This is a genomic window from Lentzea sp. NPDC036949 (genome assembly GCF_055608075.1).
On the sequence record NZ_JBVJRA010000016.1, the window covers coordinates 1 to 56,292 of the forward strand.

The 56,292-nt window shown below is 71.7% G+C and carries 52 protein-coding genes, 1 rRNA gene and 1 pseudogene; 21 read left to right on the forward strand and 33 right to left on the reverse strand.

Translation table 11 applies throughout. From position 1 onward, the window contains the following. Positions 1–92 (forward strand): 5S ribosomal RNA (gene rrf, locus ACZ7CD_RS33665); the annotation flags it as partial. 77 nt (positions 93–169) lie between these two features. On the opposite strand, the gene ACZ7CD_RS33670 is transcribed toward rrf, so the two are convergent. Beyond that, complete coding sequence (locus tag ACZ7CD_RS33670; RefSeq protein ID WP_470380510.1) at positions 170–1,162, reverse strand: ADP-ribosylglycohydrolase family protein; 993 nt, start codon at positions 1,160–1,162, stop codon at positions 170–172. 173 nt (positions 1,163–1,335) lie between these two features. Here ACZ7CD_RS33670 and ACZ7CD_RS33675 point away from each other — a divergent pair, with 173 nt between their 5' ends. Further along, entirely contained in the window at positions 1,336–2,181 is an 846-nt protein-coding gene (locus ACZ7CD_RS33675; RefSeq protein WP_470380511.1) for a helix-turn-helix domain-containing protein, read from the forward strand. 48 nt (positions 2,182–2,229) lie between these two features. Here ACZ7CD_RS33675 and ACZ7CD_RS33680 read toward each other — a convergent pair whose 3' ends face one another. After that, entirely contained in the window at positions 2,230–2,652 is a 423-nt protein-coding gene (locus tag ACZ7CD_RS33680; RefSeq protein ID WP_470375751.1) for a type II toxin-antitoxin system PemK/MazF family toxin, read from the reverse strand. An 89-nt stretch (positions 2,653–2,741) separates the two neighbouring features. On the opposite strand from ACZ7CD_RS33680, the gene lepA reads away from it, so the two are divergent. From lepA to ACZ7CD_RS33695, 3 genes are all read left to right on the forward strand, one after another. Continuing rightward, positions 2,742–4,577 carry a translation elongation factor 4 gene (gene lepA, locus ACZ7CD_RS33685; RefSeq protein WP_360397117.1) on the forward strand — a complete coding sequence of 612 codons (1,836 nt, stop codon included), beginning with the start codon at positions 2,742–2,744 and terminating at the stop codon, positions 4,575–4,577. Between the two features lie 32 nt (positions 4,578–4,609). Continuing rightward, positions 4,610–5,434: a DUF72 domain-containing protein gene (locus ACZ7CD_RS33690; RefSeq protein ID WP_360397444.1), complete on the forward strand. Its 825-nt coding sequence runs from the start codon at positions 4,610–4,612 to the stop codon at positions 5,432–5,434. A gap of 67 nt (positions 5,435–5,501) precedes the next feature. Then, the gene (locus ACZ7CD_RS33695) at positions 5,502–6,113 is read left to right on the forward strand and encodes a class I SAM-dependent methyltransferase (protein ID WP_360397118.1); all 612 of its coding nucleotides are present in this window, start codon (positions 5,502–5,504) and stop codon (positions 6,111–6,113) included. Between the two features lie 55 nt (positions 6,114–6,168). On the opposite strand, the gene ACZ7CD_RS33700 is transcribed toward ACZ7CD_RS33695, so the two are convergent. Together ACZ7CD_RS33700 and ACZ7CD_RS33705 are read right to left on the reverse strand one after the other, a co-directional pair. Continuing rightward, a complete protein-coding gene (locus tag ACZ7CD_RS33700) occupies positions 6,169–6,393 on the reverse strand; it encodes a hypothetical protein (protein ID WP_360397119.1) in 225 nt (74 codons plus the stop codon). Between the two features lie 74 nt (positions 6,394–6,467). Beyond that, positions 6,468–6,899 (reverse strand): HD domain-containing protein, encoded by a 432-nt coding sequence (locus tag ACZ7CD_RS33705; protein ID WP_470380512.1) that lies wholly within the window; start codon positions 6,897–6,899, stop codon positions 6,468–6,470. Between the two features lie 98 nt (positions 6,900–6,997). On the opposite strand from ACZ7CD_RS33705, the gene ACZ7CD_RS33710 reads away from it, so the two are divergent. Then, a complete protein-coding gene (locus ACZ7CD_RS33710) occupies positions 6,998–8,473 on the forward strand; it encodes a chitinase (RefSeq protein ID WP_470371894.1) in 1,476 nt (491 codons plus the stop codon). A 30-nt stretch (positions 8,474–8,503) separates the two neighbouring features. Here the strand turns inward: ACZ7CD_RS33710 and ACZ7CD_RS33715 are convergent, their stop codons facing one another. Continuing rightward, the gene (locus ACZ7CD_RS33715; protein ID WP_470380513.1) at positions 8,504–9,607 is read right to left on the reverse strand and encodes an alkaline phosphatase family protein; all 1,104 of its coding nucleotides are present in this window, start codon (positions 9,605–9,607) and stop codon (positions 8,504–8,506) included. 113 nt (positions 9,608–9,720) lie between these two features. Between ACZ7CD_RS33715 and ACZ7CD_RS33720 the strand changes: the two genes are divergently transcribed. The 3 genes from ACZ7CD_RS33720 (at position 9,721) to ACZ7CD_RS33730 (ending at position 12,803) form a co-directional block, all read left to right on the forward strand. Further along, entirely contained in the window at positions 9,721–10,767 is a 1,047-nt protein-coding gene (locus ACZ7CD_RS33720) for a nitronate monooxygenase (protein WP_470380514.1), read from the forward strand. A gap of 10 nt (positions 10,768–10,777) precedes the next feature. Beyond that, a complete protein-coding gene (locus tag ACZ7CD_RS33725) occupies positions 10,778–11,149 on the forward strand; it encodes a DUF885 family protein (protein ID WP_470380515.1) in 372 nt (123 codons plus the stop codon). Positions 11,150–11,267: 118 nt separating this feature from the next. Then, positions 11,268–12,803: a DUF885 domain-containing protein gene (locus ACZ7CD_RS33730; protein ID WP_360397124.1), complete on the forward strand. Its 1,536-nt coding sequence runs from the start codon at positions 11,268–11,270 to the stop codon at positions 12,801–12,803. Here the strand turns inward: ACZ7CD_RS33730 and ACZ7CD_RS33735 are convergent. Then, positions 12,778–14,196 (reverse strand): amino acid permease, encoded by a 1,419-nt coding sequence (locus ACZ7CD_RS33735; protein WP_360397125.1) that lies wholly within the window; start codon positions 14,194–14,196, stop codon positions 12,778–12,780. The two genes, ACZ7CD_RS33730 and ACZ7CD_RS33735, sit on opposite strands and share 26 nt — an antisense overlap. Positions 14,197–14,305: 109 nt before the next feature. Beyond that, complete coding sequence (locus ACZ7CD_RS33740; protein WP_360397126.1) at positions 14,306–15,274, reverse strand: zinc-binding dehydrogenase; 969 nt, start codon at positions 15,272–15,274, stop codon at positions 14,306–14,308. A gap of 70 nt (positions 15,275–15,344) precedes the next feature. On the opposite strand from ACZ7CD_RS33740, the gene ACZ7CD_RS33745 reads away from it, so the two are divergent. From ACZ7CD_RS33745 to ACZ7CD_RS33755, 3 genes are read left to right on the forward strand one after another with little or no spacing between them, the layout of a single operon-like run. Then, positions 15,345–15,569 carry a hypothetical protein gene (locus ACZ7CD_RS33745; RefSeq protein WP_360397127.1) on the forward strand — a complete coding sequence of 75 codons (225 nt, stop codon included), beginning with the start codon at positions 15,345–15,347 and terminating at the stop codon, positions 15,567–15,569. Further along, a complete protein-coding gene (locus ACZ7CD_RS33750) occupies positions 15,566–16,027 on the forward strand; it encodes a guanyl-specific ribonuclease (RefSeq protein ID WP_360397128.1) in 462 nt (153 codons plus the stop codon). The genes ACZ7CD_RS33745 and ACZ7CD_RS33750 overlap by 4 nt, the downstream gene beginning before the upstream one ends. Further along, positions 16,024–16,287, forward strand: a complete 264-nt coding sequence (locus ACZ7CD_RS33755) for a barstar family protein (RefSeq protein ID WP_360397129.1) — start codon at positions 16,024–16,026, stop codon at positions 16,285–16,287. The genes ACZ7CD_RS33750 and ACZ7CD_RS33755 overlap by 4 nt, the downstream gene beginning before the upstream one ends. An 80-nt stretch (positions 16,288–16,367) precedes the next feature. On the opposite strand, the gene ACZ7CD_RS33760 is transcribed toward ACZ7CD_RS33755, so the two are convergent. The 11 genes from ACZ7CD_RS33760 to ACZ7CD_RS33810 form a co-directional block, all read right to left on the reverse strand. Continuing rightward, positions 16,368–17,144: an enoyl-CoA hydratase-related protein gene (locus ACZ7CD_RS33760; protein ID WP_360397130.1), complete on the reverse strand. Its 777-nt coding sequence runs from the start codon at positions 17,142–17,144 to the stop codon at positions 16,368–16,370. Between the two features lie 182 nt (positions 17,145–17,326). Then, positions 17,327–17,938 (reverse strand): cyclase, encoded by a 612-nt coding sequence (locus ACZ7CD_RS33765; RefSeq protein WP_360397131.1) that lies wholly within the window; start codon positions 17,936–17,938, stop codon positions 17,327–17,329. 208 nt (positions 17,939–18,146) lie between these two features. Beyond that, complete coding sequence (locus ACZ7CD_RS33770) at positions 18,147–18,851, reverse strand: sirohydrochlorin chelatase (protein ID WP_360397132.1); 705 nt, start codon at positions 18,849–18,851, stop codon at positions 18,147–18,149. Next, on the reverse strand, positions 18,848–19,720 hold the full coding sequence (locus ACZ7CD_RS33775; RefSeq protein ID WP_470380516.1) for an ABC transporter permease: 873 nt from the start codon (positions 19,718–19,720) through the stop codon (positions 18,848–18,850). The genes ACZ7CD_RS33770 and ACZ7CD_RS33775 overlap by 4 nt, the downstream gene beginning before the upstream one ends. Continuing rightward, positions 19,704–20,480, reverse strand: coding sequence for an ABC transporter ATP-binding protein (locus ACZ7CD_RS33780; RefSeq protein ID WP_470380517.1), 777 nt, complete (start codon positions 20,478–20,480; stop codon positions 19,704–19,706). Before ACZ7CD_RS33780 ends, ACZ7CD_RS33775 begins: the two co-directional genes overlap by 17 nt. Positions 20,481–20,510: 30 nt before the next feature. Further along, positions 20,511–21,521 carry an ABC transporter substrate-binding protein gene (locus tag ACZ7CD_RS33785; protein ID WP_360397135.1) on the reverse strand — a complete coding sequence of 337 codons (1,011 nt, stop codon included), beginning with the start codon at positions 21,519–21,521 and terminating at the stop codon, positions 20,511–20,513. 53 nt (positions 21,522–21,574) lie between these two features. Next, entirely contained in the window at positions 21,575–22,918 is a 1,344-nt protein-coding gene (locus tag ACZ7CD_RS33790) for a sulfate adenylyltransferase subunit 1 (RefSeq protein WP_458433887.1), read from the reverse strand. Then, complete coding sequence (cysD, locus tag ACZ7CD_RS33795) at positions 22,919–23,818, reverse strand: sulfate adenylyltransferase subunit CysD (RefSeq protein WP_458433886.1); 900 nt, start codon at positions 23,816–23,818, stop codon at positions 22,919–22,921. Further along, the gene (locus ACZ7CD_RS33800) at positions 23,815–24,510 is read right to left on the reverse strand and encodes a phosphoadenylyl-sulfate reductase (RefSeq protein WP_458433885.1); all 696 of its coding nucleotides are present in this window, start codon (positions 24,508–24,510) and stop codon (positions 23,815–23,817) included. The genes cysD (ACZ7CD_RS33795) and ACZ7CD_RS33800 overlap by 4 nt, the downstream gene beginning before the upstream one ends. Next, the gene (locus ACZ7CD_RS33805) at positions 24,507–24,665 is read right to left on the reverse strand and encodes an Insertion element protein (protein WP_360397139.1); all 159 of its coding nucleotides are present in this window, start codon (positions 24,663–24,665) and stop codon (positions 24,507–24,509) included. Before ACZ7CD_RS33805 ends, ACZ7CD_RS33800 begins: the two co-directional genes overlap by 4 nt. Further along, entirely contained in the window at positions 24,662–26,341 is a 1,680-nt protein-coding gene (locus ACZ7CD_RS33810; RefSeq protein WP_470380518.1) for a nitrite/sulfite reductase, read from the reverse strand. Before ACZ7CD_RS33810 ends, ACZ7CD_RS33805 begins: the two co-directional genes overlap by 4 nt. Positions 26,342–26,710: 369 nt before the next feature. Between ACZ7CD_RS33810 and hemW the strand changes: the two genes are divergently transcribed. Continuing rightward, a complete protein-coding gene (hemW, locus tag ACZ7CD_RS33815) occupies positions 26,711–27,919 on the forward strand; it encodes a radical SAM family heme chaperone HemW (RefSeq protein WP_360397141.1) in 1,209 nt (402 codons plus the stop codon). Positions 27,920–27,941: 22 nt separating this feature from the next. Here hemW and ACZ7CD_RS33820 read toward each other — a convergent pair whose 3' ends face one another. Beyond that, on the reverse strand, positions 27,942–28,682 hold the full coding sequence (locus ACZ7CD_RS33820) for a 3'(2'),5'-bisphosphate nucleotidase CysQ (protein ID WP_360397142.1): 741 nt from the start codon (positions 28,680–28,682) through the stop codon (positions 27,942–27,944). Between the two features lie 16 nt (positions 28,683–28,698). Further along, positions 28,699–29,868 (reverse strand): MFS transporter, encoded by a 1,170-nt coding sequence (locus tag ACZ7CD_RS33825; protein WP_360397143.1) that lies wholly within the window; start codon positions 29,866–29,868, stop codon positions 28,699–28,701. 26 nt (positions 29,869–29,894) lie between these two features. Between ACZ7CD_RS33825 and ACZ7CD_RS33830 the strand changes: the two genes are divergently transcribed. After that, positions 29,895–31,073, forward strand: coding sequence for an ROK family protein (locus ACZ7CD_RS33830; RefSeq protein WP_470380519.1), 1,179 nt, complete (start codon positions 29,895–29,897; stop codon positions 31,071–31,073). On the opposite strand, the gene ACZ7CD_RS33835 is transcribed toward ACZ7CD_RS33830, so the two are convergent. From ACZ7CD_RS33835 to ACZ7CD_RS33845, 3 genes and pseudogenes are all read right to left on the reverse strand, one after another. Further along, on the reverse strand, positions 31,070–32,362 hold the full coding sequence (locus tag ACZ7CD_RS33835; RefSeq protein WP_470380520.1) for an FAD/NAD(P)-binding protein: 1,293 nt from the start codon (positions 32,360–32,362) through the stop codon (positions 31,070–31,072). The two genes, ACZ7CD_RS33830 and ACZ7CD_RS33835, sit on opposite strands and share 4 nt — an antisense overlap. Beyond that, on the reverse strand, positions 32,359–33,396 hold the full coding sequence (locus ACZ7CD_RS33840; protein ID WP_470375811.1) for a helix-turn-helix domain-containing protein: 1,038 nt from the start codon (positions 33,394–33,396) through the stop codon (positions 32,359–32,361). Before ACZ7CD_RS33840 ends, ACZ7CD_RS33835 begins: the two co-directional genes overlap by 4 nt. 45 nt (positions 33,397–33,441) lie before the next feature. Beyond that, positions 33,442–33,630, reverse strand: a pseudogene (locus ACZ7CD_RS33845) (helix-turn-helix transcriptional regulator); the annotation flags it as partial. Between the two features lie 319 nt (positions 33,631–33,949). Here ACZ7CD_RS33845 and ACZ7CD_RS33850 point away from each other — a divergent pair. Further along, positions 33,950–36,727, forward strand: a complete 2,778-nt coding sequence (locus ACZ7CD_RS33850; protein WP_470371886.1) for an AfsR/SARP family transcriptional regulator — start codon at positions 33,950–33,952, stop codon at positions 36,725–36,727. A 16-nt stretch (positions 36,728–36,743) separates the two neighbouring features. Here the strand turns inward: ACZ7CD_RS33850 and ACZ7CD_RS33855 are convergent, their stop codons facing one another. Genes ACZ7CD_RS33855 through ACZ7CD_RS33900 form a run of 10 tightly spaced genes read right to left on the reverse strand, consistent with a single transcriptional unit; the run spans position 36,744 to position 50,921 of the window. Beyond that, positions 36,744–37,973, reverse strand: coding sequence for a sulfate adenylyltransferase subunit 1 (locus ACZ7CD_RS33855; RefSeq protein ID WP_470371885.1), 1,230 nt, complete (start codon positions 37,971–37,973; stop codon positions 36,744–36,746). Beyond that, complete coding sequence (gene cysD, locus ACZ7CD_RS33860; protein ID WP_360397149.1) at positions 37,973–38,899, reverse strand: sulfate adenylyltransferase subunit CysD; 927 nt, start codon at positions 38,897–38,899, stop codon at positions 37,973–37,975. Before cysD (ACZ7CD_RS33860) ends, ACZ7CD_RS33855 begins: the two co-directional genes overlap by 1 nt. Then, a complete protein-coding gene (gene cysC / locus ACZ7CD_RS33865) occupies positions 38,896–39,465 on the reverse strand; it encodes an adenylyl-sulfate kinase (RefSeq protein WP_360397150.1) in 570 nt (189 codons plus the stop codon). Before cysC ends, cysD (ACZ7CD_RS33860) begins: the two co-directional genes overlap by 4 nt. Continuing rightward, entirely contained in the window at positions 39,462–40,715 is a 1,254-nt protein-coding gene (locus ACZ7CD_RS33870; RefSeq protein ID WP_360397151.1) for an FAD-binding protein, read from the reverse strand. Before ACZ7CD_RS33870 ends, cysC begins: the two co-directional genes overlap by 4 nt. Beyond that, positions 40,712–42,280 (reverse strand): alpha-amylase family glycosyl hydrolase, encoded by a 1,569-nt coding sequence (locus tag ACZ7CD_RS33875; protein WP_470380521.1) that lies wholly within the window; start codon positions 42,278–42,280, stop codon positions 40,712–40,714. The genes ACZ7CD_RS33870 and ACZ7CD_RS33875 overlap by 4 nt, the downstream gene beginning before the upstream one ends. Next, positions 42,277–43,251, reverse strand: coding sequence for an aldo/keto reductase (locus ACZ7CD_RS33880; RefSeq protein ID WP_470380522.1), 975 nt, complete (start codon positions 43,249–43,251; stop codon positions 42,277–42,279). Before ACZ7CD_RS33880 ends, ACZ7CD_RS33875 begins: the two co-directional genes overlap by 4 nt. Then, positions 43,251–44,660, reverse strand: coding sequence for a glycosyltransferase (locus ACZ7CD_RS33885; RefSeq protein WP_360397154.1), 1,410 nt, complete (start codon positions 44,658–44,660; stop codon positions 43,251–43,253). Before ACZ7CD_RS33885 ends, ACZ7CD_RS33880 begins: the two co-directional genes overlap by 1 nt. Continuing rightward, positions 44,653–48,078 carry a DUF4915 domain-containing protein gene (locus ACZ7CD_RS33890; RefSeq protein ID WP_470380523.1) on the reverse strand — a complete coding sequence of 1,142 codons (3,426 nt, stop codon included), beginning with the start codon at positions 48,076–48,078 and terminating at the stop codon, positions 44,653–44,655. The genes ACZ7CD_RS33885 and ACZ7CD_RS33890 overlap by 8 nt, the downstream gene beginning before the upstream one ends. Next, positions 48,078–50,288: an HAD-IA family hydrolase gene (locus ACZ7CD_RS33895; RefSeq protein ID WP_470380524.1), complete on the reverse strand. Its 2,211-nt coding sequence runs from the start codon at positions 50,286–50,288 to the stop codon at positions 48,078–48,080. Before ACZ7CD_RS33895 ends, ACZ7CD_RS33890 begins: the two co-directional genes overlap by 1 nt. Positions 50,289–50,291: 3 nt before the next feature. Continuing rightward, positions 50,292–50,921, reverse strand: coding sequence for a transaldolase family protein (locus ACZ7CD_RS33900; RefSeq protein ID WP_458433873.1), 630 nt, complete (start codon positions 50,919–50,921; stop codon positions 50,292–50,294). Positions 50,922–51,188: 267 nt separating this feature from the next. Here ACZ7CD_RS33900 and hrcA point away from each other — a divergent pair, with 267 nt between their 5' ends. From hrcA to ACZ7CD_RS33930, 6 genes are all read left to right on the forward strand, one after another. Further along, positions 51,189–52,211 (forward strand): heat-inducible transcriptional repressor HrcA, encoded by a 1,023-nt coding sequence (hrcA, locus tag ACZ7CD_RS33905; protein ID WP_360397158.1) that lies wholly within the window; start codon positions 51,189–51,191, stop codon positions 52,209–52,211. A 41-nt stretch (positions 52,212–52,252) separates the two neighbouring features. Then, positions 52,253–53,404 carry a molecular chaperone DnaJ gene (dnaJ, locus tag ACZ7CD_RS33910; RefSeq protein ID WP_360397446.1) on the forward strand — a complete coding sequence of 384 codons (1,152 nt, stop codon included), beginning with the start codon at positions 52,253–52,255 and terminating at the stop codon, positions 53,402–53,404. Beyond that, entirely contained in the window at positions 53,401–54,135 is a 735-nt protein-coding gene (locus ACZ7CD_RS33915) for a 16S rRNA (uracil(1498)-N(3))-methyltransferase (RefSeq protein WP_470375764.1), read from the forward strand. The genes dnaJ and ACZ7CD_RS33915 overlap by 4 nt, the downstream gene beginning before the upstream one ends. A gap of 509 nt (positions 54,136–54,644) precedes the next feature. Continuing rightward, the gene (locus ACZ7CD_RS33920) at positions 54,645–55,301 is read left to right on the forward strand and encodes an alpha/beta hydrolase family protein (RefSeq protein ID WP_470380525.1); all 657 of its coding nucleotides are present in this window, start codon (positions 54,645–54,647) and stop codon (positions 55,299–55,301) included. 9 nt (positions 55,302–55,310) lie between these two features. Beyond that, a complete protein-coding gene (locus ACZ7CD_RS33925) occupies positions 55,311–55,901 on the forward strand; it encodes a TetR/AcrR family transcriptional regulator (protein ID WP_360397161.1) in 591 nt (196 codons plus the stop codon). Between the two features lie 21 nt (positions 55,902–55,922). After that, positions 55,923–56,240 (forward strand): HIT domain-containing protein, encoded by a 318-nt coding sequence (locus ACZ7CD_RS33930; RefSeq protein ID WP_458433869.1) that lies wholly within the window; start codon positions 55,923–55,925, stop codon positions 56,238–56,240. The last annotated feature ends 52 nt before the right edge of the window (positions 56,241–56,292 follow it).

Below are 56,292 nucleotides of genomic sequence, written 5' to 3' on the forward strand. Positions count from 1 at the left end.
CACCCGGTCCCATTCCGAACCCGGTAGTTAAGCCCTTCTGCGCCGATGGTACTGCACTGGTTACGGTGTGGGAGAGTAGGTCGCCGCCGAACTTAATTTGCCCTGCGGGTTGAGCGCCACAAGCGCTCCCCGCAGGGCTTTTTTTCGTGTTCCACGACCATCGAGCGAGTCATCCGGCAGTGCCGGAGCTGAGCGCTGCCAACTGATCCGCGTACTCGATGCGCTCGACCCACTCCTGCGGCCACGCGGCGAGTCCGTGCGCGGCGCCGGCGAACGCCCCGGCCAACGCCGCGATCGAGTCCGAGTCACCACTGGTCCTCGCGCCCCGCACCAGGCACCGCACCGGGTCGTCGGCGTGCCGGATCGCGCAGTACAGTCCGGTCGCCAGCGCCTCCTCCGCGATCCAGCCCTCGCCGGTGGCCAGGCTCGCGTCCTGCCCGTCATCGGGTTCGGCGAGGGCGGCCACCAGCCGTTCGAGCACCTCGGCGCACTCGTCCCAGCCGCGCGCGATGAAGTCGGCCGGCGTCGTCGCACCCGGCGTCCGCCACAGGGGACCCAGCCACTGCCCCAGGTAGACCGAGCGCCGTTCGCGGCATCGGTCCAGCAACGCGGCGGGCACCTCGGCCAGGTCGCGTCCGTCGACCAGCAGCCGGGTCGCGTACGCGGTGAGCTCGGACGCGGCGAGCGCCGTGGGATGACCGTGCGTCATGGCGGCCTGCAGCTGCGACACCCCGGCGAGCACGTCGAGGTCGAGGTCGGGCACCAGTCCCACCGGCGTGACCCGCATGTTCGCACCGCAGCCCTTGGACCCCGCGATGGTCGCCTCCACCCACGGCAGGCCCTCCGCCAGGCCGCCGCACGCGCGCAGACACGTCATCCCGGGTGCGCGGTTGTTCTCCGGGCTGTGCGCCCAGGACACGAACCGCTCGCGCAGCCGCGGTTCGAGCACGTCGGCGGTGTACCGGTCGACGCCGTGCAGCGCCCACGCGACGGCGAGTGCCATCTGCGTGTCGTCGGTGACCAGGGCGGGGTCGCCAACCAGGTCGTCCGGTCCGTGAGGACCGAACCGCCGGTCGATCTCCGCAACGGACAGGAACTCCGTCGGCTCGCCGAGCGCGTCCCCGAAAGCCAACCCGTACAACGATCCCGCGACTCGGTCCACGGTCCGACCCTACTTGCGCGAATGGTTCAACGGTGTGGAACGCTTGAAGTGCGTTTGTTCCGGTGGCGCGATAACGGCGATGGACTCCGGCGGCATCATCGGAGTCGTCCAGGCGCTCTTTTCACCCGAAAGGGCCCGTACCATGGAATAAATACAAGCCATAGCGTTTTGGCGTGACTGTATTCACATCTACCGCGTACAGCAGGGATCTGGGCGACGAGCTGCGCCGCGTCCGAGAGGCCGGCACCGGCATGAGCGGGGCGGCGCTGGCCGTGCGACTGGGGTGGGACCCGAGCAAGGTGTCCAACCTGGAGCACGGCAAGGTGCGGGCCACCGACATCGACCTCGTGCAGCTGTTCACCATGTGCGGCAAGGACATCCAGTACATCGACGACTTCCGGCGCCGGTACCGGTACGCCTTCGACGAGTATGTCGTGCACGCGCCGGAGGACGTGCGCACGGCGAGGATCGGGGAGTCCGCGGCGACGTCGATCACGAGCTATTCGGTGACCAAGCTGCCCAGTCTGGTGCAGATCCACGAATACGCCGACGCGCTGCACCGGCTCGGTGGTTTCACGACCGGCGACCGAATTGCGGCGGCCGTGCAGCACCGCATGGACCGGCAAATAGTCCTGCGCCGGAACAACCCGCCGAAATGCTTGTTCTACATCCACGAGTTCGCGTTGCAGCAACGGGTCGGCGGCCGGCGGGTGATGGAGGACCAGTGCGCGCGGCTGCTGTCCGAGGAGCACAGCGTCCGGGTCGTGCCGATGCGGGCCGTGGTGCCGTCCAGCGGCTGCGTGCTCTGGGAGTACGAGAAGGCGATGCCGGTCGTGTTCAGCGAGACCGAGCTCGCGCAGGTGTTCGTGCAGGACCCCGGTGCTATCGCGCGGATCAGGCTGGTGTTCGACCGGCTGGCCGAGGTCGCGCTGGACGAGGAGCAGTCGCTGGGCAAGCTCGGGGAGTACGCGGGGCGCCGGCGGGCCGCGCGCGACGACCAGGGGCCGCACGCGGCGTGACGGGCGGGTGCGGGGGCGCGTGGTCAGGCGCCCCCGCACCCGCAGGGGTCAGCGCCAGCCGTGGCGTGCGCGCAGGGTGTCCACGACCTGGCCGAAGGCGACCGGGCCGAGCACGGCGCCCTCGCGGCGGATGTCGTCGTCGGAGTCGAGGGCGAACACCCGGTCCAGTCGCAGGTAGGACGGGCGGCCGTCGCGGTCCCAGGCACCGGAGCCCAGCTCCAGGTAGTCGTCGCGCGGCTCCTTCGAGGAGAGCATCAACGCGATCAGCTCGCCCTTCGCGCGGCCCACGACCAGCAGCGGGCGGTCCTTGCCGCGGTTCGCGTCCTCCTCGTAGGGCACCCACGCCCAGACGACCTCGCCGGGGTCCGCGTCACCGTCCACCGAGGGCTCGTACTCGAGCTTGGCGGCCTCCGCCGCGTCGAAGATCTCGCGGACCGCGCCCTTGGCCGGGCGGGGGTCTTCACCGTTCATCAGCACGAACGCACCCTAGTGGTGCAGAGCACGTGGGCCTCTATGGGACCATAAGGGGACACCCGTCCGATTTCCTGCTGAGGACCGCCTTGACCACGTTCGCCGACACGACGTTCACGCCGCCGGAACTCATCCGGAACTTCTGCATCATCGCGCACATCGACCACGGCAAGTCCACGCTGGCCGACCGCATGCTGCAGCTCACCGGCGTGGTCGAAGCGCGGGCGATGCGCGCTCAGTACCTCGACCGCATGGACATCGAGCGGGAGCGCGGCATCACCATCAAGGCGCAGAACGTGCGCCTGCCCTGGCAGGTCAACGGGCAGGACCACGTCCTGCACATGATCGACACGCCGGGCCACGTCGACTTCACCTACGAGGTCTCCCGTGCGCTGGAGGCCTGCGAGGGCGCGATCCTGCTGGTCGACGCCGCGCAGGGCATCGAGGCGCAGACGCTCGCGAACCTGTACCTGGCGATGGAGAAGGACCTCACCATCATCCCGGTGCTCAACAAGATCGACCTGCCCGCCGCGGACCCGGACAAGTACGCGAAGGAGATCGCGCACATCGTCGGCTGCGAGCCCGACGAGGTGCTGCGGGTCTCCGCGAAGACCGGTCTCGGCGTCGAGGCGCTGCTCGACGAGGTCGTGAAGCTGGTCCCACCGCCCGTGGGCGAGGCGGACGCACCGGCCCGCGCGATGATCTTCGACTCGGTCTACGACACCTACCGCGGCGTCGTCACCTACATCCGCGTCGTCGACGGCAAGATCACGCCGCGCGAGCGCATCAAGATGATGTCGACCGGTGCCACCCACGAGATCCTCGAGGTCGGCATCGTCTCGCCGGAGCCGAAGCCGTCCCGCGGCCTGGGCGTCGGCGAGGTCGGCTACCTGATCACCGGCGTGAAGGACGTGCGCCAGTCGAAGGTCGGCGACACCGTCACCTCCGAGCGCAAGGGCGCCACCGAGCCGCTGGCCGGCTACCGCGAGCCTCGCCCGATGGTCTACTCGGGCCTGTACCCGGTCGACGGTTCCGACTACCCGGAGCTGCGCGAGGCGCTGGAGAAGCTCCAGCTCAACGACGCCGCGCTGACGTTCGAACCGGAGACCTCCGCGGCACTGGGCTTCGGCTTCCGCTGCGGCTTCCTCGGCCTGCTGCACCTGGAGATCACCCGCGACCGCCTCGAACGCGAGTACGGCCTCGACCTGATCTCCACGGCACCGAACGTCGTCTACCGCGTGATCATGGAAGACGGCGCCGAGCACGTCGTGACGAACCCGTCCGACTGGCCGGAGGGCAAGCGCGCCGAGGTGTACGAGCCCGTCACCAAGTGCACGATCATCGCCCCGTCGGACTACATCGGCGCGATCATGGAGCTGTGCCAGGCCAAGCGCGGCCAGCTCGGCGGCATGGACTACCTGTCGGAGGACCGCGTCGAGCTGCGCTACACCATGCCGCTCGGCGAGATCATCTTCGACTTCTTCGACTCGCTGAAGTCCCGCACCCGCGGCTACGCCTCGCTGGACTACGAGGAGTCGGGCGAGGCCGAGTCGGAGCTGGTCAAGGTCGACATCCTGCTGCAGGGCGAGGCCGTCGACGCGTTCTCCGCGATCGTGCACAAGGACCACGCCTACGGCTACGGCACGCGCATGGCCACGAAGCTGCGCGAGCTCATCCCGCGGCAGCAGTTCGAGGTGCCGATCCAGGCGGCCATCGGGTCCCGTGTGATCGCCCGCGAGACGATCCGCGCGATCCGCAAGGACGTCCTGGCCAAGTGCTACGGCGGTGACATCACCCGCAAGCGCAAGCTGCTGGAGAAGCAGAAGGAAGGCAAGAAGCGCATGAAGATGGTGGGGCGCGTGGAAGTGCCGCAGGAGGCCTTCGTCGCCGCGCTGTCGACCGAGGAGCCGAAGGGCAAGAAGTAGGAGCCGTGGCACGCCTTCACGTCGGCTGCGCCATGTGGAACCACAAGGCGTGGCCAGGGCGGTTCCTGCCGCAGTCGCTTCCCGCGGGGGAGCGGCTGCGGGCCTACGCCGGTTGGTGCAACGCCGTCGAGGGCAACACCACGTTCTACGCGACACCCGCCCGCAAGACCGTCGAGACCTGGGCGCGGCAGACGGACCCGGACTTCCGGTTCGTGGTCAAGCTGCCCAAGGTCGTCACGCACGAGCGCCGGCTCGCCGGTGTCGAGGTGCCGATGCGGGCGTTCCTCGACGCCATCGAGCCCCTGGGCGAGCGCGCGGTCCTGTGGACCCAGCTGCCCGGCTCGTTCGGCCCGGCGGACGTCGAGGCACTGAGCCGCTTCCTGCGCAGGCTGCCCGTCGGCCTGCGGCGTGCCGTGGAGGTGCGCCACCCCGTGTTCTTCACCGACGCCGGTGCGACGTCGCTGCTGGAGGGGGCCCTCGACGACGTGGACGCCGAGTGGGTGCCGTTCGACACCGAGGTCTTCTTCCAGAGCCCGCCGACCAGCGACGCCGAGCGCGAGGCCTGGGACCGCAAACCGCGGTTGCCCCGGCGGACGCGGGCGCTGACCGACCAGCCGATCGTCCGCTACCTGGGCCGCGACTCGGTCGAGGAGACGGTCGAGGGGTGGCGGCCGTGGGCCGAGGTGGTCGCCGGCTGGCTGCGGGAGGGCCGGTCGCCGACGGTGTTCCTGCACACCCCCGACAACGACGACGCGCCCGCGCTCGCCCGCCGGTTCCACGACGACGTCCGCACGCTCGTGCCCGAGCTCGACGCGCTGCCCGAACCCGAACCGGTCGAGCCCGCCACGCTGTTCTGACCGCACTTGTTGCCGGATCGGCAACGGAGTTTGCCGCTCCGGCACAACGGTGGGCATCGTGGACGGCATGACGACTGCGCAGGAGTTCTGGGAAGCCTTCTACTCGGAGCGGGACCAGGTGTGGTCCGGCAACCCGAACCCGTTGCTGGTGCGCGAGACCGCGGACCTCACGCCGGGCAGTGCGCTCGACCTCGGCTGCGCTGAGGGCGGTGACGCCGTCTGGCTCGCGCAACGGGGGTGGCGGGTGCTCGGGGTCGACGTGTCGCAGGTGGCGCTGGACCGGGCGCTCCGGCACGCGCAGGACGCCGGCGTCGAGATCTCCGTGGAGCGGCACGACCTCAAGGAGACGTTCCCCGAGGGCCGGTACGACCTGGTCAGCGCCCAGTTCCTGCACTCGCCGGTCGAGGAGGACGGGGAGCGCAACAGCATCCTCAAGCGGGCCGCGGAGGCGGTCGCGCCCGGTGGGCGGCTGGTCGTCGGCGGGCACGCCGGGGCGCCGTCGTGGTCCGAGCACCGCGACTACTACTTCCCGACGACCAAGGACGTGCTCGACCACCTCCGGCTCGGCGACAACTGGATCATCATCACCGACGACGTGGTCGAACGGCCGCTCGTCGGGCCGGATGGTCAGCAGGAGTCGCGCAAGGACAACGTGCTGACGGTGAAGCGCCTGTACTGAAAACGCAAAGGCCACCCGCGGCGGCGTTGCCGGGGGTGGCCCACACAGGTACCGGTCAGGCGCGGATCAAGCGGTCCATCGCCTGGCGGTTGATGATCGAACGGAGCTCGCCCGTCTCCTCGGCGCTGTGGCGGGAGAGGATGGCGTCCAGTTCGAGGCGGTCGCTCTCGGTGGTGTAGCTGGCCAACTGCCGCTCCAGGCTCCGGCGCTTCAGCCGGGCGTCACGGCGGACGGCCAGGTTCGAGCGCAGGGACTTCACGGACAGGTCGTGGCGGGTCATCGTGTCCTTCCAATCTTGGTTACGATTCGATAATACACCCAGTTCACGACACCTGTACCGATGAAGAAGGTCGGCTAGCTCACGTACTCGTCGAGCAACCCCAGGGCGCGCGCGTACTTGGCCTTCAACCGCTCCTGCGTGGCCGCGTCGAGGCGGGCGACGCGGGCCGGCGAGAGGTTGTCGCCGATGTCCGCGCGCTTCACCGTGACGGCCAGCGGGTTGGCGGCGACGCGGCGCAGGTAGTCCTCCTGCGGCTCGTCCGGCAGGTGCGACAGCGCCACGACCGCGTCGACCACCTCGTGCGGGCAGCCGCGGGCGAGCAGGTCGGCCGCGGTCACCGGGGTGTCCTCGACGACGTCGTGCAGCACGGCGGCCATCTGCTCGTGCTCGCCGCTCACGGCGGCCATGACCCGCAACGGGTGCCCGATGTAGGGCAGGCCCGACTTGTCGACCTGGCCCTCGTGGGCCTCGGTGGCGATCGTGATCGCGTTTTCGAGGGTGAACACGCCCTCAAGCTAAACCAGGGCTTGACCAACCGCAGTGGTCTAGTCCATTTTTAGTCCACTCACAACATGGTCGCCGCATGAGTGTGTGGAGGTGGACCATGTCCAAAACCAGACGAGCGGCGATCGCGCTGCTGTCGGCGTTCATCGCATGTGCCGGTCTGGTGTTGGTGATCAACGGCAACGCCGCCGCCGCCAACCTCGCGGCCAACAACGGGTTCGAGGCGGGCAACCTGAGCGGCTGGACCTGCACCGAGGGCACCAGCGCCACGTCCGGCACCAAGCGCACCGGCCAGTACGCGTTGCAGGGCACACCCGTCGGCCAGAGCACCGCGCGGTGCCAGCAGACCGTTTCGGTGCAACCGAACACGGCCTACAAGCTGTCGGCCTGGGTGCAGGGCAGCTACGTCTACCTCGGCGTCACCGGCGGCGTGGAGAAGAGCACCTGGACGCCCGGTTCCAGCGGCTTCTCCCAGCTGACCCTCGACTTCACGTCCGGCAGCGCCACCAGCGTGACGATCTACCTGCACGGCTGGTACGGCCAGCCCGCCTACTACGCCGACGACGTCAACCTCGACGGCCCCGGCACTCCGCCGACGTCCACGAGCACGACGACGTCGACCACCACCACTACTACGACGACCACGACGACCACCACGACGACGACGAGCAACCCGCCGATCACCGGTCTGCCCAAGCACGTGCTGACGGGCTACTGGCAGAACTTCTACAACGGTGCGCGCGCTCTGCGGCTGTCCGACGTCCCCACCACCTACGACATCATCGCGGTCTCGTTCGCCGATGCCACGGCGGTGCAGGGGCAGGTCGCGTTCAACCTCGACCCCGGTCTGAGCAGCCAGCTCGGCGGCTACACCGACGCGCAGTTCCGCGCCGACGTGAAGACCGTGCAGGCCCGCGGCCAGAAGGTGATCATCTCCGTCGGTGGTGAGAAGGGCACGATCAGCGTCGCCAACTCCACCGCCGCGACCAACTTCGCCAACAGCGTCAAGGGCCTGATCTCCACCTACGGCTTCGACGGCGTCGACATCGACCTGGAGAACGGCGTCAACGCCCAGTACATGGGCCAGGCGCTGCGCAGCATCCACGCCGGTGGCGGCAAGGTCATCACCATGGCGCCGCAGACGATCGACATGCAGAACGTCAACGCCGAGTACTTCAAGCTGGCGCTGGCCACGAAGGACATCCTGACCATCGTCAACATGCAGTACTACAACTCCGGTTCGATGCTCGGCTGCGACCAGCAGGTCCACAGCCAGGGCACGGTCAACTTCCTGACCGCGCTCGCGTGCATCCAGCTGCAGAGCGGCCTGCGCGCCGACCAGGTGGGCCTCGGCCTGCCCGCGTCGCCGTCGGGTGCCGGTGGCGGGTACCAGTCGCCCGCCAACGTCAACAACGCCCTCAGCTGCCTCGCGCGTGGCACGAACTGCGGGACGTTCAAGCCGAGCACGACCTGGCCGTCGATCCGCGGCGCCATGACGTGGTCGATCAACTGGGACGCCTCGAACAACTGGCAGTTCGCCAACACGGTCGCCCCTCATCTGGACTCCCTGCCCTAGATGATGGCGCGGTCCGGCTGACGGACTGCCTCAGATGACGGACTGACCGTCACCCCCGCCCGACGGTTCGGGGAGGCCGAACAGCCTCCCCACCGTCGGTGCGACATCCACAGTGGACGCGGCTGTCATCGAGACCCCGCGCCCCACCACGGGATCGCCACCCGCGACGAGCAGCGGTACCGGCTCCGCCGCGGCACGTCCCCGGTGCACCACCAGGTCGCCGGCCTCCGGTCCGAGGCGCAGCTCGGCCGGGCGGTGCGCCGACTGCACACCGGGCACCCGCGAGACCACCGACTCCAGGTGCCGCACGGCCAGGGCGCGGTCCGAGGCGGGACCGGTCCAGTACAGCAGGTCGGCGCCGTCGTTCTGCACGACCACAACCCTGTTGCGCAGCAACGGATCTGTCTGGATGTGCTCCTCCGGCGACACCGGGGACCGGTCCGCTGCGGGAGTCGCGGTGACGAGGAGGACGGACCGCTCCCACCGCCCGGTCGCCCTGAGGTGCCGCACCAGCTTGCCGAGCTGCTCGTCCGCCGTGCGCGCGGTCAGCGACCGCCCCGCGGCAGCGGCCGGGGCTCCGGTGCCGAACTGCACGACCACCAGGTCCGGGTCTGCCTCGTCGACCACGGCGTGCAGGGCGTGCGAGGTGAACGCGTCCGGCGCGGTCCCCGTGACCGGCGGCCGGGGTTCCCACCCGTACGTCGCCCGCGTGCCGACCACTCGGCGCAGGTCCTCCTCCGGCAGCACCGCGCCCGTGCGGAAACCCAGCTCCGGCAAGCGTTCCAGCACCGTCGGGAACCTCGGCTCGCTCAGCCGCCGCACACCGCGCGCCCGGTCGAACACGACGTCGGCGGGCACACCGCTGCGGTCGGGCCGCACCCCGGTCAGCATCATGACGAGGTGCGCGGTGCTCCCGGCGGCCGGCAGCGAACGAGCCCGCGGGAAGTACGTGCCGTCCGCCCGCAGCGCGACGAGGTTCGGCGTCAGCGCGGTCCCCACCTCGTCCGCCCGCAGACCGGCGAGCACGACCACGTACACCCGCCTGCCCCGGCCGGTCGCGCCGAACGCGGCACCGGGCGCGGCGGAGAGGACGACCGAGCCTGCGGCGGCCCTGAGCAGGGTGCGGCGTTTCACGGACCGAGTCTCACCCACCGGCATGACCGGGAGGTGAACGGCGTTTCCTTGCGCCACCGTGAACACAGCCACTTCGCCGGGCGTTCACGGGCCCGCCCAACTAGGTTGGGCTCATGTTCCAGACGCTGGCCGTGCCCGTGATCGCCGCACCCATGGCGGGCGGCGCCTCCACACCCGAGCTGGTCGCCGCGGTGAACGACGCGGGCGGGCTCGGGTTCCTGGCGGCCGGGTACGTCTCCGTCGAGCAGCTCGCCGAGAAGGTCACGCGCACCCGGGAGCTGACCGGGGCGCCGTTCGGGGTCAACCTGTTCGTGCCGGGCACCCGGCCGACCGCCGACATCTCGTCCTACGTGGACCGGGTGACCGCGTTCGCGGGGAAGCTCGGCGCGGTGCCGGGCGAGCCGCGCTGGGACGACGACAACTACGCGGCGAAGCTCGAACTGGTGCTGGCGCTGCGGGTGCCGGTGGTGTCGTTCACGTTCGGGCTGCCCGACGTCGACGACGTGCAGCGGCTGAAGGCGGCGGGGGCGACCGTCGTGGTCACGGTGACCACCCCTGCCGAGGCGCGGCAGGCCCGGCAGATCGGCGCGGACGTGCTGTGCGTGCAGGGATCGGACGCGGGCGGGCACCGCGGCACGTTCACCGACGACGGCGTCTCGCCCGGAGGTGGCGAGCTGTACGGGACGCTCGCCGCGCTCCGGCTGGTCAGGGGCACCGTCGACCTGCCGGTGATCGCGACCGGCGGGCTGGTGCACGGCGCCGACGTCGCGGCGGTGCTCGCGGCCGGTGCGGTCGCGGCCCAGCTGGGCACCGCGTTCCTCAGCTGCCCGGAGGCGGGAACCGCCGCACCGCAACGGGAGGCGTTGCGCGCGGGTGGCCGCAGGACGGCGCTGACCCGTGCGTTCAGCGGACGGCCGGCGCGCGGGCTGGTCAACCGGTTCCTGGTCGAGAACACCCCGCACGCGCCCGCCGCGTACCCGAACGTGCACCACCTCACGAAACCGGTGCGCGCCACCGGTGAGCTGGAGGCCATGTCGCTGTGGGCGGGCACCACCTACCCGCTCGCGCCGGCCGCACCGGCCGCCGAGGTCGTGCGCAGGCTCGACGCGGAGCTGCGGGAAGCGGTCGACTCGCTGGCGCAGAGGTTCGCGCGCGGCTAGGAACGGTCCGGTGACCTCACTCGCGGATGAGATGTTCCAGGCCTTCTGCGACCGGGACCCGGTGTTCACCTCGGTGCTCGGGGGTGCCCGGCTGCCCCGCGTCGGCTGCGAGATGGGCCTGTTCTCGTCGGACGAGCAACGCCTCGGGATGCCGTCCGCGGACGCGATGCGCGCGGCCAGGCTCGTGGTCGACACCGGCCTGCACGCGTTCGGGTGGTCGCGGCAGCGGGCGGTCGGCTACCTGCGCGAGAACACCGCGATGCCGGAGCCGGAGATCCAGTCCGAGGTCGACCGCTACATCGAGGTACCCGGCCAGGCGCTCGCTTACATGATCGGGCGGATCGAGATCCAGCGGCTGCGGGTGGAGGCGGGGCGGCACTGAGCGAGCGGTTCGACGTGCGGGCGTTCCACGACCTCGTGGTGGGTGCCGGACCGGTTCCGCTGCCGACGCTCGGCGAGCTCGTCGGTCAATTCGTTGGCGAAGCGGGGTGAGCGCGGCTATGAAGGACGGTGTGACCTCGCTCTCCGATGAGACGTTCCAGGCGATGATGGACTGGACGCCCGCGTTCGCGACCATGGTCGGCCTGCCCGGCTGGGACGACCGGCTCGACGACCTCAGCGTCGAGGGCCACCAGGCCCTGCGCGCCCGCCTCGCGGACATCGTGAGCCGCGTCGACACCAGCGACGAGGACCCGGTCACCAGGTCCGTGATCAGGCACCAGGCCGAGTCGATCATCACGAAGATCGACGCCCGGCTGGTCGAGCACACCGTGGCCGCGGGACTGAGCGCACCGGTCGGCGGCCTGCTCGGGCTGGCCTCCCAGGTCGACTTCTCGAAGCGGCTGGACCAGATCCCGCGGTTCCTCGACCAGGCGGCCACCCGGCTGCTCGACACCGACCGCAGGCCGTTGCGGCGGCACGTCGTGAACGGCGCGGCGCACCTGGAGCGGTTCCTCGCCTCGCCGCGGCAGCCGTGGGAGGGGGACGCGGACCTGCGGCCGGCGTTCGCCCGGTTCCGCGAGGTGCTGCTGTCGCTCGACGGCCGCGAGGACGCGCAGGCCGGCCTGTGCTGGCTGCCGGAGGGCGAGCAGAACTACGCCCGGCTGGTCCGCGACTACACGACCACGGCCTACACGCCGGCCGAGCTGCACCGGCTCGGGCTCGACCTGATCGCCCGGCTGCGCGAGGAGTACGCGGAGGTCGGCGCACGGGTGTGGGGCACCTCGGACGTCACCGAGATCTTCACGCGGCTGCGCACGGAGCTGCTGTGGGACAACGAGGGCGACATGGTCACCAGCGCGGTCGAGGCCGTCGCGCGGGCCGAGGCCGTCGCGCCGCGGTGGTTCGGCCGGCTGCCCAAGGCGCCCTGCGAGGTGCGGCTCGTCCCCGAGGTGGACCGCGAGGTCGCGCCGCTCGCGTACTACATGGACGCCGCGCTGGACGGCTCCCGTCCCGGCGTCTACTTCCTGAACCCGTTGGGCGCCACCGAACGCAGCCGCACGCTCTCGGAGGTGACGGCGTTCCACGAGGCCATCCCCGGCCACCACTTCCAGATCACGATCGCCGCCGAGACCGACCTGCACAACGTGCGCAAGTTCGCGTTCATCGACGCCTACCTCGAAGGCTGGGGCCTTTACACCGAGCGCCTGGCCGAGGAGATGGGGCTGTACTCGTCCGACGAGCAGCGGCTGGGCATGCTGTCGCTCGACGCGATGCGCGCGGGGCGGCTCGTCGTCGACACCGGCCTGCACGCCCTCGGGTGGTCGCGCCGGCAGGCCGTGGACTACCTGCGCGAGAACACCGTGATGACCGCGCCGGAGATCGAGTCCGAGGTCGACCGGTACATCGAGACGCCGGGGCAGGCGCTCGCGTACATGGTGGGGCGGCTGGAGATCCTCCGGTTGCGCGAGGAAGCGGCCACCCGGCTGGGCGACCGCTTCGACGTGCGCGCGTTCCACGACCTCGTGCTGGCGAACGGCCCGGTGCCGCTCGCCACGCTCGACTCCCTGGTTACCGCTTGGACTCCTTCTCCATGACGGAGTTGCGCTTCGAGTAGGTGAAGTAGACGACCAGGCCGATCACGAACCAGACCGCGAACCGCAGCCAGGTCTCCGGCGTGAGGAACGTGATCAGCCAGATCGAGAAGACGACACCGATGATCGGCACGACCGGCATGCCCGGCGTCTTGAACGTGCGCGGCAGGTCGGGCTGCTTGTAGCGCAGCACGACCACGGCGACGCAGACGACGACGAACGCCAGCAGGATGCCGATGTTGGTGAGCTCGGCGGCCTCCGCGATCGGCAGGAAGCCCGCGATGACCGCGGAGGCGATGCCCAGCACCCAGGTGATGCGCGTCGGCACGTGCTTCACCGGGTGCGTCTTCGCGAACCACTGCGGCAGCAGGCCGTCGCGGCTCATCGAGTAGCCGACGCGGGCGGCGCCCAGCAGGAACGTGAAGAGCACCGTCGTGATGCCCAGGATCGCGCCGACGGAGATGATGATGCCCAGGGCGGGCAGGCCGATGTCGGCGAAGGCCGTGGCGAACGCGGACTCCGCGTCGACGTCCTTGTAGTTGACCATGCCGGTGAGCACGAGGCAGGCCAGCACGTACAGCACCATCGACACGGCGAGCGAGTAGATGATCGCCTTCGGCATGTGCTTCTGGGAGTCCTTCGACTCCTCGGCGGCCGTGGACATCGCGTCGTAGCCGAACACCGCGAAGAACACCGTCGCCGCACCCGTGAGCGCACCCGAGATGCCGAACGGGAAGAACGGGTTGTAGTTGTCGGTGTTGATGTGGAACGCGCCGACGACGACGACCAGCGCCACCACGGCGATCTTGAGGTACACCAGCGTGGTCTCGAAGCGCGCGGCGTTCTTCATGCCCTGGTTCAGCACGAACGCGATCAGCAGGCACAGCAGCACGGCGAACAGGTTCACCTTGTACGTGCCCGCGGCGACGCCGTCGGCCTCGGTGCCCGGTGCGCCCAGCATCCACTGCGGCAGGTGGACGTTCAGCAGCGACAGCAGCTCGGTGAAGTAGCCGGAGATGCCGATCGCGACCACCGCCACGATCGCGGTGTACTCCAGCAGCAGGTCCCAGCCGATGAACCAGCCGACGATCTCGCCGAGCACCGCGTAGCCGTAGGTGTAGGCGCTGCCGGCCTTGGGGATCAGGCCCGCGAACTCCGCGTACGAGAACGCCGCCGCCGCGCTCGCGATACCGGCGATCAGGAACGACACCAGCACCGCGGGACCGGCTGTCTTGTTCGCGACGGCACCGGCGAGCGAGAAGATGCCCGCGCCGATGATGCCGCCGATGCCGATCGCGGTGAGCTGCCACAGGCCCAGCGTTCTGGTGAGCCCGTCGCCCCTGTCCTCGGCGATCCGGTCGATGGGCTTGCGCCGGAAGACGCCCTGTGTGGTCATTGCCTAGCTCCCTTGAAGAGTGGGTCCGGGCGAACCTATTCGGGACCACTGTCACGCGGTTTGTCCGAACCCACCAATCAGGGAACCGATTTTTGGCTTCCGGTGCTGTTTACGGCCTGCTGAACACGATCTTTCCGGCGGTCTCGCCGTCCAGCATCGCCCTGAGGCCCTGCTCGGCGTCCTCGAACCGCAGCTCGGCGCCGATCTGCGGCCTGAGGTCGTTGAGCGCGCAGAACCGGATCAGGTCGCCCAGCTCCTCGCGGGTGCCCATGGTCGAGCCGACCACGCGCAGCTGCAGGAAGAACAGCCGCTGCAGCTCGGCCGCCGACGCGTCACCGGACGTCGCGCCGGAGATGACGACGATGCCGCCGGGCTTGAGCGCCTTCATCGAGTGCGACCAGGTGGCCTTGCCGACGGTCTCGAACACCGCGTCGACCCGTTCCGGCAGGCGGGCACCGGACTCGAAGGTGTCATGGGCGCCGAGGGTCTGCGCCAGAGCGCGCTTCTCCTCGGTGCGGCCGGTGACCCAGACGCGGAACCCGGCCGCGCGGCCGAGCTGGATGAGCGCGGTCGAGACACCGCCGGACGCGCCCTGCACGAGCATCGTCTGACCGGGGCGCAGGCCCGACTTCACGAACAGCATCCGGTACGCGGTCAGCCACGCCGTGCCCATGCACGCGGCCTCGGCGAACGTGAGGTCCGCCGGCTTGGGCAGTGCGTTGCGGGCGGGGACCACGACGTAGTCGGCGAACGTGCCCTGGTGCTTCTCGGTGAGCAGCGTGCGCTTCGGGTCGAGGGTCTCGTCGCCGTCCCAGCCGGGGTCGCCGATGACGGAGTGCAGCACCACCTCGGTGCCGTCGTCGAGGACGCCCGCGCCGTCGCAGCCCAGGACCATCGGGAACTGCTCGGGCTTGATGCCGACCCCGCGCAGCGTCCACAGGTCGTGCATGTTGAGGCTGGCCGCCTTGACCGCGACCCGCACCCACCCGGCGGGCACCTCGGGGTCGGGGCGCTCGCCGACGCGGAGCGAGGCCAGCGGGTTCTCGGGACTGGGTTCTGCTGCGTAAACGGCGAACATGGTTCGCAACATACCCAGCGGCGTCCCCGCCGACCGCCGTGACCCGGCTCACCAGGCTAGGCTCGTGCGGGTGGACGGGCTTTGGCAGTGGTGGGACGGGGTCGAGCTGTGGCTCGTGCAACTGCCCGTCGCCGTGCAGTTCCCCCTCGTGATGGTCGTGGTGCTGCCGCTGTGCCTGGGCGTGGCGCGGCTCGTCGACCGGGTGGCCGACTGGGGTGCCAAGAACCCGGCCTCCCTCGCACCCGAGCCGGAGGACGGGGCCTCCGATCCCGAGTCCGAAAAGGTCGCCGTATGAGTCCCGGTCGTCGCCTCACCGTCGCACTCGTCGGCCTGGTCCTGCTGGTCCTGGTCGGCTGGTTCGTGCGCGACGGCGCCTCCGAGCCCGAACCCCGGTCGAGCGCGCCCACCAGCAGCGCGAGCAGTGCGCCCGGCACGGCACCCGCGGTGCCCGGCGCGCAGGAGTCCGGCCTTGAGGTGAAGCCGCTGTCGTCGCTGCCGCCCGAGGCCGCGAAGACGTACAAGCTGATCGGGGGCGAGAGCCCCATGCCGTACCCGAAGAACGACGGCGTGACGTTCGAGAACCGCGAGAAGCGGCTGCCGCAGCACAAGTCCGGGTACTACAAGGAGTACACGGTGCCGACGCCGGGCAGTCCCGACCGCGGCGCGCGCCGGCTCGTGACCGGGGACAAGCGCGAGGTCTACTACACCGGCGACCACTACGCGTCGTTCGTCGTCGTGGACGTGAAGAAGTGAAGCGGCACATCCTCGTTTCGGAGAAGAAGGCCGCCATCGGCGCCATCGCCGAGGCGTTGTCGTTCCCCTCCTGGTTCGGCCAGAACCTCGACGCGTTGTACGACAGCCTGACCGACCTGTCGTGGCTGCCCGCGGGGGAGTACGTGCTGGTCGTGCCCGCCGACCTGGACGCGTCCGTGTCCGAGGTGCTGCGCGACGCGGCGAGGCAGACCGCCGGATCAGGCGACCGGACGCTGCGGGTGGTTCGCACGGAACGGTGACCCGGCCTGCGCGAAAGCCGCCGGTACCGCTTTCGCGCAGGGCGTCATCGAGGCGCCGCCTGGTTCTGATGTCCGACGTGTCAGTCCTCGGCGGGCACCCAGGACGGCTTGCGCTTCTCGCGGAACGCCGTGATGCCCTCCTGGCCCTCGGGGCCGCCGAAGTGCTGCGCCGACAGCGCGAGCATGTCCGCGAACACCTCGCCGAGGTTCGTGGACCGTTCCTGCTGGAGCATCCGCTTGGTCGCGGCGAGCGCGTTCGGTGCGCCCAGCGCGAGCATGTCGGTGTAGCGGCGGACCTCGGCGTCGACGCCGTCGAGCGGCACCGCGGAGTTGAGCAGGCCGATCTCGACCGCGCGGGCGGCGCCGAAGGTCTCGCCGGTGAGGAACAGCTCGTGCGCGGCGCGGGGGAGCAGGCGCGGCAGCACCGTCACCGAGATGACCGCCGGCACCACGCCGATGCGGACCTCGCTGAACGCGAACGTCGCCTCGCGCGCCGCGACCGCGATGTCGCAGGCAGCGACGATGCCGACACCACCCGCGCGAGCAGGGCCGTTCAGCGCGGCGACGACCGGCTTGGGGCTGGTCCAGAGCTGGTCGAGGATCGCGGGGAACTCGTTGACGCCCTGGTCGCCGGCACTCGCACCGGCGGCCTCCTTGAGGTCCATGCCCGAGCAGAACACCGGGCCCGTGTGGGTCAGCACGACCACGCGCACCCCGTCGTCGGCGGCGGTCGCGGTCAGGTGCTCGCGGAGCTCCCGGCGCAGCTGCGCGGACAGGGCGTTGCGGTTGTGGGGGGAGTCCAGCGTGATCGTCGCGATGCCACGCCGCACCTCGTAGTGGACCAGCTCGTCTGCCATGGCGCTGACCTTAGCTGCCGAGTTTCGCCGCGGTGGAACGGCTGCGCGCGGCCCAGTACGAGTGGGCGAACCGCGTCAGTGCGCAGGTCTCCGTGGAGGACCTGCGCACTGACGCTCGACACGATGACCGAGCTGTCGCTGCTACGTCCCGATGCCCGGCAGGGGGTGGGGCACCGGGGCGGTCAGCCGATCGTCGTGGTCGTCAGGACGGGGCTGGGATCCGGGTAGCCCTTCGCGGCGGCGTTGACCGGGAACCCGAGCACCGACACGACGGCGGTGAAGGTGAGGCCGGGGGCGTCGTAGCTGCTGCCACCGAGCTTCGTGGTGATCGTGCCGGAGGCGTCGGCCTGCAGGGTGATCGTGACCACCGGCAGCTCGAACGCGGCACCGCCCTTGAGCGGACCGGGCACGGAGAGCACGACGTCGTTGCCGGACAGGGCGATCGCCGGCGTGCCGCCCAGCCCGGACCCGCCGGACAGCGACGCGGACCGGAACTTCGAGCCGGCCGGCACCGGCAGCCGCAGCGCGAGCCCCTTGATCTCCCGCACCTGCCGCCCGGCCGCCTCGGACGGCACCTGGTTGGGCGCCGGGTCGACGGTGACCTTGACGACCCCGTTCGGTGCGACGGTGGCCGGTGCGGACGCGCTCACGCCCTGGTCGAGCGTGAAGTCCGACGTCTGCCCGACGGCGGTCGCCCTGAGCTTGAAGGTGATGGTCTGCGGAGCTGCTGACGCGTTCGCGGTGAACACCAGCATCGGTACCAGTAGCAGTGAAGCGACTCCGGCCAGCCTCATGGTCTCTCCCCGTTGAGTGGACGAGGGGCACTCCCAGCACGCGACGTGGTTCTCTGCCTACTCATGAGTAAGTTTCACGTCAACACCTCGCGCCGCACATCGCCCGAACGGCGCTGCGGACCCGATCTCGCGGCGGCGTCCAGAAGTGTCACCCGGAACGGCGAAGGGCGGTCTGCCGCAGCAGACCGCCCTTCGGTTCGTCTTCGCCCTAAGCGGAGCGGGCCACCGGCTGACGGGCCAGGGCCTCGTCGTACCGGTCCAGCACCAGCTGCGCCACCTCGACGTCGTCCCCCAACGGCCGCGCCACCAGCACGTCGGGTCCGGCCAGCGCCGCCACCTTGTCCGGCAGCAGGCCCGGTGCCAGGAACCACGACGCGACGGCGATGCGGCGGGCGCCGCGGGCCTTCAGCCGTTCCACGGCCTCGGGCACGGTCGGCGTGGCGATCGACGCGAACGCCGCCTCCACGCCGGCCCAGCCCGACTCCCGCGCCCACCGCCGGGCGACCCGTGCCACGGCCTCGTTGGCCGGTGCGTGCGAGGAGCCGGCGCCGGCCACGACCACGCCCAGGGACCGGTCGCCGAACGACACGCCGGCCTCCGACAACCGCCGCAGTGCCGCCGACTCCAGCCGCGGGTCCGGTCCGAGCACGTCCGCCACCTCGGCGGGCACGCGCGACTCGGCCACCGCGGCCGGCACGTCCACCCGTGCGTGGAACGCCTTGCCCAGCAACAGGGGGACGACGACGGAGGGCTCGCGCAGCACGTCGTGCAGCCGTGGTGCGCACAGGTCCAGGAACGCCCCGCGCACGTCGAGCTCCGGGCGCAGCGAGCGCACCACGTCCAGCAGCGCGTGGATCGACGCTGCCGAACGCGGGTCGCGGCTGCCGTGCGCCACGGCGATCAGCGGGGTCACAGCGCCCCCGTCAGGCCGCGGGCGCGCAGCACCGCGCGTTCCATCGGGCGGAACAGCAGCAGCTCGATGCCGATGCCCACCAGCAGGATCAGGAAGATCGCCGCGATCACCATGTTGATGTCGTTCAGCGACGACCCGTTGTGCAGGTACTGGCCGAGACCGGTGCCCAGCTGCGGTGACGTGGCGATGATCTCCGCGGCCATCAGTGAGCGCCACGAGAACGCCCAGCCCTGCTTCAGGCCCGCCAGGTAACCGGGCAGAGCCGCGGGCAGCAGGATGTGCCGGGCCGAGGCCAGCCTGCCCGCTCCCAGCGCGCGGCCGACCCGCGGCAGCAGCGGCGGGATCTGGTCGATGCCCGCCACCAGGCCGTTCGCGATCGACGGCACCGAACCCATCAGCACGACGAAGTAGATCGTCGACGGCGTCACGCCGAACCACAGGATCGCGGCCGGCACCCAGGCCACCGACGGCAGCGACTGCAGGCCGGTCAGCAACGACCCGATCGCCGCGCGCACCACCTTGACCTTGGCCACCAGCAGACCCAGCGGGGTCGCGATCAGCACCGCCGCGATGAACCCGAACACCGCGCGGTGCAACGAGGTCCACAGGATGCCGAAGGCCTCGCCGGAGCTGATCGAGCGCACCAGCTCGTTCCACACGTTGACCGGGGCTGGCAGCTGGAACTCCGGCAGGACCGCCGACGCCCACAGCGCCTGCCACACGCCGATGAGCAGGGCGAACGCGATGATCGGCGGCACGCCGGTCTTCAGGAAGCGGCGCCACACCGGCGGTTTCTGCGTCTCGACGGGGACGTCGAGCGCGTCGAGGCCGGCGCCGACCTTGTCGAGCGTGTCAGGAGGCGTGGCCACTGATGACCTCTCGCAGGTGGGTGTTGATCTCGTCGAGCAGCTCGTCGCGCGAGTCCGCCACGTCCCACTCGCGCACCACGCGACCGGGGCGGGAGGACAGCAGCACGACTCGCTGGCCCAGCCGGACCGCCTCGCGCACGTCGTGCGTGACGAAGATGATCGCGGTGTTCGTGGTCTCCCACACCCGGATCAGCTCGGCCTGCAGCACGTCGCGGGTGATCGCGTCGAGCGCGGCGAACGGCTCGTCCATCAGCAGCAGGGCCGGGGAACCGTCTGCGGCCACGGTGGTGGACGCCAGCGCGCGGGCCAGCGCCACGCGCTGCCGCATGCCGCCGGACAGCTCGTGCGGGCGCTTGTCCGCGACGTCGCCCAGCCGCACCAGCTCCAGCAGCTCCAGCGCCCGCCGCTTGCGCGCCAGGCGGCCGACACCGGCGAACCGCAACGCCAGCTCGACGTTGCGGGCGGCGGTGAGCCACGGCATGAGCGCGGGCTCCTGGAACATGACGGCCGGGCGCGACGTGTTGAGCCGCAGCTCCCCCGCCGTCGCGCCGTCGAGGCCGGCCACCATGTTCAGCAGCGTGCTCTTGCCGCAGCCCGACGCGCCGAGGAGGCACACGAACTCACCGGGCTTGACCTTGAGGTCCACCCCGTCGAGCGCTACCACGGCCGAGCTGCCGTGGCCGAAAACCTTGCGGACCCCGGCCAGTTCGACGGCGGTGTCCACGGTGGACTGGAAAGTGGTCTCGAGCGTGGCGGTCATGTTCGGGTGCCTTCCCCTCGGCTTCGAAGACTACTTCTGGTCCAGTCCGGCTGCTTGCACCTGCGGCTTGCCCTGCGCCTGGAGCACCTTGTTCAGCAGCGTGAAGTCGGCGTACCCGGCGACGTTCGCGGCCTCCTTGGCCACGCCCGCGGTCACGGCGTCCTTCGCGAGCTGCGGGAAGTGTTTGGCCTGCGCGTCGGTGGTGAGCTCGATGTTGTCCCACGCGGCGTCGAGGATCTTGTCGCCGAGCTTCTTGGACGTGAGCTTCTCCAGGGCCGCGTTGGCGGTCTTCTTGGCCTCGTCCCTGTTCGCCTTCGCCCAGTCGATCGCGGCGACGTGGCCCTTCAGCACGGCCTCGACCGTCTCCGGGTGCTCCTGCAGGAACTTCGTCCGCACGATGACCACGGTGGTCGGGAACGCCCCGCCCTCCCACAGGGTCTTCTCGTCCAGCAGCACCTTGCCGCCGCCCTCGGCGACGATGCGCGCCGACCACGGCTGCGGCGCCCACGCGGCCTGGATGTCGCCCTTCTTGAACAGGTCGAGCGAGGCCGCGTTCTCCACGTTCTGCACGGTGACCTGGCCGGTGAGGTTCTTCTCCGCCAGGTACTTCTTCAGCGACACGTCCTGGGTGTTCGCGAGCTGCGGCGTGGCGACGACCTTGCCCTTGAGGTCCTCGATCGAGTTGACCTCGGGCTTCACGACGAGCTGCGCGCCACCGGACGTCGCGCCGGCGATCAGGCGAACGGCCTCGCCCTTCGACTTCGAGTAGGCGTTGATCGCCGGACCGGAGCCGATGTAGGCGATGTCGAGCGACTCGCCGAGCAGGGCGTTGACCTCGTCGGGGCCCGCGTTGAACGTCTGCGTCGTCAGCTTCGTGCCGCCCAGCTCCTTGGCGTACAGGCCCTTTTCGACGCCGATCAGCGCGGCGGCGTGGGTGATGTTCGGGAAGTACCCGAGGCGGACCTCGGCGGCGGCGCCCTTGGACTCGGCGGCGGGGGTGTCACTCGTCCCGGCGCGGCTGCACCCGGAGATGGCGGTCAAGGAGATCAGAGCGACGGCAAGGGCGGACTTGAGGTTCACGGCGGTGTGGCCTTTCAGGGACCGGGGGAGACGAGGGCGTGGTTGTCGGGGGTAGCGGTGCTACCCCCGGTACAGCTCTCCACGCCGTTCTCGAGCAGCGGCAGCGGAGCCCCGACCAGTCCGGCGGCGAGAGTGGAACCGTCACTCGCGTCGATCACCAGGAAGGACCCGGTGCGCCGGCTGAAGCTGTAGTCGTCCAGTGGAACGGGCTCTGCCAGGCGCAGAGCCACTCGGCCGATCTCGTTGAGCTCCAACGCGGCAGGGCGGTCCACACTGGACAGCGTCTGCTCGTCGAAGCGGTCGCGCAGGTCGGTGACCATCGCCTGCACGGTGCGCGTTCCGTGCTTGACGAGGACTCGGGCGCCGGGTCGCAGGGGCTTCTCCGCGAGCCAGCAGAGGGTGGCGTCCAGCTCGTCGGTGACCGTGGGCTCGTTGCCCGCCACCGAGATCAGGTCGCCGCGGGAGATGTCGATGTCGTCGGCCAGCAGCAGCGTGACGGACTGGCCGGCCGCCGCTTCGGCCAGTTCGCCATCTGCCGTGTCGATCTTCGTGACGGTCGAGCGCCTGCCGGAGGGCAGCACGACGACCTCGTCGCCCGGCGTGACCGTGCCCGCCGCGACCAGGCCCGCGTACCCGCGGTAGTCGAGGTGCTCGGCCGTGCGCGGGCGGATCACGTACTGCACCGGGAACCGGAACGGGGCGTCGTGCGGGTCGGGCTCGACCGGAACGGTCTCCAGGTGCTCCAGCAGGGTCGGGCCGGAGTACCAGGGCGTGTTCGCGGACTTCTCCACGACGTTGTCCCCGGCCAGCGCCGACACCGGGATCTCGACGACCGAGTCCTCGGTGTAGCCCAGGGCCGTGGCGTGCGCGGTGAACTCCTTGGCGATGCGCGCGAACGTCACCTCGTCGTAGCCCACGAGGTCGATCTTGTTGACCGCCAGCACGAGCCGCGGCACGCCCAGCAGCGCGAGAACCGCCGCGTGGCGCCGGGTCTGCTCGATGACGCCCTTGCGCGCGTCGACCAGCAGCACCGCGAGCTGTGCGGTGGACGCGCCGGTGACGGTGTTGCGGGTGTACTGCACGTGACCGGGGGTGTCCGCGAGGACGAACGACCGCTTCGGCGTCGCGAAGTACCGGTACGCCACGTCGATCGTGATGCCCTGCTCGCGCTCCGACCGCAGGCCGTCGACCAGCAACGACAGGTCCGGCGTCGCGAGACCGCGGTCGGCGCTCGCGCGGTGCACGGCGTCGAGCGTGTCCGCGAGCACGGACTTGGTGTCGTAGAGCAGCCTGCCCACGAGCGTGGACTTGCCGTCGTCCACGCTGCCCGCGGTGGCCAGCCTCAACAGGTCGCTCATCTAGAAGTACCCCTCCCGCTTGCGGTCTTCCATGGCGGCCTCGGACAGCCGGTCGTCGGCACGGGTCGCGCCGCGCTCGGTCAGCCGGGACGCGGCGACCTCGGCGATCACCGCGTGGATGTCGGCGGCGTCGGACTCGACGGCACCGGTGCAGGAGCCGTCGCCGACCGTGCGGTAGCGGACCACCTTGCGCTGCAACGTCTCACCCTCGCGCGCGGTGCCCCACGGGCCCTCGGCGAGCCACATGCCGTCGCGCAGGAACACCTCGCGTTCGTGCGAGTAGTAGATGTCCGGCAGCTCGATGCCCTCGCGCTCGATGTAGTTCCACACGTCGAGCTCGGTCCAGTTGGACAGCGGGAACACGCGGACGTGCTCACCGGCGCGGTGCCGGCCGTTGTAGAGGTTCCACAGCTCGGGGCGCTGGCGCTTCGGGTCCCACTGGCCGAACGCCGTGCGCAGGCTGAAGATCCGCTCCTTGGCGCGGGCGCGTTCCTCGTCCCGGCGGCCGCCGCCGAAGACCGCGTCGAACCTGTGCTGCGTGATGGAGTCCAGCAGCGGCACGGTCTGCAACGGGTTGCGCGTGCCGTCCGGGCGCTCCTCCAGGCGGCCGTCGTCGATCCAGTCCTGGACCTTCGCGACCTCCAGGCGCAGCCCGTGCCGTGCGACGACGCGGTCGCGGAACTCGATGACCTCGTCGAAGTTGTGCCCGGTGTCGACGTGCAGCAGCGGGAACGGCACCGGTGCCGGGTAGAACGCCTTGATCGCGAGGTGCAGCAGCAGTGTCGAGTCCTTGCCGCCGGAGAAGAGGATCACCGGCCGGTCGAACTCGCCTGCGACCTCGCGGAAGATGTGGATCGCCTCGGACTCGAGGCGTCCCAACGTGTCCAGAGCCAGTGTCATCCGTGCAACCCGCATTCCGTCTTCGACTGACCGGCCCACCGGCCGCTGCGGGCGTCCTGGCCCGGCAGCGGCTTCGACGTGCACGGCAGGCACCCGATGGAGGGGTACCCCTCCTGCACCAACAGGTTCTCCAGAACACCCTTCTCGTGGAGGTAGGCGTTGAACTCGTCGTCCGACCACGGCGCGATCGGGTTGACCTTGACCAGGCCGTTGCGCTCGTCCCACTGCACGATCGGCGTGCCGGCCCGCGTCGGTGCGTCCACCCGGCGCACCCCGGTCACCCAGGCGTCGTACTTCGCGAGCTCCCGCCGCAGCGGCACGACCTTGCGCAGGTGGCAGCACCGGGCCGGGTCGGTCTGGTGCAGCAGGCCGAACTCGCGTTCCTGGTCCTCCACCGACTGCTCGGCGGCGGCGTTCACGATCCGCACCTCCGGGTAGACGACACCGACGGCGTCGCGCACGCCGATCGTCTCCGGGAAGTGGTAGCCGGTCTCCAGGAACAGCACGTCGAAGTTCGGCTTCACCTGCGCGGCGAGGTCGATCAGCACGGCGTCCTGCATGTTGGAGGCGACGACGTAGCTGTCGCCGAACGTCCGCGCGGTCCACTCCAGCGCCTCGATCGCGCTGGCGTTGGCCAGCTCCTCCTGCGCGGCCTCGGCGACGATCTTGAGGTCTTCCTTCAGATCGCTCACTTCTTCACCTCCTGCGGCAGGTTGAGCCCGACGAAACTGACCTTGAAGACACGGCGGCACCCGGTGCACAGCCAGGCGTAGGCGGGTTCCTCCTGCGGGCGGAGGTCCTCATCGCCGCAGTAGGGGCAGTAGAACGGCGTCGCGCGCTCGCTCATCGCAGCGACCCCTCCTCGGCGCGGGCGACCCACTGGGCGAACCGCTCGTCGGTCTCCCGCTGCGCCACGAAGTTCCGCACCACGCGCTCGACGTACTCGGGCAGCTCGGCCGCGGTGACCTTGTGGCCGCGCAGCTTGCGGCCGAACCCTGCGTCGAGGCCGAGGCCGCCGCCCAGGTGCACCTGGAAGCCCTCGACCTGGTTGCCCTCGTCGTCGGTGACGATCTGGCCCTTGAGCCCGATGTCCGCGGTCTGGATGCGGGCGCACGAGTTGGGGCAGCCGTTGATGTGCACGGTGATCGGCGCGGTGACGCCGTCGACGATGTCCTTGAGGTTCGCTTCGAGCTGCGTGACGAGGTCGAGCGCACGGGCCTTGGTCTCGACGATCGCGAGCTTGCAGAACTCGATGCCGGTGCAGGCCATGATCCCCCGCCGCCACGGCGACGGGTCGACCTGCAGGCCGAGCTTCGCGAGGTCGCTCTTGAGCGCCGGCACCGCGGTCTCGGCGACGTCCAGCACGATGATCTTCTGCTGCGGCGTGAACCGGACGCGGCCGGAGCCCGCCCGTTCCGCGATCTTCGCGACCTCGACCAGGACCGAGCCGGAGACGCGGCCCGCGACCGGTGCGGCGCCGACGAAGAACAGGCCGTCCTTCTGCCTGTGCACGCCGATGTGGTCGAGCTGCTGGTCGAGGACCTCCGGCGCGGGGCCGTCGATCATCTTGCGCTTGAGGTACTCGTCCTCCACGACCTGGCGGAACTTCTCCGGACCCCAGTCGGCGACGAGGAACTTGATCCGCGCGCGGTGCCGCAGGCGGCGGTAGCCGTAGTCGCGGAAGACGGAGATGACCGCCTCCCAGACGTCCGGGACCTCGTCGAGCGGCACCCAGGCGCCGAGCCGCTTGCCCAGCATGGGGTTCGTGGACAGGCCGCCGCCGACCCAGAGGTCGAAGCCGGGCCCGTGCTCGGGGTGGTGCACGCCGACGAACGCGACGTCGTGGATCTCGTGCGCGACGTCCTGCAGCCCGGAGATGGCGGTCTTGAACTTGCGCGGCAGGTTCGAGAAGCGCGGGTCGCCGATGTAGCGCTCGAGGATCGTGTCGATCGCCGGCTGGCCGTTGACCACCTCGTCCTGCGAGATGCCCGCGACCGGCGACCCGAGGATGACGCGCGGGCTGTCGCCGCACGCCTCCATCGTGGTGAGGCCGACGGCTTCGAGCTGCTGCCAGATCGTGGGGACGTCCTCGATCCGGATCCAGTGGTACTGGATGTTCTGCCGGTCGGTGATGTCCGCGGTGTCACGGGCGTAGGTCTGCGAGATCTCACCCAGCACCCTGAGCTGCTGCGTGGTGAGCGCGCCACCGTCGCTGCGCACGCGCATCATGAAGAACTCGTCGTCCAGCTCCTCCGGTTCGAGGGTGGCCGTGCGGCCGCCGTCGATGCCGGGCTTGCGCTGGGTGTAGAGGCCGTACCAGCGGAACCGGCCACGCAGGTCGGCCGGGTCGATCGAGTCGAAACCGCCGTGGGCGTAGATGTTCTCGATGCGGGCGCGGACGTTGAGCGGGTTGTCGTCCTTCTTGCTCCGCTCGTTGGGGTTCAGCGGCTCTCGGTAGCCGAGTGCCCACTGCCCCTCGCCGCGACGCTGCTTGGCGCGCGGTGACGTCTGCGGCGAGACCATCGCCATCCTCCGGGGTTTCGAGGCGCTCGGTGCGCGTGCGAGCCCGGAGGTGCTTGTGGTGGGGGCGTCGTCAGCGCGCCGGGCGCCGACGGGAACAAATCAGCGCGCGGTCAGGCCGAACGACGGCACATCGCGCTGGAGACACGACGGAAGTCGACGTGGCGGCGGGCCACGAGGCGGACTCCAGTCGAATGCATGACCTCAGTGTGCATGCCGCCCAGAGCGTGGTCCACCGCCAACCGGATGCTGGGATTGACGAGCGGAGGTTGACATCCTAGGCTGGTTTCACTCCGTAATACTTCTGTCACCGACAGATACTTCCCCTGGTCGAACACCGCCATTCGGGCCGCGTAGGGGACACTGGGGGTCATGCCCTCCGCTTTGCCCGAAGGCGAGCCCGTGCCCGCCGACGGTTCGCTCCCGCCCTCCGCCCTCGCCGGTGTCGGCTCCCGCCCGTTCGGGATCTACGTGCACGTGCCGTTCTGCGCGACCCGCTGCGGCTACTGCGACTTCAACACCTACACCCCCGGCGAGCTCGGCACGTCCGCCTCGCCCCAGTCGTGGCTGGAGGGCCTGCGCCGCGAGCTCGACCTGGCGGCCTCCGTGCTGGGGACGCCAGTGCCCGCCGAGACCGTGTTCGTCGGCGGTGGCACGCCGTCGTTGCTCGGCGCCTCCGGCCTGGCCGACGTGCTGGACGCGGTGCGCCGGTCGTTCGGCCTGGCTCCCGGTGCCGAGGTCACGACCGAGTCGAACCCGGAGTCGACGTCGCCGTCGTTCTTCGAGGGCATCCGCGCCGCCGGCTACACGCGGGTGTCGCTGGGCATGCAGTCCGCCGCCCGCCACGTGCTGCGGGTGCTCGACCGCAAGCACACCCCCGGCCGTCCGGTCGACGCCGCACGGGAAGCGCGCGCCGCGGGCTTCGACCACGTCAACCTCGACCTGATCTACGGCACACCGGGTGAGCAGCCGGCGGACCTGGCGGCGTCGCTGGACGCCGTGCTCGACGCGGGCGTCGACCACGTCTCCGCCTACGCGCTGATCGTCGAGGACGGCACCGGCCTCGCGCGCCGCATCCGCCGCGGCGACCTGCCGATGCCGGACGACGACGTGCTCGCCTCGTCCTACGAGCTGGTCGACGCGAAGCTGAGCGGCGCCGGGTTCTCCTGGTACGAGGTGTCGAACTGGGCCACCTCGGTGGAGGCGCGGTGCCGGCACAACGTCCTGTACTGGAAGGGCGCCGACTGGTGGGGCTTCGGGCCCGGCGCGCACAGCCACGTCGGCGGCGTCCGCTTCTGGAACGTGAAGCACCCGGCGCGGTACTCGTCGTTGCTGGCCGAGGGGAAGTCCCCGGCGGCGGGCCGGGAGCTGCTCACCGCCGAGGACCGCCGCGTCGAACGCGTGCTGCTGGAGCTGCGGCTCGCCGAGGGCCTGCCGGTCGACGTGCTGGACGCGGCCGGTCGCGAGGAGGCGGAGCAGGCGGTCGCCGACGGCTTGCTGGAGCCGTTCGACGACCGCTGCGTGCTCACCGACCGCGGGCGGCTGCTCGCCGACGCCGTCGTCCGCAGGCTGCTCCCGTAGCTCGCGGGCCACTGGCGGGGGATCAGCCGCCGATCGCCGCCTGTACCGCTGACAGGACGGCAGAGGCGTGCCGGGGTGTGCAGATGAGCAGGTCCGGCAGGTAGGGCTTGGGCCGGTTGTACTCCAGCGGTGAGCCGTCGATGCGGGAGGCGTGCAGGCCAGCCGCGAGCGCGACGCCGACGGGTGCGGCGGAGTCCCACTCCCACTGACCACCGGCGTGCAGGTAGACGTCGGCCTCGCCGCGGACCACCGCCATCGCCTTCGCGCCCGCCGACCCCATCGGCACGAGCTCGGCGCCGAGGGTGTCGGCGACGGGGGCCGCGAACTCGGGGGGTCTGCTGGCGCTCACCACGATCCGCAGCGGGCCGCTGGTCTGGGCGGCCGTGGTGCCGCCGGTCGTGTAGACGGCGTCCAGCGCGGGTTGGGCGACGGCGGCGTCGGTGATGCCGCGGCCGCGCTGCCACAGCGCCACGTGCACGGCCCAGTCGGCGTGGTCGGCCTGCCCGTACTCGCGGGTGCCGTCGAGCGGGTCGACGATCCACACGCGGTCGGCGGACAGGCGGGCGGTGTCGTCGTCTCCCTCCTCGGAGAGCACGGCGTCGGCCGGACGGGCCTCGGCGAGGGCCTTGACGAGCAGCTCGTGCGACTGCTCGTCACCGGCCTTGCCGAGCTCCTTGCCGCGCAACGGTCCCCGGCGCAGCTCCTGCAGCAGTTGCCCGGATCTCTCGGCCAGCTCGGCGGCGAGCTCGACGTCCGAAGTCATGGCACCTCCTCCTCGGTCAGCGGTTGCGCACGACGAACCCGATCGTCGCCGCGGCCGCCACCATGAACGCGATCAGGCTCAGCGCGATCGGCAGGCCGACCTCGCCGGCCAGGAACCCGATCGTGGGCGGCGCGAGCAGGATGCCCCCGTAGCCGAGCGTCGAAGCGACAGCCACCCCGTTCGGCCCACCGAGCTGACCGGCGCGGGCCATCGCCACCGGGAAGATGTTCGCGAGACCGAGGCCGGTCGCGGCCAGGCCGGCGAACGCCAGCGGCAGGCCGGGGGACAGCGCGGCGACCAGTGTCCCGGCGCACGCGAGCGCACCGCCGATGACGACGACCCTGGTCTGCCCCAGGCGTTCCAGCAGGCGGACACCGGACAGGCGGCCGACGGTCATGGTGCCCTGGACGACGGCGTAGCCCGCGGCGGCCAGGCCCTGGCTCGCGCCGAGGTCGTCGCTCAGGTGCAGCGGGACCCAGCTGTCGAGCGCACCCTGGCTGTAGGCCGCGCACAGGCCGATGAGGCCGAACAGCAGCACACCGGAGGTGAACTTCGGCAGCCGCAGGCCGGTGGCGCCGTCGTCGGCGTGCGAGCTGGGCAGCGGGTGCGCCAGCAGGACCCGGCCGAACCACGCCGTGATCAGCAGGCCGACTGGGGCGAGGAGCAGCATGTGTGCGGTGGGTGTCAGGTGCGAGGCCAGCAGGCCGCCGAGTCCCGCGCCGGCGAGGCTGCCGAGGCTGTTCGCCGCGTGCAGGCTGGGCATGACCGGGCGCTGCACCGCCTCGACGAGGTCGATGGCGACGCTGTTGACCGCCACGTCGATGCCGCCGTACGCGACGCCGAACAGCAGCAGCGACAGGCCGAGCGTCAGCGCCGAGTGCGTGAACGTCGGCAGCACGACGCTGACCGACAGCAGCGCGGCCGTGGCGATGGTGACCTGCCTGCTGCCGAAGCGCTGGCAGAGGCTGCCCGCCACGCTCATGGTGGCGACCGCCGAGCCGGTCATCGCGAAGAGCGCGAGGCCGAGGGCACCGGGTGTGGCCGCTGTCTGGTCCTTGATAGCGGGGATGCGCACCGCCCAGCCGGCGAAGAGGAAGCCGCCGAGCGCGAAGAACATGGTCACCGCGATGCGCAGCTGCACGAGTGCAGCCGGTGCCGGGTTCGTGGTCGTGGATAATTTGTTCATCGGTGGCACAAAATGAGTGTAGGGGCATGACGGAGACGAGGCCAAGGCTGAAGCGGGGGCACGCCGTCCTGGGGCGGGTGCTCTCGCTGGTGCACCTCGGGCAGGTCGCGACACGCGCTGACCTGACCGCTGAGCTGGGCGTTTCCCGCGCGACGACGGGTGCGGTGACCGCCGAGCTGGAGGCGCTGGGACTGATCCACAACGACACCCGTCCGGGGGCACCCGCTACGTCGCGTGGCCGGCCGTCGCACCGGATCGTGCTCGACCCGGACGGCCCGGTCGTGCTGGCGGCGCAGGTGCACGTGGACGGGTTCCGGGTGGCCGTCGTGGGCCTCGGCGGGGTGGTCGTGGCGACCGCGGCCGAGCGCTCGCCGGTCGGCGCCGATCCCGCGGACGTGCTGTCCGCCGTGGTGGGCGCGGGTGCCGAGCTGGTCGGGGAGACCGGCCGGCGGTGCGTGGGCGCCGGTCTGGCCGTGCCGTCCGCGGTGAGCCGCCCCGGCGGGACGGCGTTGAACCCGCTGCACCTGGCGTGGCCGGTCGGCGCGCCGGTGCTGGCCGTCTTCACCGAGCAGGTGCGACGGGCCGGGCTCGCGGTGCCGGCGTTCGTCGCGAACGACGTCAACCTCGCCGCGCTGGCCGAGCACCGGCACGGCGCCGGCCGGGGTGCCACGCACCTGCTGATGACCGCCACCGGGCACCGCGGTGTCGGTGGCGCGTTCGTGGTCGGCGGACAGCTCTACACGGGCAGTTCCGGGCTGTCGATGGAGGTCGGTCATGTCACGGTCAACCCCTCTGGTCGGTGGTGCCACTGCGGCAACCGGGGCTGTCTCGACGTGGAGACCGACCCGATCGGGCTGCTGGAGGCGGCCGGGCGCGAGGTGCGACCGGACGTCGCGCCCCTCGTCCAGGCCGAGGAACTGGTGCGGGACGGGCATCCCGCGGTGCGGGGCGTGGTCGAACGGCTCGCGGTCGGCCTCGCCGGGCTGGTGAACGTGCTGAACCCGGACCGGATCGTGCTCGGCGGGCTGCACGCGGCCCTGCTCGAACGCGAGCCGGAGCGGCTGGCCGCGCTGGTCGCCGGCCGTGGTCTGTGGGAGCGCAGCGTGCCGCTCGTGCCGGCGGAGCTGGCGCACAACAGCCTGGTCGGGGCCGCGGAGCTGGCGTGGCAGCCGGTGCTCGACGACCCACTGGGGGTCCTGGGTTAGCACGGCACCCCCAGCGCGCTCGTCACGGACCGGGCCACCGCCGCGGCCTGCGCGCGGATCTCCGGGAACGCCGTCGTCTCCCAGAGGTTCCCGCGCCGCAGCGCACCGAGCGTCCACAGTGGAGCGCCACCGCGCACCCGGCCGTCCGGCAGCGTGTCGAAGCCGAGCCCGAGCGGTCCGGGGGTCGCGTGGCCGTCCGCGAGCAGGCCGACGACGAGCGGGTCGGGGCAGCGCCGCACGTCGTGGCGCACGCCGGTGCAGTTGACGACGGTGCCCGCAGCGAGCTCGGTCCCGTCGCCCAGCCGCAGGACCACCCCGCCGGGGACCATCCGCACACCGGTGACCCCGGTGCGGTGGGTGCGCAGCTCTCCCGCGCGGCGCAGGCGGACCAGCGTCCGCGCGGTCGTGCCGGGCATGCGGTGCCGGTGGACCTCCCACGACCGCAGGTCCTCCGCGAGGAACCGGGAGCGGTCCGGCAACGGCAGCAGGTCCCACAGCCGCGCGGTGACCGGGCGGAGGCTGTCCAGCGCGGGCCGCCAGTCGCCGTGGCGCCGCAACGACTCCCGCACGTGCGCCGACACCACCCGGCGGACGTCGTCGAGACCGGTGCAGCCGGCGAGCTCCGGTGGCCGCATCGGGTGTGCCGGGCGGTGGCGGCGCGGCAGCAGACCGGTGCGCGACACGGCGTGCACCACGCGACCGGGCCGGCCGAGCGTCATCGCGAGGTCGACGGCGGTCAGGCCGGTGCCGACCAGCACGACGTCGCGGTCGTCGCGGATGCGGTCCAGCGCGCCGTGGGCCCAGGGGTCCGGCACGAACGCGGCCGAGTCCGGGGTGCCGGTGGGCACCCAGTCGTCGCGGGTGCCCACCGCGCCCAGCGCGAGAACAGCGGCGTCGGCGGTGCGGAAGTCGCCCGCTGCCAACGAGATCCGCACAGCACCGGCGTGGTGGCCGATCCTCGTCGCGCGGTCGCGCACCACCCGCAGCCGGCCGGGGTGGCGGGCCGACACGCCGTCCAGGTGAGCGGCGAGGTAGGCACCGAACACCCGGCGCGGCACGAAGTCCGCCGCCGCCACCCCGGCCCACCGCGCGAAGTCACCGGGGTCGTCCTCCCGCGCGCTCATCTTCCCCGCGGGGACGTTGAGCAGGTGCCGGGGGTCGTCGGTGCGGTAGGCGACCCCGCGCCCGCGTTCCTCGGCCGGGTCGACCAGGCACACGGCGGCACCGCGCTCCAGCAGCCGGGCCGCTGTCGTCACCCCGGCCGCGCCCGCCCCGATCACCGCGATCACGCCGCGCCCACCCCGGCGGGCTGGGCGCACGACAGCGAGCGCACCAGGCTGAGCACCCCGAACCGGGAGCGCCCCTGCGCGGAGGCGGGCCGCACCACGCCGCTGACGAGCAGGCCGCGCACGAGCCGCGCGCAGGTGCTCGGCGGCAGGCCGGTGGCGGTCACGGCGTCGGTGACCGACCAGGCGCTGTCGAGCAGCGACAGGCGTTCGAGCAGCACGCGTTCGGCGCCGTCCAGCGCGTCCAGGCGTGCCGTGATGCGGTCGCGCAGGCCGTCGAAGAAGCCGAACGGGTCGTCGTTCACCTGGTCGCACAGGGCGTCCGGCTCGTAGACCGCGAGCCACTGCGCGACCGAGGCCAGCACCGCGGGGATGCCGTCGGTGCCGCGGGCGAGCCCGGCCACCGCGTGCAGGTTGGCGTCGGTGAGCCGGAAACCGGGACGGGACTGGCGCGCGTACCGGATGAGCAGCTCGACCGACGGCACCCGCGCGACCTCGGCCGGGCCGGTGTGGCGGTGCGGGACCGCCAGCGGACCCAGCGGGACCACGCGTTCGCCGGGCAGGCGCAGCGGGTCCGCCGCGGTGATCAGGACGCGCACCCGCGGGCAGTCCTGCAGCAGCGCCAGCGCCAGCTCCGGCCGGTGCGCGGTCCAGGAGTCCAGCACGACCAGCGCCGGTTGGTCGGCGATGATCTCGGCCAGCTCACCGGCACCGTGCCCGCGCAGGGCGTCGAGACCGGACCGCAGCACCGCGCCGAGCTGCGCGGGGGCGCGCACCGACGTCGGGTGCAGCGGGTCGGGCGAGGACCACAGCACCGCCAGTCCGTCCATGTCGTGCAGCGCCACCGCCACCTCCAGCGCGAGGCGGGTCTTGCCCACGCCGCCGAGGCCGGTGATCGTGACGAGCCGGTCGCCGCCCGAGCGCAGCGAACCGGCCAGCGCGGCCAGTTCCGCGCGCCGTCCGACGAGCGCGTCGATGGGCGAGGGAGGGGGCATCTCGCTCGTCGCGAACACGAAGCGCAGGTCCTCCGTGGTCACGCGCCGACCCGAGGCCTCCTCGATTTCCGTGTGTTCCCGACTGGTCAGTCCCAGCGCATTGGCCATGAGCCGCACGGTCTCCCTGCGGGGTTGCTGGGAGCTGCCGAGCTCGATGTCCCTAATCGTGCGCACGCTGACGCCCGACAGTTTCGCCAATTGGCGTTGCGTGAGGCGCCTATCTGTTCGGTATTTCCGGAACAGCAAGCCGAGTTGCCGTTGCGTTAAGGAATCCATGCAGACCAGACCCCCGAGTCGTCGGTTGTCGACAGAATGCCGGTCCGGTGTACCGCATCGATTCCGTTTTGGCTCCCCTCACGCTGTGCAACTCGTGGCTGGTATGTACGGGTGAATATTCCACTTCCGTGTTTAAAAGGAACTAATGAAGCTGAATCCAGCACAGGCGGTGCGCTGGGTCGGCATTCTGGGTGAAGTGGAATGATCACCGCTGACATGGGGGGCGGGTGTGGAATTTCGTGTGCTCGGCGCGTTCGAGGCGTGGTCGGGCGGGTCGAGGATCCCGTTGGGCGGTGCACGTGCCGAATGCGTTCTCGCGGTGTTGCTGCTGGAGCGCAACCGTGCGGTCATGGTCGAGCGGCTCGTCGAGGCCGCCTGGGGTGACCAGCCGCCGATGACCGCGGCGACCCAGGTCCGCAAGATCGTCGCGGACCTGCGCAGGCGGCTGCCGGGCGGTGCGGGGCTGATCGTCACCGACGGCGCCGGCTACCGGGCGGTGGTGCAGGACACCCAGACCGATCTCGGGCTGTTCGACCTGCGGGTGCGGCAGGCCCGCGAGGCAGAGGACGCCGCCGGGGTGATCGAGCACCTGACCGCCGCGCTGTCGCTGTGGCGCGGTCCTGCGCTCGCGGGCATCGACAGCCCGGTCGTCCGCGCGGCCGTGGCGGTGCTCGACGAACGCCGGATCGCCGCCGCCGACCAGCTGATGGAGACCAGGCTGGAGCTGGGCGCGGCACGGGAGCTCGTCGCCGACCTGCGCGCGCTGCTGGACGAGCACCCGCTGCGCGAGACCACCCGCGGCCAGCTGATGCTCGCGCTGTACCGGTCGGGCCGGCAGGCGGACGCCCTGCGGGTCTACGAGGAGGGGCGCCGGCTGCTCGCGGACGAGCTGGGCATCGACCCCGGTCCGGAGCTGATGCAGCTGCACGAACGCATCCTGCGCAACGAGCCGGAGCTCGACACCGCCGTGCACGCGCCGCAGGAGACGGCGGTGCCGCAGGCGTTGCCGTACGACATGACCGACTTCGTGGGCCGGGTGGACGAACAGCGGCGGATCAGCGAGTTCGTCGGCGGCAGGGCCGGCCGGGGGCTGATGATCGTCGCGGTCGACGGGATGGCCGGTGTCGGCAAGACCTCGCTGCTCGTGCACATGGCGCACCGGCTCGCGGACGGCTTCCCGGACGGGCAGTTCTACGTCGACCTGCTCGGGTACGCCGTCGACCGCAAGCCCATGGACCCGGTCGAGGCGCTCGGGACGGTGCTGCGGCAGGCCGGTGTGCCGCGCGACCAGCTGCCCGACGACCTGTCCGCGCGAGCCGTGCTGTGGCGGATGCGCACGGCGGGCCGGCGGATCATGGTGCTGCTGGACAACGTCGTGGACAGCGCGCAGGTCAGGGCGTTGCTGCCGGGGTCGTCCGACGGTCTCGTGATGATCACCAGCCGGTCCCGGCTCACCGGTCTCGACGGCACGCTGTCGTTGTCGCTCGCACCGCCACCCGAGGAGGAGGGGCTGGAGCTGGTCCTCGGCATCCTCGGCGACGACCGGGTCGCCCGCGAACCCGAGGCGGCCCGCGACCTCGTCACCGCCTGCGACCGGCTGCCGCTCGCGATCCGGATCGCCTGCACCCGGCTGCACAACCGGGAGCGCTGGACGATCCGCTACCTCGTCGACCGGCTGCGGGACGAGGAGCGCAAGATGAGCGAGCTCGCGGTCGGCGACCGCAGCGTCGCGGCCGCGATCGGCCTGTCCTACGACGCGCTCGAACCCGGCCACCAGCGGGTGTTCCGGCTGCTCGGCCTGGTGCCCGCGACCGAGGTCGACGTCCACGCTGTCGCGGCGCTCGCCGACATGGCGCTGGGCAGGGCCGAGAGCGTCCTGGAGGACCTGCTGGACGTGCGGCTGGTCGTGCAGCTCGCGCAGGGCCGGTACGGCCTGCACGACCTGGTGCACAGCCTGGCCCGCTCGCTGGTGGGCCGGGTGGAACCGCCGGGGCTGCGCACGATGGCGGTGCACCGGCTGCTCGACTACCAGCTCTGCGCCGCCGGCGCCGCGGCCGACCTGCTGGTGCACCGCCGGGCCCGCCCCCGGCCGCGCTACCTGTACCCGCCCGCGCAGCTGCCCCGGTTGCGCACCAGGAACGACGCGGTGACGTGGTTCGACGCCGAGTGCGGCGGGCTGCTGGCCGCCGTGCGCGGTGCCGCGGCCGACGAGCTGCACGAGCACGTGTGCCACCTTTCCGAGGCGTTGCACCCGTACCTGCGGCTGCGCGGGCGCATGACGGACATGCTGTGGGTGCACGAACAGGCGCTGGAGTCCGCCCGCGCCACCGGTGACCGGACGCTGGAGGGACGGGTCCTGCACCGGCTCGCCACCCCGCACTGGCACTTCGGCCGGCTCGGTCAGGCCCACGAGTGCGCGGACCAGGCGCTCGCCATCGCCGTGGAGGACGGTGACGTGGTGCTGCGCCGGGCAGCCGAGGCCGCGATCGGCAAGCTGCTCAACGAGTTCGGCCGCTTCACCGAGGCGTTGCCCTACCACCGGGCCGCCGCGGAGGACGGGCACCGGCTCGACGTGTCCTGCGAGGTGGCCGTGCTGGTGGACTACGCCTCCGCGCAGGCCGCCGTGCACGACTTCACCGCCGCCCGGCTCACCCTGGACTCCGCGCTGCGCCTGGCGAAGGACAGCGCCTCGCCCGGCGACGAGGGCATCGTGCTCGCCCGCTACGCCGACGTGTGCCGGCGCGAGGGCAGCCTCGACGAGGCGGGGGAGCTCGGGTCGTACGCCTCGGCGTTGTTGCGGTCCCAGGGGAACCAGGCCCAGGCGGCGTGGGCGGCGAACCTGCTCGGGCGCGTGCACTACGACCGCGGCGAGCTGGACGTGGCGCTGGAACGGCACGACCGGGCCCGCAGGCTCGCCGAGGACACCGGGTTCCGGGTGGAGATCGCCCGTGCCCTCGACGGTGCCGCGCGGGTGCTGGCCGACCGGTCCGACACCGGTGGTGCGGCGGAGCGCTGGCGGATCGCGTTGCGGCACTTCGAGGAGATGGGGGTGCCGGAGGCGGCGGTGGTGCGGCAGGGGCTGGCCGCCGTCAGCTGACCGGCCCCGCCGCGGGTCACACCGCCTCGATCAGCCCGACCGCCGCCGTGCCGCCGCTGCCCTCCTCGACCAGCACGAACCCGCCGGTGGCACGGCTGTCGCGGTACCGGTCCGCCACCAGCGGGTCGGCGAACCGCAGCCGGATCGTGCCGATGTCGTTGAGCCCCAGCGACTCCGCGGGCTCGGAGCCGAACGTGCTCACGTTCAGCCGGCTCTCCACCGCCTCGACGACGGCCCGCGACTCGCTGGTGGTGTGCCGCACGACGTACCGCGCGCCCGGTTCCAGCGGGGTGCCGGTCATCCAGCACACGGTCGCCGCCACCGCGGAGGTGACGGTGCCGGGCGTACCGGTGCTGATCATCGCGCCGCGGCCGGCGTCGAGGTCGTCGGCGATGCTGACCACGACGGACTGGCCGGTCGTGGCGCAGGACAGCGGCCCGTCGTAGGTGTCGATCGCGGTGATCGTGGTCTGCCAGCCGCCGGGCTGCACCACCACCGGGTCGCCGACGTGCAGCGTGCCGGAGGCGACCCGCCCGCCGTAGCCGCGGAAGTCGCGGTGCTCCGGCGTGCGCGGCCGGATCACCAGCTGCACCGCGAACCGGCCACCGGGTGAGGGTGCCGGCGGCAGCACCAGGTCCTCCAGGTGCGCGAGCAGCGGAACGCCGCCGTACCAGGGGGTCTCGTCCGACGGGGTCACCACGTTGTCGCCGCGCAGCGCCGAGATCGGGATCGCGGTCCACGAGCTGTCGCAGACCCGCGCGAACTCGGCGACCACCTCGTCGAACACGTCCTCGCGGTAGCCGGCCAGGTCCATCTTGTTCACCGCCAGCACCACGTGCCGGATGCCGAGCAGGCCCGCGATGGCGGTGTGCCGCCGGGACTGCTCGGTCAGGCCGGTCCGCGCGTCCACCAGCACGACGGCGACGTCGGCGGTCGACGCCCCGGTCACCATGTTGCGGGTGTACTGGACGTGCCCCGGTGTGTCGGCGAGGACGAACGACCGCTTCGGCGTCGCGAAGTACCGGTACGCCACGTCGATCGTGATGCCCTGTTCCCGTTCCGCGCGCAGGCCGTCCACCAGCAGCGCGAGGTCGGTCTCCGCGTACCCGCGGCGCCGGCTCGCCGACGTCACGGCCTGGAGCTGGTCGGCGAGCACGGCCTTGGAGTCGTGCAGCAGCCGGCCGATCAGCGTGCTCTTGCCGTCGTCGACGCTGCCCGCCGTCGCTACCCGCAGCAGTCCCGGCATCAGAAGTACCCCTCCCGTTTGCGGTCTTCCATGGCGGCCTCGGAGGCGCGGTCGTCCGCGCGGGTGGCGCCGCGTTCGGTCAGCGTGCTCGCCGCGACCTCGTCGACCACCTCGTCCACAGTGGACGCGTCGGAGCGCACGGCGCCGGTGCACGTGGTGTCGCCGACGGTCCGGTAGCGCACGGTCTCGACGCACACCTCCTCGTTCTCGAATGGAGGTGTGAACGGGGTGACGGCGATGAGCATGCCGTCGCGCCGCACGACCTCCCGCCGGTGCGCGTAGTAGATGGACGGCACCTCGATGCCCTCGCGGCGGATGTAGCCCCACACGTCGAGCTCGGTCCAGTTCGACAGCGGGAACACCCGGACGTGCTCACCGGCGCGGTGCCGGCCGTTGTAGAGGTCCCACAGCTCGGGCCGCTGGTTGCGCGGGTCCCACCGGCCGAACTCGTCGCGCACCGAGAACACCCGTTCCTTCGCGCGGGCCTTCTCCTCGTCGCGCCGCGCCCCGCCGAGCACCGCGGTGAACCGGTGCCCGGCGATGGCGTCGAGCAGCGTGACGGTCTGCAGCGGGTTGCGCAGCTGGCCGGGCTGCTCGGTGACCCGGCCGCGGTCGATCGAGTCCTGCACGGAGGCCACGACCAGCTCGACGCCGAGCTCGGCCACCCTGCGGTCGCGGAACTCGACCACCTCGGGGAAGTTGTGGCCGGTGTCGACGTGCATGACGGGGAACGGGATCTTCCCCGGCCAGCAGGCCTTCTCGGCCAGCCGGAGCATGACGATGGAGTCCTTGCCGCCGCTGAACAGCAGCACCGGCCGGTCGAACGTCGCCACCACCTCCCGCAGGATGTGGATCGACTCGTCCTCTAGGTCGGCGAGCGCGGCCTCCCGGTCGCCCAGCCGGTGGTCCACCGCGGTCAGCGTCATCGCAGCATTCCCTTCTCGCACAGCAGGGCCACCACCGCGTCGGCGCTGTCGTCCACGGTGTTGCCGCGGGTGTCCAGCCGCAGCTCCGGTGCGGGCGGTGGCTCGTAGACGTCGTCGACCCCGGTCAGGCCGCGGATCGCGCCGGCGCGCTGCTGGGCGTACAGGCCCTTCACGTCCCGTTCGGAGCACTCCTCCACGGGCGTCGCGACGTGCACCTCGACGAACGGCGTGCCGCTCGCCTGATGGCGCCTGCGGACCTGGTCGCGGGCCGCGCGGAACGGGGAGATCACCGCGGCGAACACGAGCACGCCGTTGCGCGCCAGCAGGTCCGCGACGAACCCGATGCGGTCGATGTTGGCCTCGCGGTCGGCGCGGGAGAAGCCGAGGCCCGCGGACAGCGTCTGCCGCACCTCGTCCCCGTCGAGCAGCTCGACCCGGCCGGTCGGCAACCGGTCGGCCACCGCCCTGCTGAGCGTGCTCTTGCCCGCGCTGGGCAGGCCGGTGAACCAGACGGTGCCGCCGCCGTTGACGGCGAGCGGCGACGTGTAGCCGGCAACGTGCGTCACCTGTTCCTCCCGGAGGTGTCGGGACCGGTGAAGTGGCGGTCCGTGAAGGCGTTGGTGAACTTCCCGGCCGGGTCGTAGCGGTGCAGCAAGGCCCGGAAGTCCGGCATGCGCTCGTACTCGGCGGTCGCCACGGACGTCTTCGCCCAGTGCGGCCGTGGCGAGAACGGCGCGAGCTGCCGTTCCACGAGCTCCACGACCGGCAGCACGACCGACATGTCGGAGGTCCACGTGAAGTGGATGCTCACCGTCTCGCGGCCGTAGCAGGTGCTCAGCCAGAAGTCGTCGCGCGCCGCCGTGCGGACCTCGCAGATCTGCAGCGCCGGCCGGATCCGCTCGCGCACCTCGCCGAGCGCGCGCAGGGCGGCGACGGCGTCGGTCGCCGGGATCATGTACTCGGACTGCAGCTCGTCACCGGAGCTGCTCGGCGGCTGGTCGGAGCGGAAGTGCGGCAGCCGTTCGAACCACGGCCCCGGCACGCCGCCCTGGGTGGTGCAGCTGACCGGGTCCACGCCGTCGACCGGGTGCCGCGGCCCGTCGGCGGGCACGGCGGTGAACCACGACGGCAGCGTCGCCGGCTCGTCCACGCGTTCCTGCACCCACACCTGCGTGAGCACCGGTTCTCGCCAGTCGGTGAACAGGCACACGCTGTACGCGCACGACATGAGCTCGGCGAAGTGGTCGTCGAGCACCTCCAGCGGCAGGCCCTCGTACACGCGTTGCCGCACCTGGTAGGTCGGCACGAGGTCCAGCGTCAGGTGCGTGACCACGCCCAGCGACCCCAGCCCGACGACGACGCCGGCGAAGTCGGGGTCGTCGCGGCCGATGCCGACGACGTCGCCGTCGGCGGTCACCAGCTCGAGCTCGCGGACCGCCGCGGACAGCACCTGGTTGCGCACGCCCGAGCCGTGCGTGGCCGTCGCGACCGCCCCGCCGACGCTGATGTGCGGCAACGACGCCATCGCCGGCAACGCGAAGCCCGCCGCGTCCAGCCGGGGTGCCAGCTCGGCGTAGCTCAGCCCGGCCGCCACCCGCGCCGTGGCACGGGTGGCGTCGACGTCGACGACGGGCGGCAGGTCGGCCACCGACACCAGCACACCGGGGCAGTCGGCCAGGTCGTTGAACGAGTGGCGGGTGCCCAGCGCCCGCACGTGCCCGGCGTGCGCGACGGTCTTGCGCACCTGCTCGACGGTGGCCGGCCGCACGAACTCGGTCGCGGTGTAGTGGACATTACCGGCCCAGTTGCTGGTCACGGCCCCGCCTCCGCGTCTGCCGGGTCGCCCGCGGTGAGCTTCAGCACGACGCCCTCGTGGTCGCTCAGCTCCAGCGGTCGCAGCGTGACGACGCCCTCGCGGTCGGTCCGGGTGGACAGCTCGACCCGCCCGGCGGCGGCACCGGGCACGTCGAACGCCACCGGGTGGCCGGCGAAGTTCAACGCCACCAGCAGGTCGCCCCGCCGGTAGGCGAACACGTCCGCCGGGCTGTCCAGCGACACGTAGCCGCCGCGCAGCAGGTCCTCGCTGCCGCGCCGGTAGGCGATCAGCCGCCGGTACAGGTTGAGCAGCGACCCGGGGTCGTCCTCCTGTGCCTCGACGTTGACCATGTGCTGGTCGGCGGCCAGCGGCAGCCACGGCGTACCGGTGGTGAACCCGCCGGTGGCGTCCCACTGCATCGGCGTGCGCTGCCCGTCGCGCCCGTCCACGTCCTGCTCCAGGGCGGGCGGGGCGTCGGCCATGCCGATCTCCTCGCCGTAGTAGACGCAGGCGACACCGCGCAGGGTCAGCATCATCATCGCGGCGACCGGGGCGTGCTCGGCCCCGTACCGGCTCACGGTCCGCGAGATGTCGTGGGTGGACAACGCGTAGGTGGGCACCGCGTCGGTCCGGGTGTGGGCGATCAGCCCGTCGACGCACGCGCGGAACGCCCTGGCGTCCCACGGCTGCTCCCAGAACGCGATGTGGAACGCCGTCTGCATCCCGTCGCCGCCGAAGTAGGTGGCGAGCCGGGCGTCGTCGCTGATCGGCACCTCGCCCAGCGCGAACCGGTCGCCGTACCCGTCGAGCACGACCCGCATGTCGCGCAGCACGTCGTGCACCTCGGGCAGGTCCAGGTTGCGCTGCCGCACCGAGGGGTGCGTGAAGTGCCGGCGCGCGTGGGCGACCTCCGGCGGGTTGTCGCGCAGTTGCGGGTCCTTCATCAGCCGGTGCGCGACGTCGATGCGGAACCCGTCCACCCCGCGGTCGAGCCAGAACTGCCACACCTTGCGGATCGCCGCGTGCACGTCCGGGTTGCGCCAGTTCAGGTCGGGCTGGCCGGGCGTGAAGCTGTGCAGGTAGTACTGCCCGGTCGGCTCGTCGAGCCGCCACGCCGTGCCGCAGCGCTCGAACGCGCTGAGCCAGTTGTTCGGCGGGCCGCCGTCCGGTGCGGGGTCGGCCCAGATGTACCAGTCCCGCCGGGGGTTCGTGCGGTCCGACCGCGACTCCAGGAACCACGGGTGCCGGTCGGACGTGTGGTTCATGACGATGTCGACGACGACCCGGATGCCGCGCTCGTGCGCCGCCGCCACCATCGCGTCGAAGTCGTCCAGCGTCCCGTGGACGGGGTCGACCGACTCGTAGTCGCTGATGTCGTAGCCGAAGTCGGCCTGCGGTGACGGGTAGAACGGCGAGAGCCAGATCGCGTCGGCACCGAGCCGCGCCACGTGGTCCAGCCGGGCGGTGATGCCGGGCAGGTCGCCGATGCCGTCACCGTTCGAGTCGGCGAAGCTGCGCGGGTAGATCTGGTAGAGGACGGCGTCGCGCCACCACGGGCCGCTCATAGGTCCACCTTCGTCATTCCTGCCGCGAAGTACCGGTCACCCCGCACGGCACCGGGTGGTGCGACCTCGTCGAGCAGGGCCAGCTCGTCCGCCGACAGCTCCACGTCGAGCGCGCCGGTGTTCTCCTTGAGCCGCACGGAGTTCTTCGTGCCGGGGATGGGGACGACGCCCTGGCGCAGCACCCACGCGATCGCGAGCTGCGCGACGGAGACGCCCTTGGCCCAGGCCAGCTCGGCGACCCGCGCGACGACCTCGTTGTTGTGCGCCAGGTTCTCCGGCTGGAACCGGGGGAGCTGCCGGCGGAAGTCGTCCGGCCGCAGGTCCTCGAACCGGCTGAACCGGCCGGTGAGCATGCCCCGTCCCAGCGGCGAGTAGGCGACGAACCCGATGCCCAGCTCCCGCAGCACGCCGAACAGCTCGGCCTCGGGGTCGCGGCTCACGAGCGAGTACTCGGTCTGCACCGCGGTCACCGGGTGCACGGCGTGCACCCGCCGGACCGTCGCCGGCGCTGCCTCGCAGATGCCCAGGTGCCGGACCTTGCCCTCCCGCACCAGCTCCGCCATGGCACCCCAGGTGTCCTCCAGCGGGACGCCCTTGTCGATGCGGTGCTGGTAGTAGAGGTCGATGTGGTCGACCCCGAGGCGCCGCAACGACCCCTCGCAGGAGGTGCGCACGTACTCCGGGTGGCCGTTCACGCCGACGTTGTCGCCCGCGCCGTTCTTGAGGTTGCCGAACTTGGTCGCGATGACGACGTCGTCGCGGCGGCCGCGCACCGCCCGGCCGACCAGCTCCTCGTTGGTGTACGGGCCGTACATGTCCGCGGTGTCCAGGAACGTGACGCCGAGGTCGAGCGCCTCCAGCAACGTGCGCAGCGACTCGGTGTCGTCCCAGGTGTCGTAGAACTGCGACATGCCCATGCAGCCGAGGCCGAGGTCGGACACGACCGGCCCGTTCGCTCCGAGCGCGCGCATCACACCACCTCCACGGTCACGGCGGACCTGATGAGCCCGGCCCAGTCGGTCAGGTGCCGGTCGGGCAGGTAGCACTCGCTCACCCGCCGCCGGGCGCCCTCACCGAGCCGGCGCGCCAGCACCGGGTCGGTGAGCAGCCGCCGGATCAGCGCCGCCGTCGTGGCCAGGTCGTGCGGGTCGTCGACGAGCAGGCCGGACTCGCCGTGCACGATCTGCTCGCGCAGCCCGCCGACCGCGCTCGCGACCAGCGGCTTGCCCTTCCACATCGCCTCGGTCGCGGTGAGGCCGAAGCCCTCGGCGATGCTCTTCTGCACCACCGCGGTCGCGTGCCGCTGCAACGCGTTGACCACCAGCGCGTTCTCCCGCAGGTCGGTCATCGGCAGGCAGAGCAGCTGGACGCGCCGGCGGTGCTCGACCGGCAGGGCCTTCCACTGCTCCACGCACTCGTCCCAGAACCGGTGGGCGTCCGGGTCGTCGGCGACACCGACGACGTCCGCGCCCGCCAGCGTGAGGCAGGAGTTCTCGACATCGGCGTCGAGGAACGCCCGCAGCACCCCGGCCATGTCCTTCAGCTCGTCCCACCGCGACACCTGCACCACCATCGGCACGTCGGCCGTTGGCGCGACCTCGCGGACGATGGTCGCCTTGTGCCGCACGGTGACCTGCTCGCCCACGGGCGGACGGATGGTCACCGGGTCCGCGGTGCCCGCGACGATCTCGGTGCGCCGCAGGATCGCAAGCGTTTGCTCGTCCGTGAGCTCCAGGTTCTTGGGGGCGCACGGGTCGATCGACGGCGGGATGATGTGCGGCCGCGGCGCCCAGTCCGGGCAGGCGTTCCGGGTGAGGAACACCGTGGCGTCGGCGTTCTCCACGAACCTGCGCAGGAACGCCCAGCCCTCCTCGGTGTGCTCGTTCGGTTCGTCCGTGCCGATGTGCCTGCGCCACACCGCCGTCGCACCGAGCCTGCGGGCGACGTCGACCAGACCGGCCGGCTGCGCCTCGTGCACGACCACCAGGTCGCCGGGCCGGATCCGGGCCGCGAGCGCGCCGCCTTCCCGCTCGGTCGTCGCGCGGTAGTGCTGCAGCTGCTCCGGTCCCAGCGGCTCGGAGTCGCCGGGCGCGCCGTACAGCCTGGTGCACAACCGCTTCGCGATGGCGAAGAACTCGGCGTCACCGTCGATGACCAGCCAGCGCGTGTCGATCCCGAGTGCGCGGGCCAGCGGCATCAGCGCGTGCAGCAGCTCGGCCACGCCGCCGCCCGCGGCCGTCGAGTTGACGTTCCACACGGTCCGGCCGTGCAGCGCCCTCGACGCCTCCTCCGCGGTGTCCCGCAGCGCTTCCATCCGTTCGTCGCCGAACACCTCCCGGTACGGGGTCAGCGGTGCGGCTCCTATCGCGACCTCATGCACGGGCCACCTCCTCGGGTGCGGCCTTCTTCTGCTGCTCGAAGCCCTCGGTGATCCACACGCCGGACCAGAACTCCGGGTCGGAGGGCAGGACCAGCTCGATCAGCGTCGGCCCTGTCTCCTCGGCGGCCACCTGCAACGCCTGCGCGAACGTCTCCAGCCGGGTGGCGCTGCGGTCGCGGTCGAGCCACTCGCCCAGGTCCACCCGCCAGCTGCGCACGCCCCACGCCTCGGCGATGTCGACGTACCGCATGCCCGCGGCGTTGTCGAGGTACTGGCCGTGGCCCGCGTCGAGCCAGCCCGACGGCCGCGACTGCTTGCGCAACGACACCGCGCCACCGTTGTTGCACACGATGAACGTGACCGGCGCGGACTCCTGCACGGCGGCCGCGAGGCCCTGCACCGAGTTCGTGAAGCCCTGGTCGCCCAGGGTGCAGAACACCTTCGCCGCCGGCTCGCCCAGCGCGAGGCCGGTCGCGATCGTGATGCCGCAGCCGACGAACCCGCCGTGCCCGCCGAACACCCGCAGCCCGTGCGGGAACTGGTCGTAGTCCTCGGCGAGCATGCCGCCGAACATCTGGCTGTCGTCGACCAGCACGGCCCGGCGCCGCGACCGCGCAGCGGCAGCGCCGATCGCCCGTGCCACCCCGGTGCGGATCACGGCGGCCTCCGCCGGCGGCGTCTCCCCCGCGGGAGCGGGCTCGTCGGAGAGCCCGGTGTACCAGCTGCCGTCGAGGTCGGGTGCCTCGTCGGTCAGCTCGCGCAGCGCGGCCACGACGTCACCGGCCACCAGCACGTCACCGGCTTCGAGGTAGCCGTTCTTCTCCACGGCCGCGGGCTTCGTGTTCACCGCGATCTTCGGGCAGTCCGGCAGCGGGCCGACCACCCGCGGGTACATGTTGCGGTCCTCCAGCGTGATCAGCAGGTCGGTCGTGTCGAGCACCGCGCGGTGCATCGGCGACTTCGGGTCGTACCAGCCGATGAACTCCGGCACGTCCGCGGTGTGCAGCCGTTCGAACAGCATCGGGCCGCGGCGGTACTTCACCTGCAGCACCGGTGCTCCGGTGCGGGCGCAGAACGCGGCCAGCGCGGCCTGCACGCCCCGGTGGGTCAGCGCGTAGTCGTCGATCAGCACCGCGGGCCTGCGGGCGACCGCGAGCAGCTCGGCCGCCCGGTTCAGCGCGCCCTCGTCGAACGCGGGCTGCTCGGCGACCGGGATGAGCGGCAGCGCCGTCAGCGGCAGCCACTCCGCCTCGGCCACGTCCTGCGGCAGCGCGAACAGCACCGGCCCGTGCGGGGCCTGGCGGACGTCGTCGATGGCCTGCAACAGCTTCGTGCCGAACTCCTCGACGTAGCCGCGCGGGTCGTCCTTCGGCACGGCACCGAGCTCGAACCACGACTTGGCGAAGTCGCCGGAGGCCGCGATCAGGTCCGGTTCGCCGTGCGGCGGCAGGAACGGCTGCGACCCGGTCGACGGCATGCCGACCACGGCCAGCGTGCCCATCTCGTTGCGGCGCAGGTCCGCCAGCGCACCCAGCGCGTTGGTGAGGCCACGCGCGCCGTGCAGGACCGCCGCACCGGTGCCCGCCTGCAGTCGGCTCGCGCCACCGGCCTGGAACAGCGACTCGCGGTCGCCGCGGCCGTTGACGAGCAGCCCGACCCGCGCCAGCGCGTCGCACAGCGCCAGCTCGGACGTGCCGGCGTAGGCGAACGCGACCCTGGTGCCGCAGCGGTGCAACGCGAGCGCGACGGCCTCGGCGCCGGTGAGCTTGACGTCGTCGTAGTCCGGGATCGCCGCCAGCACCATGTGCTCGATGGCGGACGCGGACCCGCGCAGCACGGCGGCGACGGCCTCGACGAACGCGTCGGTGCCGTGCTCCTGCACCAGGCCGAGGGTGAGGCCGTTGTACGTGCCGGTCGGGCGGCTCAGCAGCGTCCGCACGACGTCGGACACCGTGCCGCCGGAGTTGCAGGCGGTGCGGACCTCGTTGGGGTACAGGCCGAACCCGCTCAGCGCCTCGTAGTCGGGGTGACCGGAGACGACGCTGACGTCGAGCACCAGCGCGCTGTCCTGGTCGAGCTGGTCGAACGGGACGCCGTTGTCCTGGGCGAGCGTGACGTGCAGTTTGTAGAGCCCCGGCAGGTCCGGCACGCGGGTGCGGACGGGCACGCGGGTGACGGCCTCCGGCGGCAGCGACTGGGGGAGCGCCGACCGGATCGGCTGGGTGGGCACCTCGCTGCCGTCGGCGGCGGTCCAGCGGTGCACCACGCGCACCGGGAACGGCGGTGCCGGCGTCAGCACGCCCGCACCGGTGTTGCGCACCAGGCAGTCCAGCGTCAGCAGGCCACCCGCCTCCGCGTCGTCGACGACCGGGCCGTCCAGCGTGATCGAGGCGTGGCACTCGTCCTCGGCCAGCGGGTCGCCGACCGCCCACAGCCGCCGCGGCCGCACGCCGAGCCGGTCGAACATCTGCCACTGGCCCTGCTCGTGCACGCGGGTCTGGTTGGCGCCGAAGCCCTGCCGCGCGCCCTCGACGAGCGCGGCCGGTGCGAGCGCCAGCGCGTAGACCTCGCGGGCGGGCAGGTTTACCACGCCGAGGACCGACCAGCTCGCCCGGTCGACCACCGCGACCGCCGCCGTCTCGACCGAGGTCGCGGCGTGCCGGTGCGGGCTCAGGCCGACGAACAGGTGGTTGCCCGCGGCGACCAGGCCGCGCGGCCAGCCGGGCAGGGCGAGCCTGCGCTGCTGGGTGCGGTCGGTGTCGTCGATCTCGACCAGGTCACCGGTCGCGGAGTCGCAGACCAGCCACGTGCCGTCGGCGTAGTACGGGTTGTGCGGTGCCTTCAGCCCCTCCAGGACCGGTTCGCCGGTCTCCAGGTCGACCACGCGGCCGCTCGCGGGCTTGCCGTTCTCGTCCCAGCCGCGGCGGCGCAGGAACTCGCCGAACCCGCACACGACGGTGCGGTCGCCGTAGCGGGCGAGGCTGTTGAGGTGCCAGCTGTCCGCCTCGCCGGGGGCCTGCCAGCGCCACGCCACCTCACCGTCGGGGCCGACGCACTGCACCTCGTTCTGCATGGTCGCGGCGACCAGCACGTTGCCGTCGACGACGAGGATGTCGTGCGGCGTGGAGACGTTGTCGAGCCGGTGGTAGCGGCGCACCCCCGTCTCGTCGTAGACCACGAGCTCGGCGGGGCTCCCGTCGGCGCTCCACAGGCAGCGGTACAGCAGGCCCTCGCCGGCGCACAGACCCGAGCTGGAGATCCGGTCGATCTCCTCCACGGCCTCGCCGATCGCGAACAGGCCACCGCCGATCGTGTGGTGCGCGTCGAAGCAGGACGCCAGCAGCCGGTGCCCGTCGGGCAACAGCCCGTCGAGCCCGATCAGCTCCGCGGTGCTCTTCCTGTCGGTCGTGAGACTCATCAGGACTCCTGCCTGTCTCGCGTGGTGGAAAGAACGGTGTCGGCGATCGCCTCCGGGTCGTCCCCGGTGTCGACGACGACGTCGAAGCCGCCGTAGGCCAGCACTGCCTCGCGCTCGGGGTCGGTGCCCGGCAGCGCGACCGCGCGGCGTTCGCCCTGGTGCTTCTGGATCTCCTCGACGGCCGCGGCGATGCGGTCGTGGTCGCGGCCCGCGACCGCCACGTGCGCGGCGGAGGCGGTGAGCCGTTCCGCGACGCCGATCGCGACGTCGTCCGGCAGACCCGTGACGAGCACGACCTGACCGGCCAGCCGCCCGTCGCGGGGGACCAGCTGCGGTTTCATCCGGATCAGCGGCCAGTACTCGTCGGCGGTGCTCTGCTCCTCGGTGAGCGTGACGTAGCCACCGGCCGCGTCGGCGGCGCGGATGACGGTCATCGTCTGTCCGAAGTGGTCGGCGCACAGCCGTGCCTTCGCCGCGTCCGGGCCGGAGCAGACGACACCGATGCCGGGCAGCACGACGACGTGCGGTGCGTCGGTGCGTTTGGTGGTGGGGAAGGAGATGTACCGCTCGAAGACCGCGTTGTACCACTCCTGGTGGCGTTTGATGCCGTCCTCGATGGACTCGCCGGGTGCCGGCACGAGCGGCCGGTGGCCGGCGGTGACCACGTGGTCGGGGCAGCCGGGACCCACCTGGCTCAGCTCGGGCCCGCGGGCCGACGAGGCGAACGCGACCGCCTGCTCGCTGCGGTCCACGTGCAGGATCTCGCCGCCCAACGCCTTGCGCAGCACGGGAAGCACCTCGACGAGCACGTCCTCGGGGTGCTCGTGGCGCGGCACGACCTGGCCGCCGAGGTCGGCCGGCCGGCTGATCGCGCGGCGCAGCGCGGTGGTGGACCGGGCGACGGCCTCCAGCGAGTTGCGGTAGCACTGCTCGCTCGTGCCGGCCCAGGTGAAGATGCCGTGGTTGGCGAGCAGGACGAACCGTGCCCGCGGGCTCGACCGGATCTTGCGGCCCAGCTCGCGGGCCACGTCCACGTCGAACTGCCGGTAGTCGAACCAGATGGCCTCCTCGCCGAACTCCTCCTCGGCGTACTTGCGGCCGTCCGGGAACGACGTGAGCGCGATGACCGCGTCCGGGTGGCAGTGGTCGACGTGCTCGGCCGGGATGAACGCGTGCGTGAGCGTCTCGATGCCGGGCCGCTTCTGGCCGGGCCGCAGCCCGCTCGCGACCAGGTGGTCGACCATCTCGCGCTCGTCCATCGGGCCGCCGTCGAGCACCGGCAGCAGGTCGTCCAGCCGCAGCACCGGGAAGTCCTCGTGCGTGGTCACCGCGCCGTCGCAGCCCCACGAGCTCATCCACAGCACCGCGGTGGGCTCGCCGAACTGGTCGGGCGTGACGCCCTTGACCGAGAAGTTGCCGCCGCCCTCCCTGGTGAGCGCCGGGTCGGCGCCGACCAGGTGCGAGCGGTAGACCACCTCGTCCGGCCCGACGAGCGCGTCCGCGACGGCGGCGTCCCAGCGGTCCCGCGGCTCCGTGAACAGGTCGGCCGGCACGAACGGCAGCTCGCGCTCCGGCGTGCGCAGGGCACCACCGCCGAACGAGACCTCCCGGAAGTCGCGCACCACCGCGGCGGCACCGGCCGCGCACACGGCGGCCTCGCGGTGCGGCGGTGCCAGCGCGACGCACGTGGCGCCCGCGGCGACCGCCGAGGTGATGCCGCTGTCGGCGTCCTCGAACACGACGCACCGCTCGACCGGCACGCCGAGCCGGTGCGCGGCGAGCGCGTAGCAGGCCGGGTCCGGCTTGCCGTGCTCCACGTCGGCGGAGGTGACCGTGACGTCGAACTCCAGCCCGAGCTGCCTCAGCACCGCCGCCGCCTTGTACGGCTCGGCACCGGTGACCAGCGCGACCGGCGTCCTGGTCGCGCGCAGCGACCCGAGCAGCGGCAGGACACCGGGGATCGTGGAGTAGTGCAGGGTCTCGTTGTTGATCCGCATCAGCTCGTAGACCTCGGGGTGGCGGTCCGCCGGGATCATCGGGAAGAGCTCGCGCAACGTGTGCAGCGCGCTGCGCCCGTACACGTGCCGGTCCAGGTCCGCCGCGCTGATCGAGAACCCGTGCGAGCGCGCCAGGTCCTGCCAGAAGTCGGCGACCGACGCCTCGGTGTCGACCAGCACCCCGTCCATGTCGAAGAGCACCGCCTCGAACACGGCTCAGCCCCCGTACTCGCCGGCGAAGGCCTGCTCGGCCTCCAGCGCGGCGGGGTGGGCGAGGACCTGGGTGAGCACGCCCAGCGGCGCGGTGACCGCGTCCGCGCCGTCGGCGAACGCCTGGGTGAACTGCCCGGCGTTCTTCACCGATGCCGCGACGATGCGGGTGCTCCCGCGCCGCAGGGCGGCGAGCTGGCGGACGAGGTCGTTGCCGATGCGCGGGTCGCGCCACGCGCGGTCGACGTAGGGGATCACGCTCGCCGCGCCGATCGCCTCGGCGATGATCATGGCGTTGGGCGACTGGGCCGCGGTCAGCGAGACCGGCACGCCCTCGCGCACGAGCCGCTGGGCGAGGACGGCACCGCCGGGGGTCGCCGGCACCTTGAGCACGATGCGCTCCGGTGCGAGCTTCCACGCCTGCAGCGCCTCGTCGAGCAGGTCGCCGTGCGCGCCCGTCGGCTGGTAGTACACCTCGGGGAAGTCGGTCGCGGCCAGCAGCTCGGCCGCGTGCGTGAGCGGGTCGGAGGTGACTTGGCGCAGCAGCGTCGGGTTCGTCGTGACGCCGGTGACGAAGCCGAGCGCTGCCGCGGCGGACACGTCGTTCAGATCAGCGGAGTCCAGCAGGACGGTCATGTGGATCGAAGCCCCCGTGTCGTCGGCAGGTGACTTCGAAGCTACGAACGGGCAGGCCCCTCTCCGGCGGTTCACGGCGGACCTGCCGCCCAACTGCCGCTTCCGCTGCCGTCCTACTTCGACCCGATGTCCAATACATTGGATATCGGCGCCCGAGCCGGCCTGAGGCCTGGTTGAGCCCGGTCACAGCAGCTTCACGGACGTGGCACCCCGCAGGAAACCGGCTGGGTAAACTCGGGAGCAGTGGGACACGGGAGGTGAACAGCGGTGAACTCCGATGAGCGTCGGTTCGAGGTGCTGCGCGCCATCGTCGCCGACTACGTGTCCAACCAGGAGCCCGTCGGGTCGAAGGCCCTGGTCGAGCGGCACAACCTGGGTGTGTCGAGCGCGACCGTGCGCAACGACATGGCCGCGCTGGAGGACGAGGGCCTGATCGCCCAGCCGCACACCAGCGCGGGCCGCGTGCCGACGGACAAGGGCTACCGCCTCTTCGTCGACCGGCTGAGCGAGATCAAGCCGCTCTCGCAGGCCGAGCGGCGGGCCATCCGCAGCTTCCTCGACGGGGCGCTCGACCTCGACGACGTGATGCGCCGCAGCGTGCGGTTGCTCGCCCAGCTGACCAGGCAGGTCGCGGTGATCCAGGTGCCGACCCTGTCGCGTGCGGCCGTGCGGCACCTGGAGGTGCTGCCCATCACACCGGCGCGGCTCATGCTGGTGCTGATCACCGACACCGGCCGCGTCGACCAGCGGATCGTCGAGCTGGGCGACGTCGTCTCCGAACAGGACGTGGCCGACCTGCGCGCGTCGCTGAACCAGGCGATGGCGGGCAAGAAGCTGTCCGACGCGAGCGCCAAGGTCGCCGAGCTGCCCGACGAGATCCGCCAGGACCTGCGCGACCCGATGCTGCGCCTCGCGACGGTGCTGATCGAGACGCTCGTCGAGCACCCGGAGGAACGGCTCGTGCTCGGCGGCACCGCGAACCTCACCCGCAACGTCGCGGACTTCCCCGGCTCGTTGCGCCAGGTGCTGGAGGCGCTGGAGGAGCAGGTCGTGGTGCTGAAGCTCCTGGCCGCCTCGCGCGACCCCGGCCGTGTCATGGTGTACATCGGGGAGGAGAACGAGGCCGCCGAGATGCGCAGCACCTCAGTGGTGTCCATCGGGTACGGCAGCCGCGACAACCCGCTGGGCGGCTTGGGCGTCGTGGGACCGACGCGCATGGACTACCCGGGAACCATGGCGGCCGTCCGCGCGGTCGCCAACTACGTCGGTGAGATCCTGACCGGTCGTTGAACCAGGACTTGTGCTGAAAGATGAACACGAAAGCGAACAAGGTGGCCAGGGATTACTACGGCATCCTCGGTGTGGCGCAGAACGCGACACAGGATGAGATCAAGCGCGCCTACCGCAAGCTCGCAAGGCAGCTGCACCCGGACGTCAATCCCAACGAGGAGGCCCGCTTCAAGGAGGTGACGGCCGCCTACGAGGTGTTGTCGAACCCCGAGAAGCGCCGCGTCGTCGACCTCGGCGGCGACCCGCTCGACTCCGGTGGCGGACGCGGCGGCGGTGACCCGTTCGCGGGCTTCGGCCTCGGCGACATCATGGACGCGTTCTTCGGCGCCTCGGGCGGCGGTGGTGGTGGCCGCGGTCCGCGCAGCCGCGTGCAGCCGGGCTCGGACGCGCTGATCCGCCTCGACATGACGCTGGAGGAGTGCGCCTCCGGCGCCAGCCGCGAGCTGACCGTCGACACCGCGATCCTCTGCGACCGCTGCCACGGCGCCGGCACCGCCGGCGACTCCAAGCCGATCCGCTGCGACACCTGCAACGGCCGCGGCGAGGTCCAGTCCGTGCAGCGCTCGTTCCTCGGCCAGGTCGTCACGTCCCGCCCGTGCCCGGTCTGCCGCGGCTACGGCGAGGTCATCCCCGACCCGTGCCAGCAGTGCGCCGGCGACGGCCGCACCCGCTCGCGCCGCACCATCTCGGTCAACATCCCCGCGGGTGTCGCCGAGGGCATGCGCGTGCGCCTCGCGGGCCAGGGCGAGGTCGGCCCCGGCGGTGGCCCCGCGGGCGACCTGTACGTCGAGGTCGAGGAGCACCCGCACGAGATCTTCGAACGCGACGGCGCCGACCTGCACTGCGTCGTGCAGATCCCGATGACGACCGCCGCGCTCGGCGCCACGCTGCCGCTGAAGACGCTCGACGGCGAGGAGGAGCTGCAGATCGACCCCGGCACGCAGCCCAACACGCAGCTGGTGCTCACCGGCCGCGGCATGCCGAAGCTGCGCTCCACCGGCCGCGTCGACGGCCGCGGCGACCTGCACGTGCACCTCGACGTCGTCGTGCCGACCAAGCTCGACGCGGCCCAGTCCACGCTGCTGCGCGAACTGGCTGAGCTGCGCGGCGAGAGCGAACCGTCCCTGTCGCACAACGGCAAGGGCGGCGGCGGGCTGTTCTCCCGCCTGCGCTCCTCCCGCGGCAACCGGTGACCCTGCCGGTCTTCCTCGTCCCCGCGCTGCCCTCGGGCGAGTCGTTCGTGCTGGACGGCCCCGAGGGCCGGCACGCGGCGACGGTCAAACGGCTGCGCGCCGACGAGGAGCTCGTGCTCTCCGACGGCTCCGGCACCCAGGTCCGCTGCGTCGTCGTGGCGGTCCTGGACAAGGACGCCCTGTCGCTGCGCGTCGTCGAACGCTGGACCGAACCCGAACCGGCCCCCCGCGTCGTCCTCGCCCAGGCGCTCGTGAAGGGCGACCGCGGCGAGCTCGCCGTCGAACTGGCCACCGAGGCCGGCGTCGACGGCGTGCTGCCCTGGCGCGCCGCCCGATGCGTCGCCAAGTGGGAGGACGGCCCGCGCGGCGCCAAAGCACTGGGCCGCTGGCGGTCCACGGTCCGCGAAGCGGCCAAGCAGGCCCGCCGCGCCCGCGTGCCGTTCGTCGACGAACCGGTCAGCACCGCGCAGCTGGCACAGCGCGTGTCGTCCTCGGCGCTGACGCTCGTGTTGCACGAAAGCGCCACCGACCGGCTCGCCGACGTCGCACTGCCCACCGCCGGGGACGTCCTGCTCGTCGTGGGGCCCGAAGGCGGGATCACCCCCGACGAGCTCGACGCGTTGCGATCTTCGGGTGCACGAGTGGTCCGATTGGGCCCAACTGTTCTGCGTGCATCTACCGCCGCAGCCGTTGCTCTTGGTGCCATCGGGGTGCTCACCCCCCGCTGGTGACCCCGGTCACTCCCGAGATGAACACCCGATGGATTGGCTTGACGAGAGTTGTAGCGAATCCCAGGCCCTCGGGGTTACCCTTGTCCACAGAGGGGATGATTGGTCTATCCGGAAACGGAGTAGACGATTAGGCCCTTCTGCCCAAAAGACTCGCCGGACACCTCCCCCCTCGGTCCGGCGTCGGCGCCTCGCGGCGAAGCGACCCCCAGGCTTCGGACCGCGGGGCGCCTCCTTATTTCTCCCGCCTCGCGCGCTCGGCGCTGCGCGCCTTCGCCGCTTGGCGAAAGAAGGGTGTTTTTTGGGGGCCGAGCCCCCAAACCCCAGCCGGGTGGCTTCGCCCCCGGACCCCCGGACCAGGTGCCTGCTGCCCTCATCTGCTGCCCCTCCTCTGCCGTCCCTCCTCACCCTCACCTGCTCTTTTTGGGCCTTCCCGCCTGCCCTTTCCGGCTCGTTTCCCTCTTCGCTGGCGGCGGCCTTGCCGTTCCGGTGATTGGCGTAGGTTCGGGTGTGTGCAGCGGATTGCTTACGGTGACCACCCCAGTCAGTTCGGTGAGCTTTACGTTCCTGCAGGGACTGCGGAGGGTGCTGTTGTCGTCATCCACGGTGGTTTTTGGCATCAGCGGTACGGGCTCGAGTTGGGGCGGCCACTTGCCGATGTGCTCGTGCGGCGCGGATTCACCGTGTGGAACGTCGAATATCGGCGCGTCGGCGGTGGCGGTGGGTGGCCGGTAACCGGACAGGACGTGCTGGCCGCCATTGATGCCGTCGACATCGGGCCCGTCGTGACATTGGGGCACAGCGCCGGGGGACACCTCGCCGTGTGGGCCGCCAAGCACAGCGACCGGGTCGTCGGCGCGGTCGCGCAGGCCGCGGTCCTCGACTTCACCCGGCACATCACCGCACGGGCGCTGGAGCTGTGCACCGAGGAGCAGTTCGCCGAGGCGTCACCGGCCGCGCTGGTGCCGATCGGCAAACCGGTGGTGTGCGTGCACGGCGACCGCGACGAGGACGTGCCCGTCGAGCAGAGCACCGGGTTCTGCGCCGTGGAGCCGCAGGCGGAGCTCGTCGTCGTCGAGGGCGCCGGGCACATGGACGTGATCACCCCCGGCACGGCGTCCTGGCAGCGGTGCGAGGAGGCGGTCGTCCGGCTGGCGCGCGGCTGCTAGAAAGGGCCGGTGCCGAAGGTTGTCGACCACGAGGAACGCCGCCGCGAGCTGGCCGAGGCCGTCTGGCGCATCGTGCGGCGCGACGGGATCGACCACGCCTCCGTGCGGGCCGTAGCGGCCGAGTCCGGGTGGTCCAGCGGGTCGCTGCGCCACTACTTCCCGACGCAGGACTCGCTGCTGGGCTTCGCGATGGAGCTCGCCTACCGGCGGTTCCTCGCCCGGTTCGAGCAGATCGACCCCGCGCTCGGCAACCGCGAGCGCGTGGCGGCGATCGCCCACGAGATGCTCGCGCTGGACGAGGACCGGCGGGTCGAGGCGGCGGTGCTGCTGTCGTTCCTGCCGCGGGCACTGGTGGAACCGTCGCTGCGCGAGCTGGAGCGCTACGGCACGCGCGAGCTGTACAACGAGGTCGCGCGCGTGTTCGCCGCCGCGGCGGAAGCAGGCGAGCTGCGCGCCGGCGTGGTGCCGTTGAAGGCGGCCCGGCGGTTCATCGCGCTGGTCGACGGGCTCAACGTCCACCACCAGCTCGGGCCCGACGAGCTCACCGCCGAGGAGATGACCGAGGCGGTCGACGACCAGCTGGCCGCCCTGTTCCGCTGAACCCCGCTAGCGTGTGAGCGCATGGCCTGTTTGTTCTGCAGCATCGTCCAAGGCGAGATCCCGGCGACCGTCGTGCACGAGACCGCGACGACGCTGGCGTTCCGCGACATCCACCCCAAGGCACCCGTGCACGTGCTGCTGATCCCGCGCGAGCACGTCCCGCACGCCGTGGCACTCGACCGCGACCAGCTCGGCGACCTCTTCGCCGCCGCGAAGGAGGTCGCCGAGGCCGAGGGCGTCGCGGAGAGCGGCTACCGGCTGCAGTTCAACACCGGGACCGACGGCGGGCAGGAGGTCTTCCACGCCCACCTGCACCTGCTCGGCGGCAAACGCCTCTGACGAGGGGCCTTCCACCCGGGTGGCCTTGCCCCACCACCTCAGACCGTGCTTG

What these genes read in the sequence shown, in the direction of transcription:
- ACZ7CD_RS33680 (WP_470375751.1), bottom strand. Translation starts at nt 2,652, where the DNA reads ATGAACGGTGAAGACCCCCGCCCGGCCAAGGGCGCGGTCCGCGAGATC.
- ACZ7CD_RS33690 (WP_360397444.1), top strand. Translation starts at nt 4,610, where the DNA reads ATGTGGAACCACAAGGCGTGGCCAGGGCGGTTCCTGCCGCAGTCGCTT.
- ACZ7CD_RS33695 (WP_360397118.1), top strand. Translation starts at nt 5,502, where the DNA reads ATGACGACTGCGCAGGAGTTCTGGGAAGCCTTCTACTCGGAGCGGGAC.
- ACZ7CD_RS33700 (WP_360397119.1), bottom strand. Translation starts at nt 6,393, where the DNA reads ATGACCCGCCACGACCTGTCCGTGAAGTCCCTGCGCTCGAACCTGGCC.
- ACZ7CD_RS33710 (WP_470371894.1), top strand. Translation starts at nt 6,998, where the DNA reads ATGTCCAAAACCAGACGAGCGGCGATCGCGCTGCTGTCGGCGTTCATC.
- ACZ7CD_RS33720 (WP_470380514.1), top strand. Translation starts at nt 9,721, where the DNA reads ATGTTCCAGACGCTGGCCGTGCCCGTGATCGCCGCACCCATGGCGGGC.
- ACZ7CD_RS33730 (WP_360397124.1), top strand. Translation starts at nt 11,268, where the DNA reads ATGAAGGACGGTGTGACCTCGCTCTCCGATGAGACGTTCCAGGCGATG.
- ACZ7CD_RS33735 (WP_360397125.1), bottom strand. Translation starts at nt 14,196, where the DNA reads ATGACCACACAGGGCGTCTTCCGGCGCAAGCCCATCGACCGGATCGCC.
- ACZ7CD_RS33740 (WP_360397126.1), bottom strand. Translation starts at nt 15,274, where the DNA reads ATGTTCGCCGTTTACGCAGCAGAACCCAGTCCCGAGAACCCGCTGGCC.
- ACZ7CD_RS33750 (WP_360397128.1), top strand. Translation starts at nt 15,566, where the DNA reads ATGAGTCCCGGTCGTCGCCTCACCGTCGCACTCGTCGGCCTGGTCCTG.
- ACZ7CD_RS33760 (WP_360397130.1), bottom strand. Translation starts at nt 17,144, where the DNA reads ATGGCAGACGAGCTGGTCCACTACGAGGTGCGGCGTGGCATCGCGACG.
- ACZ7CD_RS33765 (WP_360397131.1), bottom strand. Translation starts at nt 17,938, where the DNA reads ATGAGGCTGGCCGGAGTCGCTTCACTGCTACTGGTACCGATGCTGGTG.
- ACZ7CD_RS33780 (WP_470380517.1), bottom strand. Translation starts at nt 20,480, where the DNA reads ATGACCGCCACGCTCGAGACCACTTTCCAGTCCACCGTGGACACCGCC.
- ACZ7CD_RS33790 (WP_458433887.1), bottom strand. Translation starts at nt 22,918, where the DNA reads ATGAGCGACCTGTTGAGGCTGGCCACCGCGGGCAGCGTGGACGACGGC.
- cysD (WP_458433886.1), bottom strand. Translation starts at nt 23,818, where the DNA reads ATGACACTGGCTCTGGACACGTTGGGACGCCTCGAGTCCGAGGCGATC.
- ACZ7CD_RS33805 (WP_360397139.1), bottom strand. Translation starts at nt 24,665, where the DNA reads ATGAGCGAGCGCGCGACGCCGTTCTACTGCCCCTACTGCGGCGATGAG.
- ACZ7CD_RS33810 (WP_470380518.1), bottom strand. Translation starts at nt 26,341, where the DNA reads ATGGTCTCGCCGCAGACGTCACCGCGCGCCAAGCAGCGTCGCGGCGAG.
- hemW (WP_360397141.1), top strand. Translation starts at nt 26,711, where the DNA reads ATGCCCTCCGCTTTGCCCGAAGGCGAGCCCGTGCCCGCCGACGGTTCG.
- ACZ7CD_RS33820 (WP_360397142.1), bottom strand. Translation starts at nt 28,682, where the DNA reads ATGACTTCGGACGTCGAGCTCGCCGCCGAGCTGGCCGAGAGATCCGGG.
- ACZ7CD_RS33825 (WP_360397143.1), bottom strand. Translation starts at nt 29,868, where the DNA reads ATGAACAAATTATCCACGACCACGAACCCGGCACCGGCTGCACTCGTG.
- ACZ7CD_RS33830 (WP_470380519.1), top strand. Translation starts at nt 29,895, where the DNA reads ATGACGGAGACGAGGCCAAGGCTGAAGCGGGGGCACGCCGTCCTGGGG.
- ACZ7CD_RS33855 (WP_470371885.1), bottom strand. Translation starts at nt 37,973, where the DNA reads ATGCCGGGACTGCTGCGGGTAGCGACGGCGGGCAGCGTCGACGACGGC.
- cysD (WP_360397149.1), bottom strand. Translation starts at nt 38,899, where the DNA reads ATGACGCTGACCGCGGTGGACCACCGGCTGGGCGACCGGGAGGCCGCG.
- ACZ7CD_RS33875 (WP_470380521.1), bottom strand. Translation starts at nt 42,280, where the DNA reads ATGAGCGGCCCGTGGTGGCGCGACGCCGTCCTCTACCAGATCTACCCG.
- ACZ7CD_RS33880 (WP_470380522.1), bottom strand. Translation starts at nt 43,251, where the DNA reads ATGCGCGCGCTCGGAGCGAACGGGCCGGTCGTGTCCGACCTCGGCCTC.
- ACZ7CD_RS33890 (WP_470380523.1), bottom strand. Translation starts at nt 48,078, where the DNA reads ATGAGTCTCACGACCGACAGGAAGAGCACCGCGGAGCTGATCGGGCTC.
- ACZ7CD_RS33900 (WP_458433873.1), bottom strand. Translation starts at nt 50,921, where the DNA reads ATGACCGTCCTGCTGGACTCCGCTGATCTGAACGACGTGTCCGCCGCG.
- ACZ7CD_RS33930 (WP_458433869.1), top strand. Translation starts at nt 55,923, where the DNA reads ATGGCCTGTTTGTTCTGCAGCATCGTCCAAGGCGAGATCCCGGCGACC.